The sequence below is a fragment of the Streptomyces misionensis genome, from assembly GCF_900104815.1.
Classification (GTDB): domain Bacteria; phylum Actinomycetota; class Actinomycetes; order Streptomycetales; family Streptomycetaceae; genus Streptomyces; species Streptomyces misionensis.
The window spans coordinates 3,253,318-3,310,988 of the sequence record NZ_FNTD01000004.1 but is presented as its reverse complement, the minus strand read 5'-3'; the positions used below and the strand labels follow the sequence as shown (position 1 = coordinate 3,310,988).

40 protein-coding genes and 3 rRNA genes (2 of these 43 only partly in view) are annotated in these 57,671 nt (G+C 71.1%); 23 read left to right on the top strand and 20 right to left on the bottom strand.

Translation table 11 applies throughout. The features are described from left to right. The 4 genes from manA to BLW85_RS16615 form a co-directional block, all read left to right on the top strand. Positions 1 to 655 carry the 3' portion of a mannose-6-phosphate isomerase, class I gene (manA, locus tag BLW85_RS16630; protein WP_074992462.1) on the top strand. The gene continues 497 nt to the left of window position 1, outside the view, so the window shows 655 of its 1,152 coding nt (coding positions 498-1,152); the start codon falls outside the window, past its left edge; the stop codon is at positions 653 to 655. Between the two features lie 129 nt (positions 656 to 784). Further along, positions 785 to 1,765, top strand: a complete 981-nt coding sequence (locus tag BLW85_RS16625; RefSeq protein WP_070023557.1) for a cation diffusion facilitator family transporter — start codon at positions 785 to 787, stop codon at positions 1,763 to 1,765. 293 nt (positions 1,766 to 2,058) lie between these two features. After that, positions 2,059 to 3,516, top strand: a complete 1,458-nt coding sequence (ahcY, locus tag BLW85_RS16620; RefSeq protein ID WP_074992461.1) for an adenosylhomocysteinase — start codon at positions 2,059 to 2,061, stop codon at positions 3,514 to 3,516. 176 nt (positions 3,517 to 3,692) lie between these two features. Further along, positions 3,693 to 4,304: a hypothetical protein gene (locus BLW85_RS16615; protein ID WP_074992460.1), complete on the top strand. Its 612-nt coding sequence runs from the start codon at positions 3,693 to 3,695 to the stop codon at positions 4,302 to 4,304. Between the two features lie 32 nt (positions 4,305 to 4,336). Here BLW85_RS16615 and BLW85_RS16610 read toward each other — a convergent pair whose 3' ends face one another. Continuing rightward, positions 4,337 to 5,263, bottom strand: coding sequence for an RDD family protein (locus BLW85_RS16610; protein ID WP_074992459.1), 927 nt, complete (start codon positions 5,261 to 5,263; stop codon positions 4,337 to 4,339). A gap of 145 nt (positions 5,264 to 5,408) precedes the next feature. Between BLW85_RS16610 and BLW85_RS16605 the strand changes: the two genes are divergently transcribed. From BLW85_RS16605 to rrf, 4 genes are all read left to right on the top strand, one after another. Then, complete coding sequence (locus tag BLW85_RS16605; protein WP_074992458.1) at positions 5,409 to 6,416, top strand: stage II sporulation protein M; 1,008 nt, start codon at positions 5,409 to 5,411, stop codon at positions 6,414 to 6,416. Between the two features lie 555 nt (positions 6,417 to 6,971). After that, positions 6,972 to 8,496: ribosomal RNA gene (locus tag BLW85_RS16595) — 16S ribosomal RNA — on the top strand. A 305-nt stretch (positions 8,497 to 8,801) separates the two neighbouring features. Beyond that, positions 8,802 to 11,917 (top strand): 23S ribosomal RNA (locus tag BLW85_RS16590). Between the two features lie 72 nt (positions 11,918 to 11,989). Then, positions 11,990 to 12,106: ribosomal RNA gene (gene rrf / locus BLW85_RS16585) — 5S ribosomal RNA — on the top strand. Together the 16S, 23S and 5S rRNA genes form the textbook arrangement of a ribosomal RNA operon. Positions 12,107 to 12,204: 98 nt before the next feature. Here rrf and BLW85_RS16580 read toward each other — a convergent pair. The 5 genes from BLW85_RS16580 to BLW85_RS16560 form a co-directional block, all read right to left on the bottom strand. Beyond that, positions 12,205 to 13,515: a DUF58 domain-containing protein gene (locus tag BLW85_RS16580; protein ID WP_074992456.1), complete on the bottom strand. Its 1,311-nt coding sequence runs from the start codon at positions 13,513 to 13,515 to the stop codon at positions 12,205 to 12,207. Beyond that, a complete protein-coding gene (locus BLW85_RS16575; RefSeq protein WP_107409131.1) occupies positions 13,515 to 14,504 on the bottom strand; it encodes an AAA family ATPase in 990 nt (329 codons plus the stop codon). Before BLW85_RS16575 ends, BLW85_RS16580 begins: the two co-directional genes overlap by 1 nt. Then, entirely contained in the window at positions 14,504 to 15,697 is a 1,194-nt protein-coding gene (locus BLW85_RS16570; RefSeq protein WP_074992454.1) for a DUF4350 domain-containing protein, read from the bottom strand. The genes BLW85_RS16575 and BLW85_RS16570 overlap by 1 nt, the downstream gene beginning before the upstream one ends. Next, on the bottom strand, positions 15,694 to 16,347 hold the full coding sequence (locus BLW85_RS16565; protein WP_074996097.1) for a DUF4129 domain-containing protein: 654 nt from the start codon (positions 16,345 to 16,347) through the stop codon (positions 15,694 to 15,696). The genes BLW85_RS16570 and BLW85_RS16565 overlap by 4 nt, the downstream gene beginning before the upstream one ends. Positions 16,348 to 16,471: 124 nt before the next feature. After that, on the bottom strand, positions 16,472 to 17,848 hold the full coding sequence (locus tag BLW85_RS16560; RefSeq protein ID WP_074992453.1) for a DUF7847 domain-containing protein: 1,377 nt from the start codon (positions 17,846 to 17,848) through the stop codon (positions 16,472 to 16,474). 140 nt (positions 17,849 to 17,988) lie between these two features. Here BLW85_RS16560 and mtnA point away from each other — a divergent pair, with 140 nt between their 5' ends. From mtnA to BLW85_RS16525, 7 genes are all read left to right on the top strand, one after another. After that, positions 17,989 to 19,119, top strand: coding sequence for an S-methyl-5-thioribose-1-phosphate isomerase (gene mtnA, locus BLW85_RS16555; RefSeq protein WP_074992452.1), 1,131 nt, complete (start codon positions 17,989 to 17,991; stop codon positions 19,117 to 19,119). Between the two features lie 144 nt (positions 19,120 to 19,263). Beyond that, entirely contained in the window at positions 19,264 to 19,953 is a 690-nt protein-coding gene (mtrA, locus tag BLW85_RS16550) for a two-component system response regulator MtrA (protein WP_187279108.1), read from the top strand. A 1-nt stretch (position 19,954) separates the two neighbouring features. Then, positions 19,955 to 22,042 (top strand): MtrAB system histidine kinase MtrB, encoded by a 2,088-nt coding sequence (gene mtrB / locus BLW85_RS16545; protein WP_079172349.1) that lies wholly within the window; start codon positions 19,955 to 19,957, stop codon positions 22,040 to 22,042. Next, the gene (locus BLW85_RS16540; protein WP_177330008.1) at positions 22,032 to 23,864 is read left to right on the top strand and encodes an LpqB family beta-propeller domain-containing protein; all 1,833 of its coding nucleotides are present in this window, start codon (positions 22,032 to 22,034) and stop codon (positions 23,862 to 23,864) included. Before mtrB ends, BLW85_RS16540 begins: the two co-directional genes overlap by 11 nt. A gap of 131 nt (positions 23,865 to 23,995) precedes the next feature. After that, positions 23,996 to 24,862: a ComF family protein gene (locus tag BLW85_RS16535; protein WP_074992451.1), complete on the top strand. Its 867-nt coding sequence runs from the start codon at positions 23,996 to 23,998 to the stop codon at positions 24,860 to 24,862. A 313-nt stretch (positions 24,863 to 25,175) separates the two neighbouring features. Continuing rightward, on the top strand, positions 25,176 to 25,868 hold the full coding sequence (hpf, locus tag BLW85_RS16530) for a ribosome hibernation-promoting factor, HPF/YfiA family (RefSeq protein ID WP_107409311.1): 693 nt from the start codon (positions 25,176 to 25,178) through the stop codon (positions 25,866 to 25,868). Positions 25,869 to 26,072: 204 nt separating this feature from the next. Beyond that, the gene (locus BLW85_RS16525; protein WP_070022665.1) at positions 26,073 to 26,828 is read left to right on the top strand and encodes a response regulator; all 756 of its coding nucleotides are present in this window, start codon (positions 26,073 to 26,075) and stop codon (positions 26,826 to 26,828) included. A gap of 27 nt (positions 26,829 to 26,855) precedes the next feature. On the opposite strand, the gene BLW85_RS16520 is transcribed toward BLW85_RS16525, so the two are convergent. Next, positions 26,856 to 28,031 (bottom strand): winged helix-turn-helix domain-containing protein, encoded by a 1,176-nt coding sequence (locus BLW85_RS16520; protein ID WP_074992450.1) that lies wholly within the window; start codon positions 28,029 to 28,031, stop codon positions 26,856 to 26,858. A gap of 48 nt (positions 28,032 to 28,079) precedes the next feature. Next, positions 28,080 to 28,652, bottom strand: coding sequence for a GNAT family N-acetyltransferase (locus BLW85_RS16515; protein WP_070022667.1), 573 nt, complete (start codon positions 28,650 to 28,652; stop codon positions 28,080 to 28,082). A gap of 254 nt (positions 28,653 to 28,906) precedes the next feature. On the opposite strand from BLW85_RS16515, the gene secA reads away from it, so the two are divergent. Beyond that, the gene (gene secA / locus BLW85_RS16510) at positions 28,907 to 31,720 is read left to right on the top strand and encodes a preprotein translocase subunit SecA (RefSeq protein WP_070022668.1); all 2,814 of its coding nucleotides are present in this window, start codon (positions 28,907 to 28,909) and stop codon (positions 31,718 to 31,720) included. Positions 31,721 to 31,800: 80 nt separating this feature from the next. On the opposite strand, the gene BLW85_RS16505 is transcribed toward secA, so the two are convergent. Then, entirely contained in the window at positions 31,801 to 32,301 is a 501-nt protein-coding gene (locus BLW85_RS16505) for an Rv3235 family protein (RefSeq protein ID WP_070022669.1), read from the bottom strand. Positions 32,302 to 32,605: 304 nt separating this feature from the next. On the opposite strand from BLW85_RS16505, the gene BLW85_RS16500 reads away from it, so the two are divergent. Further along, positions 32,606 to 33,118 (top strand): DUF6912 family protein, encoded by a 513-nt coding sequence (locus BLW85_RS16500; RefSeq protein ID WP_070022670.1) that lies wholly within the window; start codon positions 32,606 to 32,608, stop codon positions 33,116 to 33,118. Positions 33,119 to 33,175: 57 nt separating this feature from the next. Next, a complete protein-coding gene (locus BLW85_RS16495) occupies positions 33,176 to 33,844 on the top strand; it encodes an HAD family hydrolase (RefSeq protein ID WP_074992449.1) in 669 nt (222 codons plus the stop codon). Positions 33,845 to 33,895: 51 nt separating this feature from the next. On the opposite strand, the gene BLW85_RS16490 is transcribed toward BLW85_RS16495, so the two are convergent. Further along, positions 33,896 to 34,462, bottom strand: a complete 567-nt coding sequence (locus BLW85_RS16490; protein WP_070022672.1) for a DJ-1/PfpI family protein — start codon at positions 34,460 to 34,462, stop codon at positions 33,896 to 33,898. Positions 34,463 to 35,017: 555 nt separating this feature from the next. Between BLW85_RS16490 and BLW85_RS16485 the strand changes: the two genes are divergently transcribed. Beyond that, complete coding sequence (locus BLW85_RS16485; RefSeq protein ID WP_070022673.1) at positions 35,018 to 39,970, top strand: NAD-glutamate dehydrogenase; 4,953 nt, start codon at positions 35,018 to 35,020, stop codon at positions 39,968 to 39,970. 196 nt (positions 39,971 to 40,166) lie between these two features. Then, entirely contained in the window at positions 40,167 to 41,681 is a 1,515-nt protein-coding gene (locus tag BLW85_RS16480; protein ID WP_403419778.1) for a hypothetical protein, read from the top strand. A gap of 83 nt (positions 41,682 to 41,764) precedes the next feature. On the opposite strand, the gene BLW85_RS16475 is transcribed toward BLW85_RS16480, so the two are convergent. The 4 genes from BLW85_RS16475 to BLW85_RS16460 all read right to left on the bottom strand — a co-directional run bounded on the left by BLW85_RS16475 (position 41,765) and on the right by BLW85_RS16460 (position 47,615). Then, complete coding sequence (locus tag BLW85_RS16475; protein WP_074992448.1) at positions 41,765 to 43,441, bottom strand: glycosyltransferase family 2 protein; 1,677 nt, start codon at positions 43,439 to 43,441, stop codon at positions 41,765 to 41,767. Next, entirely contained in the window at positions 43,438 to 45,633 is a 2,196-nt protein-coding gene (locus tag BLW85_RS16470) for a CDP-glycerol glycerophosphotransferase family protein (protein WP_074992447.1), read from the bottom strand. Before BLW85_RS16470 ends, BLW85_RS16475 begins: the two co-directional genes overlap by 4 nt. Before the next feature lie 178 nt (positions 45,634 to 45,811). Next, complete coding sequence (locus tag BLW85_RS16465) at positions 45,812 to 46,618, bottom strand: ABC transporter ATP-binding protein (protein WP_177330015.1); 807 nt, start codon at positions 46,616 to 46,618, stop codon at positions 45,812 to 45,814. Between the two features lie 85 nt (positions 46,619 to 46,703). Next, positions 46,704 to 47,615, bottom strand: a complete 912-nt coding sequence (locus BLW85_RS16460) for an ABC transporter permease (protein WP_070022676.1) — start codon at positions 47,613 to 47,615, stop codon at positions 46,704 to 46,706. 207 nt (positions 47,616 to 47,822) lie between these two features. On the opposite strand from BLW85_RS16460, the gene BLW85_RS16455 reads away from it, so the two are divergent. After that, positions 47,823 to 48,461 (top strand): TetR/AcrR family transcriptional regulator, encoded by a 639-nt coding sequence (locus BLW85_RS16455; RefSeq protein WP_074992446.1) that lies wholly within the window; start codon positions 47,823 to 47,825, stop codon positions 48,459 to 48,461. On the opposite strand, the gene BLW85_RS16450 is transcribed toward BLW85_RS16455, so the two are convergent. The 4 genes from BLW85_RS16450 to BLW85_RS16435 all read right to left on the bottom strand — a co-directional run bounded on the left by BLW85_RS16450 (position 48,433) and on the right by BLW85_RS16435 (position 53,637). After that, complete coding sequence (locus BLW85_RS16450; protein ID WP_074992445.1) at positions 48,433 to 49,392, bottom strand: ADP-ribosylglycohydrolase family protein; 960 nt, start codon at positions 49,390 to 49,392, stop codon at positions 48,433 to 48,435. The genes BLW85_RS16455 and BLW85_RS16450 overlap by 29 nt on opposite strands. 200 nt (positions 49,393 to 49,592) lie before the next feature. Continuing rightward, the gene (gene galE, locus BLW85_RS16445; RefSeq protein WP_070022679.1) at positions 49,593 to 50,588 is read right to left on the bottom strand and encodes a UDP-glucose 4-epimerase GalE; all 996 of its coding nucleotides are present in this window, start codon (positions 50,586 to 50,588) and stop codon (positions 49,593 to 49,595) included. A gap of 77 nt (positions 50,589 to 50,665) precedes the next feature. Then, positions 50,666 to 52,321 (bottom strand): glycosyltransferase family 2 protein, encoded by a 1,656-nt coding sequence (locus tag BLW85_RS16440; protein ID WP_079172348.1) that lies wholly within the window; start codon positions 52,319 to 52,321, stop codon positions 50,666 to 50,668. A gap of 44 nt (positions 52,322 to 52,365) precedes the next feature. Then, complete coding sequence (locus tag BLW85_RS16435; protein WP_074992443.1) at positions 52,366 to 53,637, bottom strand: glycosyltransferase 87 family protein; 1,272 nt, start codon at positions 53,635 to 53,637, stop codon at positions 52,366 to 52,368. Between the two features lie 181 nt (positions 53,638 to 53,818). On the opposite strand from BLW85_RS16435, the gene BLW85_RS16430 reads away from it, so the two are divergent. Continuing rightward, positions 53,819 to 55,330 (top strand): glycosyltransferase family 39 protein, encoded by a 1,512-nt coding sequence (locus tag BLW85_RS16430; RefSeq protein ID WP_074996096.1) that lies wholly within the window; start codon positions 53,819 to 53,821, stop codon positions 55,328 to 55,330. Here the strand turns inward: BLW85_RS16430 and BLW85_RS16425 are convergent. Further along, entirely contained in the window at positions 55,278 to 55,760 is a 483-nt protein-coding gene (locus BLW85_RS16425) for a MarR family winged helix-turn-helix transcriptional regulator (RefSeq protein ID WP_070022682.1), read from the bottom strand. The genes BLW85_RS16430 and BLW85_RS16425 overlap by 53 nt on opposite strands. Positions 55,761 to 55,872: 112 nt before the next feature. Between BLW85_RS16425 and BLW85_RS16420 the strand changes: the two genes are divergently transcribed. After that, positions 55,873 to 56,286 (top strand): organic hydroperoxide resistance protein, encoded by a 414-nt coding sequence (locus BLW85_RS16420; RefSeq protein WP_070022683.1) that lies wholly within the window; start codon positions 55,873 to 55,875, stop codon positions 56,284 to 56,286. A 22-nt stretch (positions 56,287 to 56,308) separates the two neighbouring features. On the opposite strand, the gene BLW85_RS16415 is transcribed toward BLW85_RS16420, so the two are convergent. Beyond that, on the bottom strand, positions 56,309 to 57,671 hold the 3' portion of the coding sequence (locus BLW85_RS16415) for a bifunctional glycosyltransferase/CDP-glycerol:glycerophosphate glycerophosphotransferase (protein ID WP_074992442.1). 845 nt of this gene lie beyond the right edge of the window; the window shows 1,363 of its 2,208 coding nt (coding positions 846-2,208); the start codon falls outside the window, past its right edge; the stop codon is at positions 56,309 to 56,311.

Here is a 57,671-nt window from a genome sequence, read left to right as displayed (position 1 = left end):
CCTGCTGCACGCCCGCCCCGAGGACGCGGCCCTGAGCGAGGTCCTCACCGCGATCCTCACCGCGGACCGCGCGGAGACGGCCCGCACGGTCGCCGAGGCCGCGGCCGCCTGCGCCCGCCTCGGCGGCGACCACGCCCCCTACGCCGAACTCGCCCACCACTACCCCGGCGACCCCGGCGTCCTCGCGGCCATGCTGCTCAACCACGTCCGACTCCAGCCCGGCGAGGCCCTGTTCCTCGGCGCCGGCGTCCCGCACGCCTACCTCAGCGGCCTCGGCGTGGAGATCATGGCCAACTCCGACAACGTGCTGCGCTGCGGGCTGACCCCGAAACACGTCGACGTGCCCGAACTCCTGCGCGTGGTCCGCTTCGAGGCGGGCGACCCGGGCGTGCTGCGACCCGAGGCCGCCCCGGACGGCGAGGAGGTCTACGAGACGCCGATCGACGAGTTCCGGCTCTCCCGCCACGTCCTGCCCGCGGGCGGCACCGCCCACGACCTCACCCGCGACACCCCGCAGATCCTGCTCTGCACGGCCGGTGCCGCCCGCGCCGGCGAACACGAACTGGGCCCCGGGCAGTCCGTGTTCGTCCCGGCCGGCGAGAAGGCCGCGATCTCGGGCGCGGGCACGGTCTTCCGCGCCACCGTGGTCGTATGAATGGTCGTCTGACCGGACCTGTGGAAACCTGACGCGCCGGTGCCCGGCCGGGCTGCAAGAATGGCCCACCGGCAAAGGCCGGGCAAAGACGCAGGCACCGAGCAGAGACCGAAGGGACAACGCGGACACATGAGCGCGTCAGGCGGTACCAGGGCGATCGTGGCGGCACTCGGCGCCAACCTCGCGATCGCGGCATCGAAGTTCGTGGCGTTCGCCTTCAGCGGCTCCTCCTCGATGCTCGCCGAGGGCGTCCACTCGGTCGCCGACTCCGGCAACCAGTTCCTGCTGCTCATCGGCGGCAAGAAGGCCCAGCGCGAGGCCACCCCGCAACACCCCTTCGGCTACGGCCGCGAGCGCTACATCTACGCCTTCCTCGTCTCGATCGTCCTCTTCTCCATCGGCGGCATGTTCGCCATCTACGAGGGCTACGAGAAGATCTCCCACCCGCACGCGCTGGAGAACTGGTACTGGCCGGTGGCCGTCCTCGTCTTCGCGATCCTCGCCGAGGGCTTCTCCTTCCGCACCGCCATCAAGGAGTCCAGGGAACTGCGCGGCACGCTGTCCTGGTCGCAGTTCATCCGCCGCGCCAAGGCCCCCGAGCTGCCCGTCGTCCTCCTGGAGGACTTCGGCGCGCTCATCGGCCTCGTCCTCGCCCTCGCCGGCGTCGGCCTCTCCCTGCTCACCGGCGACGGCGTCTGGGACGGCGTCGGCACCGTCTGCATCGGTGTCCTCCTCGTCTGCATCGCCCTCGTCCTGGCCGCCGAGACCAAGTCGCTGCTGCTGGGCGAGGCGGCCGGCCTCGACGTGATCAAGAAGATCGAGGCGGCGACCGTCGACGGCGAGACCGTCACCCGCATCATCCACATGCGCACCCTCCACCTCGGCCCCGAGGAACTCCTGATCGCCGCCAAGATCGCGGTACGGCACGACGACACCGCCGCCGAGGTCGCCGCCGCCATCGACGCCGCCGAGGACCGCATCCGCACCGCCGTCCCCATCGCCCGCGTCATCTACCTGGAACCGGACATCTACAGCGAGGCCGAAGCCGCCAAGGGCCCGGACCCGGCGGCCACCCCCGGCGGCCCGAACCCGCACGCCACCGGCCACTGACCCGGCCCCGGCCGGTTCCCCCGCGGACCGCGTGGCCGCCCGGCGAACGGGTCACACCACGCGGACGCGGACTGTGGGCGACCGGGCCGTCCGGTGTAGCTTGGGACGGAGCCAGACGTCGCTGCTGATGGCGGTCGGGCGGTCCCCACGGACCGGCCGAGGGAGAGAGGGCCTCCGACGGACTGCGCTGCGCACACGTGGGCATGCCAGTGTCCTCTTCCGGGGACCCGTGTGTCCGCCGCCGCGCAGACCAGCCGTACCCACCTCGACCCGAATCCGAGGAGCAGCTCGCAATGACGACTGTCGACAACCGACAGGACTTCAAGGTCGCCGACCTCTCGCTGGCCGAGTTCGGCCGCAAGGAGATCACCCTCGCCGAGCACGAGATGCCCGGCCTGATGGCGATCCGCAAGGAGTACGCCGAGGCCCAGCCGCTGGCCGGCGCCCGCATCACCGGCTCGCTGCACATGACCGTGCAGACCGCCGTGCTGATCGAGACCCTGGTCGCCCTCGGCGCCGAGGTCCGCTGGGCGTCCTGCAACATCTTCTCCACCCAGGACCACGCGGCCGCCGCCATCGCCGTCGGCCCCGACGGCACGCCCGACAACCCGCGCGGCGTCCCGGTCTTCGCCTGGAAGGGCGAGACCCTGGAGGAGTACTGGTGGTGCACCGAGCAGGCGCTGACCTGGCCGGACAGCCCCACCGGCGGCCCGAACATGATCCTGGACGACGGCGGTGACGCCACCCTCCTCGTCCACAAGGGCGTCGAGTACGAGAAGGACGGCAAGGTCCCCGGCCTGGAGACCGCCGAGTCCGACGAGCACCGCGTCATCCTCCAGCTCCTGCACCGCACCCTGGGCGAGAACCCTCGGAAGTGGACCCAGCTGGCCTCCGAGATCCGTGGTGTGACGGAGGAGACCACGACGGGTGTGCACCGGTTGTACGAGATGCAGCGGGACGGTGTGCTGCTGTTCCCGGCGATCAATGTGAACGACGCGGTCACGAAGTCGAAGTTCGACAACAAGTACGGTTGCCGGCACTCGCTGGTGGACGGTATCAACCGGGCCACCGATGTGCTGATCGGCGGGAAGACCGCGGTGGTGTGCGGTTACGGCGATGTCGGCAAGGGCTGTGCGGAGTCGCTGCGCGGTCAGGGTGCGCGGGTGATCGTGACGGAGATCGACCCGATCTGCGCGCTGCAGGCGGCGATGGACGGGTACCAGGTCACGACGCTGGACGAGGTCGTGGACAAGGCCGACATCTTCGTGACGACGACGGGCAACAAGGACATCATCATGGCCTCGGACATGGCCCGGATGAAGCACCAGGCGATCGTCGGGAACATCGGTCACTTCGACAACGAGATCGACATGGCCGGTCTGGCGAAGATCCCGGGCATCGTCAAGGACGAGGTGAAGCCGCAGGTCCACACGTGGACCTTCCCGGACGGCAAGGTGATCATCGTGCTGTCCGAGGGGCGGCTGCTGAACCTGGGCAACGCCACCGGTCACCCGTCGTTCGTGATGTCGAACTCGTTCGCGGACCAGACGCTGGCGCAGATCGAGCTGTTCACCAAGCCGGACGCGTACCCGACCGGTGTGTACGTGCTGCCCAAGCACCTGGACGAGAAGGTCGCCCGGCTCCACCTGGACGCGCTCGGCGTCAAGCTGACCAGGCTGCGCCCGGAGCAGGCCGCGTACATCGGCGTCGAGGTCGACGGCCCGTACAAGCCGGACCACTACCGCTACTGACCGCCCCCGAGCCGCTCACCGCGTCTCGGCCAGGTCCACAGAGACAGGCCCCCGCACCCCCGTGCCGGGGGCCTGTCCCGTTGGAGCCGGTACGGCCCTCACCCACCCGTCCGGCGCTCACGCACCCCGGACCGGCACGCGGCGGCGACCCGAGCCCGTCACGACCCAGGACCCCCATGCCCCGCGGCCGCTATTCGCTCCACGATCCGCACGACCACACCCCCCTCGGAGAAGAACACTTCCAGTGCGCCCCCGGCCCGTCCGGCTGGCGCTACGTCTCCCGGCTGACCACCCCCGCGGGGGACCACCGCGGCTCGGTCGACCTCGCACTGGACGACCTCGGCCGCCCCCTGCGCCTCGAACTCCACGCGGGCGGCTGGCAGGTGCGCGGCGCCGCCCTCGACGGCGTCACCTGGGTCCGCACGGACCCCACCGGCACCCATGCCACCGAAGGCAATGTGCGCGCCCACGCCTTCACCGGCGCGTCCCCCGCGTTCCTCGTCGCCACCGCTCGTCTGCTGCGCCTCACCCCTTCCTCCGCGACCCGCGTACGGCTCGTCGCCTTCACGGACCCGGTCCTCGCCCCCCGCACCGTGGACCAGTCCTGGGCACTGGTGGACAGCGAAGCACACGCCACTGACAACGGCCCCCTGACCGTGGACGAATACCAGGTCACAGCCCTGGACACCGGTGAACGGCACACCGTCCACATCGCCGGCGACGTGGTGCTGGCCGCGCCCGGGATCGAGCTGGAGGACCTCGAGTCCCCGCCGTCGGCGTTCGACTGAGCGGGGCGCCCGAGGGAAGGAGGGCGCCTGCCCTACGCGGGCGGCGCGAACCCGGTGGCCGGACGCTCCCGGTCTCCGGAACCGGCCGACGGCCCGGCGGATTCCTGCGGCCGCGCCGCCGGCGGCTGGTACACGGGCCGCGTGCCGGCCCCGGGACCCGGCCGCCCGCCCGCCCCGGTCGCGACCGGACCGCCCTCCGGCGCGGGACCGCCCGCGCCGAACGCCCGCCGGGAGTCGCGCGACTGCCGCTCGTGCACCACGGCGGCCAGGAACACGGCCGGAGGGAGATCGACGGGCGGCAAAGCCCCCGTGCGCGCCGCGAGGTCGCCCGCGAGCCGCTGCGCCATGCCCTGGGACACCCCGGGCTCCAGCTGGTGCATCCGCATCAGGTACTGCCGTACGGCGAGCCACAGCCCGTCCGGCACGGCCGACAGATCCAGCCCGGCGAACCGCCCCGCGAGCTGCGGCGGCGGAGGCACGACGAGACCGGTCCGCGCCACCGGTATCCGCTCCCGCACCACGAGGGTCCCCGCGAACACGTCCCCGAGCCGCCGTCCCCGCGCCGACACCAGCGACGCGATGCTGGCGATCGTCCCGAACGTCATCAGGATCTCGACCACACCGATCGCGCCCCGCACCAGCGCGTGCCGGAACCGGATCGGCCCGCCGTCGTCGCGCACCACCCGAAGCCCGAACGCCAGCTTCCCCAGCGAACGGCCGTGGCTCAGCGTCTCCACCGCGATCGGGCCGCCGACCGGCACCAGCAGGAACGTCGCGATCCCCAGCGCCATCTGCGCGGCGGTGTCCAGGGACGACGTGGTCATCACGAGCACCACGGTGACCGCGACATAGGCGATCATCGCCGCCACCACGTCGAGCAGCACGGCCAACGCCCTGCTCGGAAGCTTCGCGGGCAGCAGTTCGAGCGCCACCGCCTCGCCGGTCACCAGCTCACTCACGCTCGCCCGTCCCTTCCCCTGACCCACCCGTGGGCAGCAAGTCTGCCAAGCTGTGGGCGCATTGCACGCCAGTACGACAAGCTGACGGCAAACACGAGCACCCACGACGAGCAGTCGGTGACCAGCCGAGGAGCAGGCAGACCCGATGGACCTGGACGTCTTCGTCTCCGCACACCGAGCCGATTGGGACCGCCTCGACGCCCTGCTCCGCCGCCGGCGCCGCCTGGACGGCGCAGAGGTCGACGAGCTCGTCGCCCTCTACCAGCGCACCGCCACCCACCTCTCCCTCATCCAGGCCAGCGCGCCCGATCCGCAGCTGACCGGATGGCTCAGCCAACTCGTCGCCCGTGCGCGCAGCGCCGTCACCGGCGCCCGCCGCGCCTCCTGGCGCGATGTGACCCGCTTCCTGGGCCGCGGCTTCCCGGCCGCCGTCTACCGCGCACGCCACTGGTGGGTCCCCACGGCGCTGGTCTCCACGGCCGTGGCGATCCTGCTCGGGTGGTGGATCGGCGCCCACCCGGAGGTTCAGTCGTCCATCGCCGCCCCCGACCAGCTGCGCCGGCTGACCCGTCCCGGGGGCGAGTACGAGACCTACTACTCCAGCCACCCGGCGGCCTCCTTCGCCGCACAGGTGTGGACGAACAACGCCGAAGCGGCCGCGCTCTGCCTGGTCCTCGGCGTCTTCCTGGGCCTGCCGGTGCTTCTGGTCCTCTTCGAGAACATGCTCAATCTCGGTGTCGGCTTCGGCCTGATGTCCTCGGCCGGCCGTCTCGACACCTTCCTCGGCCTGGTGCTGCCGCACGGCCTGCTCGAACTGACCGCCGTCTTCGTCGCCGCCGGCACGGGCCTGCGCCTGGGCTGGACCCTCGTCGATCCCGGCCCCCGCACGCGGCGCGCCGCGCTCGCGGAGGAGGGCCGGGCCGCGGTGGGCATGGCCATCGGCCTTGCCCTGGTCCTGTTCGTCTCCGGCGCCATCGAAGGCTTCGTCACCCCGTCGGGGCTGCCGACCTGGGCCCGCATCGGCATCGGCGTCGTCGCCGAGCTGGCGTTCCTGACGTACGTCTTCGTGCTCGGCGGCCGCGCGGTCCGTGAGGGCGAGACGGGTGATCTCGACGCCGCGGACCGCAGTTCCTCCGTGCCCACGGCCGCCTGATGTGCGTTCGGCCCCTGTGAGCTGCTAGTCTCCTCTTCGCCCCGCAAGAGCTGTTGACACGGCAGGCGTGGGGAGGTAGATTCAAACAGTTGCCTAGAACTGGACAGGTTCGACGGCGACCGATAGACTCTACTGGCTTCCAAGAAGTCGCTACCGACATTCAAAAGAAGCATCCTCCCGATTACTCGGAAATGAGCGGCCGGTCAGACCGGCCAAGAACTTCTGATAAAGTCGGAACCGCCGGAAAGGGAAACGCGGAAGCGGGAACCTGGAAAGCACCGAGGAAATCGGGTCGAGAAAAGATCTGATAGAGTCGGAAACACCGAAGGGAAGCGCCCGGAGGAAAGCCCGAGAGGGTGAGTACAAAGGAAGCGACCGTTCCTTGAGAACTCAACAGCGTGCCAAAAGTCAACGCCAGATATGTTGATACCCCGTCCATCGGTCAGCGATGGTCGAGGTTCCTTTGAAAAAACACAGCGAGGACGCTGTGAACGATCGGACTATTCCTCCGGTCGTTCCGCTCCCGTGTGTGTCTCACCGGATTACCGGTAAACATTCACGGAGAGTTTGATCCTGGCTCAGGACGAACGCTGGCGGCGTGCTTAACACATGCAAGTCGAACGATGAAGCCCTTCGGGGTGGATTAGTGGCGAACGGGTGAGTAACACGTGGGCAATCTGCCCTGCACTCTGGGACAAGCCCTGGAAACGGGGTCTAATACCGGATATGACCATCTTGGGCATCCTTGATGGTGTAAAGCTCCGGCGGTGCAGGATGAGCCCGCGGCCTATCAGCTTGTTGGTGAGGTAATGGCTCACCAAGGCGACGACGGGTAGCCGGCCTGAGAGGGCGACCGGCCACACTGGGACTGAGACACGGCCCAGACTCCTACGGGAGGCAGCAGTGGGGAATATTGCACAATGGGCGAAAGCCTGATGCAGCGACGCCGCGTGAGGGATGACGGCCTTCGGGTTGTAAACCTCTTTCAGCAGGGAAGAAGCGAAAGTGACGGTACCTGCAGAAGAAGCGCCGGCTAACTACGTGCCAGCAGCCGCGGTAATACGTAGGGCGCAAGCGTTGTCCGGAATTATTGGGCGTAAAGAGCTCGTAGGCGGCTTGTCACGTCGGTTGTGAAAGCCCGGGGCTTAACCCCGGGTCTGCAGTCGATACGGGCAGGCTAGAGTTCGGTAGGGGAGATCGGAATTCCTGGTGTAGCGGTGAAATGCGCAGATATCAGGAGGAACACCGGTGGCGAAGGCGGATCTCTGGGCCGATACTGACGCTGAGGAGCGAAAGCGTGGGGAGCGAACAGGATTAGATACCCTGGTAGTCCACGCCGTAAACGGTGGGCACTAGGTGTGGGCAACATTCCACGTTGTCCGTGCCGCAGCTAACGCATTAAGTGCCCCGCCTGGGGAGTACGGCCGCAAGGCTAAAACTCAAAGGAATTGACGGGGGCCCGCACAAGCGGCGGAGCATGTGGCTTAATTCGACGCAACGCGAAGAACCTTACCAAGGCTTGACATACACCGGAAAGCATTAGAGATAGTGCCCCCCTTGTGGTCGGTGTACAGGTGGTGCATGGCTGTCGTCAGCTCGTGTCGTGAGATGTTGGGTTAAGTCCCGCAACGAGCGCAACCCTTGTCCCGTGTTGCCAGCAGGCCCTTGTGGTGCTGGGGACTCACGGGAGACCGCCGGGGTCAACTCGGAGGAAGGTGGGGACGACGTCAAGTCATCATGCCCCTTATGTCTTGGGCTGCACACGTGCTACAATGGCCGGTACAATGAGCTGCGATACCGTGAGGTGGAGCGAATCTCAAAAAGCCGGTCTCAGTTCGGATTGGGGTCTGCAACTCGACCCCATGAAGTCGGAGTCGCTAGTAATCGCAGATCAGCATTGCTGCGGTGAATACGTTCCCGGGCCTTGTACACACCGCCCGTCACGTCACGAAAGTCGGTAACACCCGAAGCCGGTGGCCCAACCCCTTGTGGGAGGGAGCTGTCGAAGGTGGGACTGGCGATTGGGACGAAGTCGTAACAAGGTAGCCGTACCGGAAGGTGCGGCTGGATCACCTCCTTTCTAAGGAGCACTTCTTACCGGGCTTGCCTGGTCAGAGGCCAGTACATCAGCGAATGTCTGATGCTGGTTGCTCATGGGTGGAACGTTGACTACTCGGCACGGTTCAGGATGGACCAGGCGCTAGTACTGCTCTTCGGGGCGTGGAACGCTGATCTGGTTGGCTGATCGTGTCGGGCACGCTGTTGGGTGTCTGAGGGAATGAACTTCTCCTCAGTCGCCGGCCCCAGTGCACTCGGACCTTTGGGTTCGGGGTGATGGGTGGCTGGTCGTTGTTTGAGAACTGCACAGTGGACGCGAGCATCTGTGGCCAAGTTTTTAAGGGCGCACGGTGGATGCCTTGGCACCAGGAACCGATGAAGGACGTGGGAGGCCGCGATAGTCCCCGGGGAGTCGTCAACCAGGCTTTGATCCGGGGGTTTCCGAATGGGGAAACCCGGCAGTCGTCATGGGCTGTCACCCGCTGCTGAACACATAGGCAGTGTGGAGGGAACGAGGGGAAGTGAAACATCTCAGTACCCTCAGGAAGAGAAAACAACCGTGATTCCGGGAGTAGTGGCGAGCGAAACCGGATGAGGCCAAACCGTATGCGTGTGAGACCCGGCAGGGGTTGCGTGTGCGGGGTTGTGGGATCTCTCTTCTACGGTCTGCCGGCCGTAGGGCGAGTCAGAAACCGTTGATGTAGACGAAGGACATGCGAAAGGTCCGGCGTAGAGGGTAAGACCCCCGTAGTCGAAATGTCAGCGGCTTGCTTGAGAGACACCCAAGTAGCACGGGGCCCGAGAAATCCCGTGTGAATCTGGCGGGACCACCCGCTAAGCCTAAATATTCCCTGGTGACCGATAGCGGATAGTACCGTGAGGGAATGGTGAAAAGTACCCCGGGAGGGGAGTGAAATAGTACCTGAAACCGTGTGCCTACAAGCCGTGGGAGCGTCGGGATCTTCGGATCCTCGTGACTGCGTGCCTTTTGAAGAATGAGCCTGCGAGTTTGCGGTGTGTTGCGAGGTTAACCCGTGTGGGGAAGCCGTAGCGAAAGCGAGTCCGAATAGGGCGTTTCAGTAGCACGCTCAAGACCCGAAGCGGAGTGATCTAGCCATGGGCAGGTTGAAGCGGAGGTAAGACTTCGTGGAGGACCGAACCCACCAGGGTTGAAAACCTGGGGGATGACCTGTGGTTAGGGGTGAAAGGCCAATCAAACTCCGTGATAGCTGGTTCTCCCCGAAATGCATTTAGGTGCAGCGTCGTGTGTTTCTTGCCGGAGGTAGAGCACTGGATAGGCGATGGGCCCTACCGGGTTACTGACCTTAGCCAAACTCCGAATGCCGGTAAGTGAGAGCGCGGCAGTGAGACTGTGGGGGATAAGCTCCATGGTCGAGAGGGAAACAGCCCAGAGCATCGACTAAGGCCCCTAAGCGTACGCTAAGTGGGAAAGGATGTGGAGTCGCACAGACAACCAGGAGGTTGGCTTAGAAGCAGCCACCCTTGAAAGAGTGCGTAATAGCTCACTGGTCTAGTGATTCCGCGCCGACAATGTAGCGGGGCTCAAGCGTACCGCCGAAGTCGTGTCATTGCAGCATATAGCCCTAACGGGTGTTGTGATGGGTAGGGGAGCGTCGTCTGCCGGGTGAAGCAGCACCGGAAGGTAGTTGTGGACGGTTGACGAGTGAGAATGCAGGCATGAGTAGCGATTCACACGTGAGAAACGTGTGCGCCGATTGACTAAGGGTTCCTGGGTCAAGCTGATCTGCCCAGGGTAAGTCGGGACCTAAGGCGAGGCCGACAGGCGTAGTCGATGGATAACCGGTTGATATTCCGGTACCCGCTGTGAAGCGTCAAACATCGAGCATCGTGATGCTAAGGCCGTGAAGCCGCCCTGGAGCCTTCGGGCAAAGGGGAGTGGTGGAGCCGCTGAACCAAGCGGTTAGTAGGTGAGTGATGGGGTGACGCAGGAAGGTAGTCCATCCCGGGCGGTGGTTGTCCCGGGGTAAGGGTGTAGCCCGAGTGGTAGGTAAATCCGCCGCTCATGCAGGGTGAGACCTGATGCCGAGCCGATTGTGGTGAAGTGGATGATCCTATGCTGTCGAGAAAAGCCTCTAGCGAGTTTCATGGCGGCCCGTACCCTAAACCGACTCAGGTGGTCAGGTAGAGAATACCGAGGCGTTCGGGTGAACTATGGTTAAGGAACTCGGCAAAATGCCCCCGTAACTTCGGGAGAAGGGGGGCCACACCTGGTGATGATCTTTACGGTCTGAGCTGGGGGTGGCCGCAGAGACCAGCGAGAAGCGACTGTTTACTAAAAACACAGGTCCGTGCGAAGCCGTAAGGCGATGTATACGGACTGACGCCTGCCCGGTGCTGGAACGTTAAGGGGACCGGTTAGCTTCACTTCGGTGGGGCGAAGCTGAGAACTTAAGCGCCAGTAAACGGCGGTGGTAACTATAACCATCCTAAGGTAGCGAAATTCCTTGTCGGGTAAGTTCCGACCTGCACGAATGGCGTAACGACTTCTCGACTGTCTCAACCATAGGCCCGGTGAAATTGCACTACGAGTAAAGATGCTCGTTTCGCGCAGCAGGACGGAAAGACCCCGGGACCTTTACTACAGTTTGATATTGGTGTTCGGTTCGGCTTGTGTAGGATAGCTGGGAGACTTTGAAGCGGCCACGCCAGTGGTTGTGGAGTCGTCGTTGAAATACCAGTCTGGTCGTGCTGGATGTCTAACCTGGGTCCGTGATCCGGATCAGGGACAGTGTCTGATGGGTAGTTTAACTGGGGCGGTTGCCTCCTAAAGGGTAACGGAGGCGCCCAAAGGTTCCCTCAGCCTGGTTGGCAATCAGGTGTTGAGTGTAAGTGCACAAGGGAGCTTGACTGTGAGACCGACGGGTCGAGCAGGGACGAAAGTCGGGACTAGTGATCCGGCGGTGGCTTGTGGAAGCGCCGTCGCTCAACGGATAAAAGGTACCCCGGGGATAACAGGCTGATCTTCCCCAAGAGTCCATATCGACGGGATGGTTTGGCACCTCGATGTCGGCTCGTCGCATCCTGGGGCTGGAGTCGGTCCCAAGGGTTGGGCTGTTCGCCCATTAAAGCGGTACGCGAGCTGGGTTTAGAACGTCGTGAGACAGTTCGGTCCCTATCCGCTGTGCGCGTAGGAGTCTTGAGAAGGGCTGTCCCTAGTACGAGAGGACCGGGACGGACGAACCTCTGGTGTGCCAGTTGTTCTGCCAAGGGCATGGCTGGTTGGCTACGTTCGGGAGGGATAACCGCTGAAAGCATCTAAGCGGGAAGCCTGCTTCGAGATGAGGACTCCCACCCACTTGATGGGGTAAGGCTCCCAGTAGACGACTGGGTTGATAGGCCGGATCTGGAAGCCAGGTAACTGGTGGAGGTGACCGGTACTAATAGGCCGAGGGCTTGTCCTCAGTTGCTCGCGTCCACTGTGTTGGTTCTGAAACCACGAACAACCATTGTGCTGGTTGTCAGTTTCATAGTGTTTCGGTGGTTATAGCGTGAGGGAAACGCCCGGTTACATTCCGAACCCGGAAGCTAAGCCTCACAGCGCCGATGGTACTGCAGGGGGGACCCTGTGGGAGAGTAGGACGCCGCCGAACAATTTTTGAGGGGAACCCCCGCACCGTTGGTGCGGGGGTTTTCCGCGTTTCAGGGGAGTTTTATCCGACGCCCCGAAGGGCGACGGACCCGGCAGCGCTCAGAGCCGGCCCGCCGCCTTCAGAGCCAGATAGGCGTCCGCCAAAGCGGGCGCCAGCTCTTCCGGTGTCGCATCGACGACCGTGACACCGTGCCGACGCAACGTGTCGGCGGTGCGTCGGCGTTCGTTCTGCGCCTGGGCCGCCGCAGCGGCCTCGTACACCGCTTCCGCACTGCCCCGTGCCTCGGCCATCCGCGCGATGTGCGGGTCGGCCACCGCGGCGACCAGGACCGTGTGCCGCTGTGTCAGCCGGGGCAGAACCGGCAGCAGGCCCTGCTCTACCGGCGCCGCGTCCAACGTCGTCAGCAGCACGACCAGGGAGCGCCGCGGTGCCGTACGCAGGGCCATGGAGGTCAGGCCCCGGCTGTCGGTCTCCACGATTTCCGGTTCGAGCATGGCCATCGCCGCCACGAGCGACGGCAGCAGCTCACCGGCGGACCTGCCCTGGACCAGGGCCCGTACCCGGCGGTCGTAGGCGAGGAGGTCCACGCGGTCGCCGGCCCGGGAGGCGAGGGCCGCGAGGAGAAGGGCCGCGTCCATGGCGGCGTCCAGGCGCGGGACGTCGCCCACGCGCCCGGCGGAGGTGCGGCCGGTGTCCAGCACCAGAAGGATGTGCCGGTCCCGCTCCGGACGCCAGGTGCGCACGGCGACCGCGGACTGCCGGGCGGTGGCCCGCCAGTCGATCGAGCGGGTGTCGTCACCGGGCACGTACTCCCGGAGGCTGTCGAACTCCGTCCCCTCACCACGCGTCAGGACGCTGGTGCGACCGTCGAGTTCACGCAATCGAGCGAGTTTCGACGGAAGATGCTTCCGGCTCGTGAACGGGGGCAGAACCCGTACAGACCAGGGCACCCGGTGGGCTCCCTGGCGGGAGAACAGCCCGAGGGGACCATAGGAGCGGATCGTCACGCGATCGGCCTCGCGGTCGCCGCGGCGGGTGGGGCGCAACCGGGTCGTCACCCGCCGGCGCTCGCCCGGAGGCACGGTCAGGCGGTGCCGGGACGACTCGACCTCCGTCCCGGGCAGCCAGCTGCTGGGCGGCCAGCCGTCCCGCAGCCGCGCCCGCAGGAGACGGCGCGACGGGTTGGTGACGGTGAGCGTGACATCGGCGCCTTCCCCGAGGCGCGCGGTGGTGTCGCCGGAGCGCGTGAGCACCAGGCGGCGTACCGGCGCGGCCAGCGCGAAGTCGCAGGCGCAGGCCAGCGCCAGCGGGCCGTTGACCGCGAGGATGCCCGTCCAGCCAGGGTCCAGGATGCCGACGGGGAGGGAACCGAGGGCCGCGAGGAGGGCGGCGCGTCCGGTGAGGGCCATCAGCGCGGGACCGGGACGTGGGCGAGGACGGCGTCGATGACGGAATCGGCCGTCACCCCCTCCATCTCCGCCTCCGGGCGGAGCTGGACGCGGTGGCGCAGGGTCGGCAGGGCGAGGGCCTTGACGTCGTCGGGGATGACGTAGTCCCGGCCCGTCAGCCAGGCCCAGGCCCGGGCGGTGGACAGGAGGGCGGTGGCCCCACGGGGGGACACACCCATGGAGAGCGAGGGGGATTCACGGGTGGCACGGCAGATATCCACGACATAGGCCGTGATCTCGGGAGAGACGGTCGTGCCGGCGACCGCGGCACGGGCCGCCTCGAGGTCGGCGGGGCCGGCGACCGGTCGTATGCCCGCCGCCCGCAGATCACGGGGGTTGAAGCCCGAGGCGTGGCGGGTGAGGACGTCGATCTCGTCCTGGCGGGACGGCAGCGGCACCGTCAGCTTGAGCAGGAACCGGTCCAGCTGGGCTTCCGGCAGCGGGTAGGTGCCCTCGTACTCGACCGGGTTCTGGGTCGCCGCGACCAGGAACGGCTCGGGGAGCGGGCGGGGCGTGCCGTCGACCGTGACCTGCCGTTCCTCCATGGCCTCCAGGAGGGAGGACTGGGTCTTGGGCGGGGTGCGGTTGATCTCGTCCGCGAGCAGGAGGTTGGTGAAGACCGGGCCGGGCTGGAAGGAGAACTCGGCGGTACGGGTGTCGTAGACGAGGGAGCCCGTGACGTCGCTCGGCATCAGGTCGGGGGTGAACTGGACCCGCTTGGTGTCGAGTTCCAGGGCGGACGCGAGGGCCCGGACGAGCAGGGTCTTGGCCACGCCGGGGACGCCTTCGAGCAGGACGTGCCCGCGGCACAGGAGGGCGACGACGAGACCGGTCACGGCGGGGTCCTGGCCGACCACGGCTTTGGCGATCTCGGCGCGCAGGGCTTCCAGGGCGGCGCGGGGATCGGCCGCGGCCTCGGTCCCCGCGGCGATGTCGGTGGTCGGGTCCATCATGAACGGCGTACCTCTCTTTCGAGGGCGTCGAGTCGGTCGGTCAGTGCGATCAGGGCCGTGTCGTCGCCGGGCGGCGGCCCGAACAGCAGGGAGCGCAGGTCCTGTCCTTCGCCGGTGAGGCGGGCGGACAGGGCGGGGAGCAGGGCCTCGGGCGTGTGCGCCTGGGCGGCGGGCAGCCCGACGAGAGGGGCGAGGCGGGTGCGGGTGGCGGAGCGGAGAGCGGCGGCCGCGCGGTCGCGGGCGTTGGCCTTGCGGTAGAGGCGGGCGCGGCCCTCGGTGGTCTCCGAGGCCCGGATGGCGACGGGGAGGCGTTCGGGCACGAGGGGCCCGAAGCGCCGTCCGCGCCAGAAGGCGGCGAGGACGGCCGCGATGAAGAGCTGGAGGGTCGCCCACAGCCAGCCCGACGGGAGCAGGTCGAGGAAGCTCTCGCCGTCGGCGTTGTCCGCGGCGGAGTCGTCGGAGAGCGAGGGGAGGTACCAGACCAGATGGGGGCGGGAGCCGAGGAGTTGCAGGGCGAGCGACGCGTTGCCCTGCTTGTCGAGGCGGTCGTTGTAGAGGATGTCGGGCGCGCCGAGGACGACGGTGTCGCCCCCGGACGCCGCGGGGAGCCGCAGGAGCGTGGCGAGCCGGTCGCTGGGGTAGCAGGCCTGGGCGCCGCTGCGGGTGGTGGTGTAGCGGATGCCTCCGGTGTCGGCGCTGCCCGCGCGGCGCGCCTCGGGCAGGTCGCAGTCGGGGGTCAGGGTGGTGCCGAGGCTGTCGGCGGGGTCGGCGACGACTCCGGGGGCGAGCCGTTCGACGGACCAGCCGCTCGCGGCGACCAGGACGGTGCGTCCGCCGGAGGCGGCGGTCGCCCGGTGCAGGGCGGTCTGCTGGCCGCGGGTGAGCAGGTCGGGGACGGCGACCAGGAGAGTGGTGTCGGGGCCTGCGGCGGCGCGGGCCGCGTCGAGGGTGCCGACCACGCGCGTGGTGACCCCGCGCTCGGCCAGCAGCTCGGCGACGGCGCGGCTGCCGGTCGGGTCGGCGGAGCGCGGGTCCAGTTCCCCGTGCCGCTCGGTGGAGCGCACGGCGGCCAGGACGACGGCCCCGGCGAGGAGCAGCACCACGGCGAGGGCGATCCCCCGGGTGCGGTTCCACAGGGCGCGGGCCGTGGGCGCGGTGGAGGTGGTCGGCGGCGCGGCTGCGGTGCTCACTCGGCGGCCCCCTGGCTGGTGCTACGGGCCGTGTCGGCCGTGCTGTCGGCGTGGGCGGGCCTGGTGCGTTCCAGATCGCGGTCGAGTTCGGCGAGGCGGCGGTACGACTGCTCGCTCGCACCGCGTCCGCCGTACGTCACGTCGTCGAACTCGCGGGCGGCGGCGCGCAGCCGGTCGAGGTGTGCGGGCAGGGCGCGGCCGGCCTCGGCGGCCGCCTCGTCGGCGGTCCGGCCCGGGCGGGCGTCGAGCACGGTGCGCTCCTCCAGGGCGCGGACGACGGCCCGCATGCGTTCCTGGACGGCCTGGCTCCAGTGGCCCTGGGCCGCGTGTGCCTCGCTCGCCGCGCGGTGCTCGGCGGCGCTGCGCGGGCCGTCGTCGAACAGGACCGCCGCGGAGCGGGGCGCGCGGCGGCCGGGGGAGCCGAGGCGCCACCACAGGGCGGCCAGGACGGCGACGACGAACAGCACGACGACCCACAGGCCGACCGAGCCGCCGGGAGCCATGGGCGCGGCCGAGCCGAACAGCCCGTCGAGCCAGTTCCACAGTGCCTTCAGGGCGCGTGAGACCAGGCCGGGGTCGTTCTCGTGGTACATGCGCTTGGCCAGCTCGCGCCGGGCCGCCTCCCGCGCGGGATCGCGCGGGTCGGTCACCGGCGGCCCGTTCCCCGCGGCCAGTACGGCGGTGTCCGGCGCGCGCAGCAGGCCGTGGACGGCCGTTGCCACGGCGCCGAGCCGGCCCGGCGGCGTGGCGATTCCCCCCGTGAAGATCACCCCGTCAGCTCCCCGGGACGGGGCCTGGGGCGCCGGTGGGGGCGCCCTGGACACCGGCGGCGCGGGCCAGTTCCAGGTCGAGGCCCTCGCGGCGGATGCGCTGGTCGACGTAGAGGAGCACGGTGACTCCGGCGGAGATCGGCAGCGTGATGGTGGTGCCGATCACCGCGCCGATCCCGCTGATCAGCAGGAAGGTCCAGCTGACGTGCGCCCCGTTCTCGCCGAGGAAGCCGGCCAGGCCGTCGCCGCCCGCGATCAGCGCGGCGACGGTGAACGGGATCGAGATGACGACCTTGGCGATGCCGACGATGAGTCCGGCGAGCAGCTGGATGCCGAGGATGCGCCACCAGGAGCCCTGCACCAGCTTGGTGGAGCGGCGCAGCGACTGCACGATGCCCTGGCGTTCCAGCATCAGCGCGGGCGCGGCCAGCGAGAAGCGCACCGTCAGCCAGATGACCACGACGAACGCGGCGAGCAGGCCGAAGACCAGGAGTGTGATGCCGACGTTCTCGTTGCCGGCGAGGAAGCCGATGATGCCGGGGACCGCGCCGCCCAGCATGACGCCGACGCCGATGAGTCCGAGCAGGAGCAGCTGGCCGAACAGCTTCCACACCTGCGGGCGGGCTTCCCGCCAGGCCTCACCCGGGCTGACCGGCCGGCCGAGGACGGCGCGACTGGTCACGCTCGTCAGCATCGCGGTGGCGATGAGCGTCCCGATCAGGGTGATCAGGGACAGGACGAAGGTGCCGAGGAGGGACTCGCCCATGACGCGGAAGGCGTCGGCGGCCGAGGTGCCCGGATCGTTCAGGGTGTCCTGGGTGGCGGTGTTGTTCAGGAAGTAGCGCTGCAGGAGGATCGTGGCGATCTCCGTGACGACGGCGAGCGTCAGGGATATGCCGAGGACCGTGCGCCAGTGGGTGCGCAGGGTGGAGACGGCGCCGTCGAGGATCTCACCGACGCCGAGCGGGCGCAGCGGGATGACTCCGGGCTTGGCCGCGGGCGGGGCCCAGCCACCGCCCCAGGCTCCGTAACCACCGGGGACGCCGTAGCCGCCGTACCCGCCGCCGTAACCGCCGGGTCCGCCGGGGGGCGCTCCGTAGCCGCCGGGCATGCCGGGCCCGGGGCCGCCCCAGCCGGGCCCGGGCGGCGGGGGCGGCGGCGTCTGGCCGGGGCCGGGGGCTCCGGTGGGCGCGGACCACTGGCCGGCCGCCGGCTGCTCCTTGGACCACTGCGCGCCTGGGCCCTGCGGCTGCGCGCCCGGCTGCGGCGCGGACGCGCCGGAACCGGTTCCGGGGTGGTCGGCCGGGTCGGACGCGCCGGGCTCCCGTCCCTCGGGCGTCGGCTCGGATCCGGGCGAGGCCCAGCCCGGAGTGTCAGTCATCGATGCTCCTTCTCGGTGCCCGTCCGCGGTCGCGGCGGCAGGTTGGCAGACATCGTGCCATGGGTCGGTCAAGGCGGGAGCGGGCGAGGGGAAGGCTGGATGCCTTCAGTTGTCCGCGGTGTCCGGGGCAGACTGACCGCATGGCTGATCATCAGGCACGAAGCGGCGGGGACGAACGGCCGTCCGGAATACCGGCGATCCGATGGGAGGAACCACCCGAAGGTCCCGTACTGGTCCTCCTCGACCAGACGAGGCTTCCCGTGGAAGAGGTCGAGTTGGTGTGCACGGACGCATCGGCGCTGGTGGAGGCGATCCGTTCGCTCGCCGTGCGCGGGGCGCCGCTGCTCGGGATCGCGGGGGCGTACGGCGTCGCGCTCGCCGCCGCGCGCGGCTTCGACGTGCCCGAGGCGGCACAGGCGCTGGAGGCCGCCCGGCCGACCGCGGTGAACCTGTCCGTCGGGGTGCGCCGGGCCCTGGCCGCGCACGAGGCCGAGCTGGCCAGGAGCGGTGAGCCGGCCGCGGCGGCGGAGGCGGCGTTGGCCGCGGCGCGGGCGCTGCACCGGCAGGACGCCGAGGCCAGTGCCCGGATGGCGGCTCACGGCCTGGCGTTGCTGGGCGAGCTGCTGCCCGGCGGCGGTCACCGGATCCTGACCCACTGCAACACCGGGGCGCTGGTCTCGGGCGGTGAGGGCACGGCCTTCGCGGTGGCGCTCGCGGCGCATCGTGAGGGGCGGCTGCGGCGGCTGTGGGTGGACGAGACGCGTCCGCTGCTCCAGGGGGCGCGTCTGACGGCGTACGAGGCGGCGCGCAACGGGATGGCGTACACGCTGCTCACCGACAACGCGGCGGGTTCCCTGTTCGCGGCGGGTGAGGTGGACGCGGTGCTGATCGGGGCGGACCGGATCGCGGCGGACGGCTCGGTGGCGAACAAGGTGGGCAGCTATCCGCTCGCCGTGCTCGCCCGCCACCACCAGGTGCCGTTCATCGTGGTGGCGCCGCTGACCACGATCGACATGGCCACCCCGGACGGGTCGGCCATCGAGGTCGAGCAGCGCGCCGGCTTCGAGGTGACCGAGGTGATGGCGCCGCAGGCGCAGGTGACCGGGGCCGGCGGCGGGGTCCCGGTGGCGCCGCTGGGCACGCAGGCGTACAACCCGGCGTTCGATGTGACACCGCCCGAGCTGGTGACGGCGATCGTGACGGAGGAGGGTGCCGTGTCGCCCGTGACCAGGGAGGCGCTCGCGGCGATGTGCGCCGCGGCAACCGGCTGAGCGGCGCGCGGCGCCGGGCCCGGTCCGGCGCCGCGGTCCCGCCCCGCGAGACGGCCGGGGGCAGACAGTGACGGCCCCGTACGACTATCGTCACCGGCCAGTGACCTCGCTCACCAGCGCCTCTGTCACTGTTACGAGAATGGGATGATGTCGTTTATGAAGGGACGAGTCCTTGTCGTCGACGACGACACCGCACTGGCCGAGATGCTCGGCATCGTGCTGCGTGGTGAAGGTTTTGAGCCGTCTTTCGTAGCCGACGGCGACAAGGCGCTGGCCGCGTTCCGTGAGAGCAAGCCCGATCTGGTGCTGCTCGACCTGATGCTGCCCGGACGGGACGGCATCGAGGTGTGCCGGCTGATCCGGGCGGAGTCCGGAGTGCCGATCGTGATGCTCACGGCCAAGAGCGACACCGTCGATGTCGTGGTGGGCCTGGAGTCCGGCGCGGACGACTACATCGTCAAGCCGTTCAAGCCGAAGGAACTGGTGGCGCGGATCCGGGCGCGGCTGCGGCGGTCCGAGGAGCCGGCGCCGGAGCAGCTGACCATCGGTGACCTGGTCATCGACGTGGCCGGGCACTCGGTGAAGCGGGACGGGCAGTCGATCGCGCTGACCCCGCTGGAGTTCGACCTGCTGGTCGCGCTCGCCCGCAAGCCCTGGCAGGTCTTCACGCGCGAGGTGCTGCTCGAACAGGTGTGGGGATACCGCCACGCCGCCGACACCCGCCTCGTCAACGTCCATGTGCAGCGGCTGCGTTCCAAGGTTGAGAAGGACCCGGAGCGGCCGGAGATCGTGGTGACCGTCCGTGGTGTCGGTTACAAGGCCGGGCCGAGCTGACATGTCCGGGGACAGTGCCGCTTCGGATTCCGGCATGCCCGGAGACCGTCCGCAGCGGCCTGTCGGCCGGACGGCGGCGGGTGCGCGCGTCAGGCGGCTCTTCGAGGGCGGGCTGGTGCAGGGCGGGGTACAGGGCAGCCCGGTCCTGCGGCTCTTCCTGCGCTGGGTGCGCCGGCCGCTGCTGCCGGTGATGCGGCTGTGGCGGCGCAACATCCAGCTCAGGGTCGTCGCCACCACCCTGGTGATGTCGCTGGGCGTGGTCCTGCTGCTCGGCTTCGTGGTGATCGGGCAGGTGCGCAACGGCCTGCTGGACGCGAAGGTGCATGCCTCGCAGAGCCAGGCCACGGGCGGTTTCGCGGTGGCCAAGCAGCGGGCCGACGAGGCGTCCGGCACCAACGGAACGGGTGCGGACACCGCGCCCGCCACCGCCGACGGCAGTACGGACGGCACCGCGGGTGCGGACGGACGGCCGACGCAGAACGTCATCCAGTGGATGAGCGACCTCGTGGAGTCGCTGTCCAGCGGCGGCGCGGGCGCCTTCGACGTGGTGACGCTGCCCGTCGGTGACGACAGCGGCGGCGGCCGCAGCCCGCGCGGCTCCGGGAACGTCAACCCGACCTCCAGCGTCCCCGCCGATCTGCGCGACCGGGTCAACAGCGGGACCACTGCCGCGCAGAGCTACACCCGGATCGTCTACTCCAACGGCAAGGACTCCCAGCCCGCGCTGGTCATCGGCAAGCAGGTCAACGACCCCAACGGACGGCCGTACGAGCTGTACTACCTCTTCCCGCTCACGCAGGAGGAGAAGTCGCTGAGCCTGGTCAAGGGCACCCTGGCGACCGCCGGGCTGTTCGTGGTCGTCCTGCTCGGCGCCATCGCGTGGCTGGTGGTGCGGCAGGTCGTCACGCCGGTGCGGATGGCGGCCGGGATCGCGGAGAGGCTGTCGGCCGGGCGTCTCCAGGAGCGGATGAAGGTGACCGGCGAGGACGACATCGCGCGCCTGGGCGAAGCCTTCAACAAGATGGCACAGAACCTCCAGGGCAAGATCCAGCAGCTGGAGGACCTGTCGCGGATGCAGCGCCGGTTCGTGTCGGACGTCTCCCACGAACTGCGCACCCCGCTGACCACCGTGCGCATGGCCGCCGATGTCATCCACGAGGCGCGCGAGGACTTCGACCCGGTGACCGCGCGCTCCGCCGAACTGCTCGCCGACCAGCTGGACCGGTTCGAGTCGCTGCTCGCCGACCTGCTGGAGATCAGCCGCTTCGACGCGGGCGCGGCGGCGCTGGAGGCCGAGCCGATCGATCTCAGGGAGGTCGTGCGGCGCGTGGTCGGTGGCGCCGAGCCGCTCGCCGAGCGCAAGGGCACGCGGATACGCGTGGTCGGCGACCAGCAGCCCGTGGTCGCCGAGGCCGACGCCCGGCGGGTGGAGCGGGTCCTGCGCAACCTCGTCGTCAACGCCGTCGAGCACGGCGAGGGCAGGGACGTCGTCGTGAAGATGGCCGCGGCCGGCGGCGCGGTCGCCGTCGCGGTGCGCGACTACGGCGTCGGGCTCAAGCCCGGCGAGGCGACCCGCGTGTTCAGCCGCTTCTGGCGGGCCGACCCGGCACGCGCGCGCACCACGGGCGGCACCGGCCTCGGGCTGTCGATCGCCCTGGAGGACGCGCGGCTGCACGGCGGCTGGCTCCAGGCGTGGGGTGAGCCGGGCGGCGGGTCGCAGTTCCGGCTGACGCTGCCCCGAACCGCGGACGAGCCGCTGCGGGGATCGCCGATACCGCTGGAGCCCAAGGACTCGCGCCGCAACCGCGGCCTGGCCGGGTCCGGTACGGGCCGTGCGGGCGCGGAGAAGCGGGCGACCGTTCCGGCGCAGCAGGGCGGCGGTCACCCGCCCGCGCTGCCGCCGCGCGCCCCGGTCCCGCCCGCCGCCGACCCGACCGCGCTGCCGGGCAACGGCAACGGGGCGCGCGTGGTGCCCCGGCACGTACGGCCCGAACCCGGACGACCCGATCCCGTACGACCGGAGCCCCGGCCGGAACCGGCGCGCCCGGAGGACCCGACCGAGCCAGGGGAGGCATTTCGTGGGCGCTGACCGCGAGGGGGGCGCCCGGCGGCGGCCATGGCGCGCGGCGGCGTACACCGCCTTGGGGGTCGTTCTGCTGGCGGGGTGCGCCTCGATGCCCGACAGCGGTGATCTGCGGGACGTGGAGTCCACGCCCCGGCAGGACACCGGGGTGCGCGTGTTCGCCATGCCGCCGGCCGACGATGCCACCCCGGGCGAGATCATGCAGGGCTTCCTGGAGGCGCTGACCAGCGACGATCCCGCGTACGACACGGCGCGCAAGTACCTGACGACCGACGCCGCGCGCACCTGGCGGCCGGAGCAGTCGGCCACGGTCCTCGCGAACGGGCCGAGCATCGAGACCGACTGCCGCGCCGGCAACCGGGAGGTGACCAACAGCATCACCTGTGTGCTCACCGGCAGCCGGGTGGCCACGGTCGACGCCCGGCAGGCGTACCAGCCCGCCGACGGCACCTACCGCAAGAAGGTGCACCTCGTGCGGGACGCCAAGACCGGGCAGTGGCGCATCGACGAGCTGCCCGACGGCGTGGTCATGGGCAAGTCGGACTTCCAGCGCAACTACACGTCCGTCGACAAGTACTACTTCGCCTCCGGCACGTCGGTCGGGGACGCCGGGGAACCGGTCGCGGTCGCCGATCCGGTGTTCGTGCGCAGCAAGGTCGACCCGATGACGCAGATGGTCGGGTCGCTGCTGAAGGGGCCGACCAGCTGGCTCGATCCGGTGGTCCGCTCCAGTTTCCCGACCGGTACGGCCCTGCAGAAGGGCGTGTCCGGGCTGGCGCCGGACGACCAGAACCGGCTGACGGTGCCCCTGAACCTCAAGGAGTCCCAGGTCTCCGCGGCCAAGTGCACCGAGATGGCGACCCAGGTGCTGCTCACCCTGCGGAACCTGGCGCCGACCCTGGAGTCCGTGGAACTCCAGGGGATCGGCGGCCACCGGCTGTGCGACCTCACCGAGGAGCGCGCCGAGTCCGCCGCGTGGCACGGATCGGCGAAGCGGCCCGAATACCTGTACTACGTCGACGGCAAGCGCCGGCTGGTGCGGATGCCGAGCGGGAGCACCGGCACCGGTTCCGTGCCGGTGCCGGGCGTGCTCGGCGAGGGCGACCGGACGCTCCAGTCGGTGGCGGTGTCGCGGGACGAGCACAGCGTGGCCGCGGTCGACGACGACGGCGCGTCGCTGCACGTCACGCCGCTGACGTCGGACGGCACGCTCGGCACCGCGCTGGTCACCAGCAAGGGCGCGACCCCCGACGAGCGGCTGACCACTCCGAGCTGGGACGCCCGCGGCGACCTGTGGGTGGCCGACCGCGACCGCGGCGCCCCGGCGCTGTACGTCGTGGAGCGCGGCGTCGCCAAGGCGGAGAAGGTCGCCGTGCCGGATCTGCCCGGGGACATCAAGGACGTCCGGGTGGCCGCCGACGGCGTGCGCGTCGCGCTGGTCGTGGAGAAGGACGGCAAGCAGTCGCTGCTGATCGGCCGGATCGAGCGCGACGACCGGACCGGCGAGGGCCCCTCGGTGGTCGAACTCCGTTCCGCGGCGCCCGACTTGGAGCAGGTGAGCGCCATGACCTGGGCCGGTGACAGCAGACTGCTGGTGGTCGGCCAGGAGCAGGGCGGCGTGCAGCAGATGCGGTACGTGCAGGTCGACGGCGCCACCCTGGACGGTCCCGCGCCCGGCGCGCTGCCCGGGGTGAAGGCGATCACCGCGTCCGAGGACGACCGGGTGCCGCTGGTGGCCTACTCGGACGACGGGATCGTACGGCTGCCGAGCGGGGCGCAGTGGCAGAAGGTCGACAAGGACGGGACGGCACCGGTCTATCCCGGCTGAGCGTCGGGACCGCGCCGCCACCAGGGTCTTGTGCGGGTCCGCGCCGGTCCCGCGCCGGTCTCCGCGGGTTGTCCACAGGCCGTTGTCCACAGGGGTGGTGGGCCCGCTCCGGCCTTGGCACAGTGGTGGCCATGCGCGGGTGGTGGCGGGACCTCACCGACCTGGTGCTGCCGACCGACTGCGCGGGCTGCGGGGCACCTCGTACGACGCTCTGCCCGCGGTGCCGGACCGCACTGGCCCGGGGCGCGCCCCGGCGGGTGCGGCCGCTGCCGGAGCCGCCCGGGCTGCCGGTGGTGTACGCGTCGGCGCCCTATGCGGAGGCGGTGCGGGCGCTCCTCCTCGCCCACAAGGAGCGGGGCGCGCTGACGCTCACCGGAGCGCTGGGCGCGGCCGTGGCGGGTGCCGTGCGGGCGGGCCTCGGCGGACCGGTCGGGGCGTTCGGGGTGCCCGGGACCGTGGTACTCGTGCCGGTGCCGTCCGCCCGGTGGGCCGTGCGGGCGCGGGGGCACGATCCGGTGCGGCGGATGGCGCTCGCGGCGGCCGGCGAGTTGCGGCGCACCGGGATCCCGGCCCGGGTGGCGGCCGTGCTGCGCCAGCGCAGACCCGTGGCGGACCAGGCGGGGCTGGACGCGCGGCGGCGCCTTGCGAACCTCGCGGGCGCGCTGGAGGTCGCCAAGGGCGGTGAGCGGCTGCTCGGCGGCGGCCGGGTGGTGCTGGTCGACGACCTCGTCACCACCGGTGCCACGCTCGCGGAGGCGGCGCGAGCCCTGCGGGAGGGGACCGTCTGGTGCCGGGGGAGGGGAAACGGGGCCGCAAGGCCCGTGTACGAGAACGCAACTCGGGAAGGAAGGGAAGAACGACAGACCGGAACGCGACCGGAGAAGGGGAAGTGGGTGCACGGTGCAGTGAAAAACGCGGCGGTGAACGCCCTTGGCGCGCCCTCGTATGCGGCCGTGATCGCCGCTCCGCGGGACACCTTCGAAATAGCCGGGAACTGACTGCGGACCGGCATCGTTGCAGGTACTGAGAGGGTCAATGCACCTGAACGGAGGTACACCGCGGTAGAGGGTGACGACATCCGTCCGGGCGAGATATGTTCGGTTGTGAGGAAAGGCGCAGGCCACACCTCTCATATCCGAATGCCGCGCCGCGGGTTTTCCGCAATTCACCCGCGCCGGTGGGCTGGAGATCCCGCCCATGGGGGAGGAGGAGGTGGACGTCACCAAGTCCGAGGTCCGGTGCTCACCGGACCTGGTGCGAAAGGGAGATGCTCCGCCGAAGCAGCGGAGCGATCCGGGAACGGAGTTCTGCGTGGACATCGTCGTCAAGGGCCGCAAGACCGAGGTGCCCGAGCGGTTCCGCAAGCACGTGGCCGACAAGCTGAAGCTGGAGAAGATCCAGAAGCTCGACGGCAAGGTGATCAGCCTCGACGTCGAGGTGTCCAAGGAGCCCAACCCCCGACAGGCCGACCGCTGCGACCGGGTGGAGATCACGCTCCGCTCCCGTGGCCCGGTGATCCGGGCGGAGGCGGCGGCCAGCGATCCGTACGCGGCACTCGACCTGGCGGCGGAGAAGCTGGAGGCGCGGCTGCGCAAGCAGCACGACAAGCGGTTCTCGCGCCGTGGCGCACGCCGGATCTCGGCGGCGGAGGTTCCCGACCACGTCCCTGGTGTGGCGACACTGAACGGAAACGGCCTCCCCGTGGGGGAGGAGGAGACGGACGGAGTGCCGACCAAGAAGATCGGCTCGCTGGAGGTCAAGGGCGAAGGCCCCCTGGTCGTCCGCGAGAAGACCCACGTCGCCTCCCCGATGAGCCTGGACCAGGCCCTCTACGAGATGGAACTGGTCGGCCACGACTTCTACTTGTTCGTCGACTCCGAGACGAAGGAGCCGAGCGTCGTCTACCGGCGTCACGCCTACGACTACGGCGTGATCCACCTCAGCACCGACCCGATGGTCGCCGAGGCGCAGCCCCCCGCGGCAGGGGGCACGCTGGGCGGCTGACCGCCCGGGCCGAAGCCGAACCGGTGCCCCTGGAGCGCGCGTGCGCCCCCGGGGCACCAGTGTGCGACCGGTTCGCGCCGCGCACGGCGCCTCGGTGCCGTCCCGGCATGAAATCATGGCCGCAAGGGCCCAACCGGTGGGCCGCTGCCTTGGGTTGGCGATGGCACGGGACCACACAGGCCACAGCCTTCAGGGGGAGGAACGATGGCGGACACCTTCGGACCGATGCGGAGCGAGGAGGCCGACGACACCGACGACGGTGTACTCGGCACGGCCCCCGACGGGGGCCCGCCACGCGGGGAACCGATCAGAGTCCTGGTGGTGGACGACCACGCCCTGTTCCGGCGCGGACTGGAGATCGTGCTCGCGGCCGAGGAGGACATCCAGGTCGTCGGCGAGGCGGGGGACGGCGCCGAGGCCGTGGACAAGGCGGCCGACCTGCTGCCGGACATCGTGCTGATGGACGTCCGGATGCCCCGGCGCGGCGGGATCGAGGCCTGCACCTCCATCAAGGAGGTCGCTCCCAGCGCGAAGATCATCATGCTGACGATCAGCGACGAGGAGGCCGACCTCTACGACGCGATCAAGGCGGGCGCCACCGGATATCTGCTCAAGGAGATCTCCACCGACGAGGTGGCCACCGCCATTCGCGCGGTCGCCGACGGGCAGTCGCAGATCAGCCCGTCCATGGCGTCGAAACTCCTCACCGAGTTCAAGTCGATGATCCAGCGCACCGACGAGCGCCGGCTGGTGCCGGCGCCCCGGTTGACGGACCGTGAGCTGGAAGTCCTCAAACTCGTCGCCACCGGCATGAACAACCGGGATATCGCCAAGGAGTTGTTCATCTCCGAGAACACGGTGAAGAACCACGTCCGCAATATCCTGGAGAAGCTCCAGCTGCACTCCCGGATGGAGGCCGTGGTCTACGCGATGCGGGAGAAGATCCTGGAGATCCGCTGACCGGGAAACCCGCCCGGCGCCGCGGCCTCACCCGACGGTGCGCGCGAGTTCCGCGGTCAGCGGGGCGCGCAGGGCGGGCGGGTCCACCCGCTCCACCCGGACGTCGGTGCAGTCCACCCAGGTCGCGGCCTCGGCCAGGGCCTGGGCGACCGCCGGGACCGCCTTGGGGCCGTCCAGGGTGACCTGCCGGGCGACCAGGGTGCGGCCCTCCCGGGCCGGGTCGACACGCCCGACCAGCCGGCCGCCCGCGAGCACCGGCATCGCGAAGTAGCCGTACACCCGCTTGGGCTTGGGGACGTACGCCTCCAGGCGGTGGGTGAAGCCGAAGACGCGCTCCGTGCGCGCCCGTTCCCAGATCAGCGAGTCGAACGGGGACAGCAGGGTGGTGCGGTGGCGGCCGCGCGGCGGTGCCACCAGGGCCGCCGGGTCCGCCCAGGCCGGCTTCCCCCAGCCCTCGACCTCGACCGGCACCAGACCCGAGTCCGCGATCACCGCGTCCACCTGCTCGCCCTTGAGCCGGTGGTAGTCGGCGATGTCCGCGCGGGTGCCCACGCCCAGGGACTCACCGGCCAGCCGGACCAGGCGGCGCAGGCACTCGGCGTCGTCCAGCTCGTCGTGCAGCAGTTCGGCGGGGACGGCGCGTTCGGCGAGGTCGTACACCCGCTTCCAGCCGCGCCGTTCGACGCACACCACCTCGCCGTACATCAGCGCCCGTTCCACCGCGACCTTGGTGCCGGACCAGTCCCACCACTCGCTGGTGCGCTTGGCGCCGCCCAGCTCGGTCGCGGTCAGCGGGCCTTCGACGCGCAGCTGCTTGACGACCTGTTCGTAGGTGCCGTCGGGGAGTTCGTGGTTCCAGTGCGGGCGGTTGCGGTAGGCGCGGCGGCGGAAGGCGAAGTGCGGCCATTCCTCGATGGGCAGGATGCAGGCCGCGTGCGACCAGTACTCGAAAGCGTGCACGTCCTTCCAGTAGGCGTTCTCGACCGTCTTGCGGCCGACCGCGCCGAGGCGGGCGTACGGCACGAGTTCATGGGAGCGGGCCAGGACGGAGATGGTGTCGAGCTGGACCGCGCCGAGATGGCGCAGCACCCCCCGGACCCCGGCGCGCCGGTCGGGCGCGCCGAGCAGTCCCTGGGCCCGCAGGGCGATGCGGCGGGCGTCGTCCGCGGTGAGCGTGGTGGTCGGGCGCGGCAGGGTCGTCATGTCTGCGGACGATAGACGCCGGCACTGACAACGCGTGCCGGGCCCCGGTCATCGCACCGGACCCGGCAGGTACGGGGCGGTGGACGGCAGGCCGAGGTCCGAGGGGAGCAGGGAGCCGACCCAGCAGTCCCGCCGCACCCCCTTGTTGCTGATCGCGGAGCGCAGGGTGCCTTCCAGGACGAAGCCGGCGCGCTCGGCCACCGCGCGCGAGGCGTGGTTGCCGATCTCGGCGCGCCACTCCACACGGTCGACGCCCCGGCCGGTGAAGATCCAGCGGCAGGCGGTGAGCACGGCCTCCGTGACATAGCCGTGGCCGCGGTGCTCCTTGGTGGCCCAGAAGCCGATCTCCGCGGTGGCCGGCGTGTGCATCGTGAGGCTGAGCATGCCGGCCAGCTCCCCGCCGGCGAGGAAGATCCCGAAGGTGAACATCGAACCCAGGGCCCAGCCGTCCGGGACCATCTCGTGCGTGAAGCCGCGGGCGTGTTCCGGCAGATACGGGGAGGGGATCGTGGTCCAGCGCCGGATGTCGGCGTCCTGGGCGGCCTCGAACACCGCCTCGGTGTCCTCGGGGCCGACGGCGCGCAGCCGCAGCCGGCCGGTGGTGAGCGTGACGGGTTCCATCGGCCGATTCTGCTCGTATCGTCCCGCAAGGGCCATCGGTTTCCGCGATCCGTGAGCACGCGATCACATTTCGCACAATTCCCTGCGCGGATGCGGCACTATCCGGATACCCCGTCCGTTGTCCCGGATGAAGCAGTGGCCGGGACGCCAGGCCCTCCCGGCGCGGCCGGGTCCTCGCATACGATGGCCGTTGCTCAGTACGTCACATGGAAAACCGACCGTCCCAGGCCCGACCGGCAAGGAGACCAGCCCCCGTGTCCGTCCTCTCGAAGATCATGCGTGCAGGCGAAGGCAAGATCCTGCGCAAGCTGCACCGCATCGCGGACCAGGTCAACTCCATCGAAGAGGACTTCGTCGACCTCTCCGACGCCGAGCTGCGGGCCCTCACCGATGAGTACAAGCAGCGGTACGCCGACGGTGAGAGCCTGGACGACCTGCTCCCCGAGGCGTTCGCCACCGTCCGCGAGGCCGCCAAGCGCGTCCTGGGCCAGCGTCACTACGACGTGCAGCTGATGGGCGGCGCCGCGCTGCACCTCGGCTACGTGGCCGAGATGAAGACCGGTGAGGGCAAGACGCTCGTCGGCACCCTGCCCGCGTACCTGAACGCGCTGTCCGGCGACGGCGTGCACATCGTCACGGTCAACGACTACCTGGCCGAGCGCGACTCCGAGATGATGGGCCGCGTCCACAAGTTCCTGGGCCTCGACGTCGGCGTCATCCTCGCCAACATGACGCCGGCCCAGCGCCGCGAGCAGTACGGCTGCGACATCACCTACGGCACGAACAACGAGTTCGGCTTCGACTACCTGCGCGACAACATGGCGTGGTCGAAGGACGAGCTGGTGCAGCGCGGCCACAACTTCGCCATCGTGGACGAGGTCGACTCCATCCTGGTGGACGAGGCGCGTACCCCGCTGATCATCTCCGGCCCGGCCGACCAGGCCACCAAGTGGTACGGCGACTTCGCCAAGCTGGTCCTGCGCCTGAAGAAGGGCGAGGCGGGCAACCCGCTCAAGGGCGTCGAGGAGACCGGCGACTACGACGTCGACGAGAAGAAGCGCACGGTCGCGATCCACGAGTCCGGTGTCAGCAAGGTCGAGGACTGGCTGGGCATCGACAACCTCTACGAGTCGGTGAACACCCCGCTCGTCGGTTACCTGAACAACGCCATCAAGGCGAAGGAACTGTTCAAGAAGGACAAGGACTACGTCGTCATCGACGGCGAGGTCATGATCGTCGACGAGCACACCGGCCGTATCCTCGCCGGCCGCCGCTACAACGAGGGCATGCACCAGGCGATCGAGGCGAAGGAAGGGGTGGAGATCAAGGACGAGAACCAGACGCTCGCCACCATCACCCTCCAGAACTTCTTCCGCCTCTACAAGAAGCTCTCCGGCATGACCGGTACGGCGATGACCGAGGCCGCCGAGTTCCACCAGATCTACAAGCTCGGCGTGGTCCCCATCCCGACCAACAGGCCGATGATCCGCAAGGACCAGTCCGACCTGATCTACCGCACCGAGGTGGCCAAGTTCGAGGCGGTCGTCGACGACATCGCCGAGAAGCACGAGAAGGGCCAGCCGATCCTCGTCGGCACCACCTCCGTCGAGAAGTCCGAGTACCTCTCGCAGCAGCTCAGCAAGCGGGGCATCCAGCACGAGGTGCTGAACGCCAAGCACCACGAGCGTGAGGCGTCGATCGTCGCCCAGGCCGGCCGCAAGGGCGCCGTGACGGTCGCCACCAACATGGCCGGCCGTGGTACGGACATCAAGCTCGGCGGCAACCCCGAGGACCTCGCCGAGGCGGAGCTGCGCCAGCGCGGTCTCGACCCCGAGGAGCACATCGAGGAGTGGGCCGCGGCCCTGCCCGCCGCCCTGGAGAAGGCCGAGCAGGCCGTCAAGGCGGAGAAGGAGGAGGTGGAGGCGCTCGGCGGCCTCTACGTCCTCGGCACCGAGCGGCACGAGTCGCGGCGCATCGACAACCAGCTGCGCGGTCGTTCCGGCCGTCAGGGCGACCCCGGCGAGTCCCGCTTCTACCTCTCCCTCGGCGACGACCTGATGCGTCTGTTCAAGGCCCAGATGGTCGAGCGCGTGATGTCCATGGCCAACGTGCCGGACGACGTGCCGATCGAGAACAAGATGGTCACCCGCGCGATCGCCTCGGCGCAGTCGCAGGTCGAGCAGCAGAACTTCGAGACCCGCAAGAACGTCCTGAAGTACGACGAGGTGCTCAACCGGCAGCGCGAGGTCATCTACGGCGAGCGCCGGCGCGTGCTGGAGGGCGAGGACCTGCACGAGCAGATCCAGCACTTCATGGACGACACCATCGACGCGTACGTCGCCGCGGAGACCGCCGAGGGCTTCCCCGAGGACTGGGACCTGGACCGGCTGTGGGGCGCCTTCAAGCAGCTCTACCCGGTGAAGGTCACCATCGAGGAGCTGGAGGACGCGGCCGGCGACCGGGCCGGTCTGACCGCCGAGTTCATCTCGGAGTCCATCAAGGAGGACATCCACGAGCAGTACGAGGCCCGCGAGGCGCAGCTCGGCTCCGAGATCATGCGCGAGCTGGAGCGGCGGGTCGTGCTGTCGGTCCTCGACCGCAAGTGGCGCGAGCACCTCTACGAGATGGACTACCTCCAGGAGGGCATCGGCCTGCGCGCGATGGCGCAGAAGGACCCGCTGGTCGAGTACCAGCGCGAGGGCTTCGACATGTTCACCGCGATGATGGAGGGCATCAAGGAGGAGTCCGTCGGCTACCTGTTCAACCTGGAGGTCCAGGTGGAGCAGCAGGTCGAGGAGGTGCCGGTCGAGGAGGCCGAGCCGGTCGGCGAGGGCGTCCAGGACGCGGTGCCGGCGCAGGCGGGCGCGGGCCGTCCCGAGATCCGCGCGAAGGGGCTCGACGTCCCGCAGCGCCGGGACCTGCACTTCTCCGCGCCCACGGTGGACGGCGAGGGCGGCATCGTCGAGCGGGACCTGGAGGACGACGGCCCGGTGCGTTCCGAGTCGGACGGGCTGACCCGGGCGGAGCGCCGTAAGCAGGCGAAGGGCGGGCGGCGTCGCAAGAAGTGACGCGCAGCGCCTGAACAAGGGCCGGGTTCCTCGGGGACCCGGCCCTTTTCGCGTGCCGTCGCAGGCGTGGCGCGCCCGAGTCAGGGGGTGACCGCCCGGCCTTGGGGGCCGGTCTCCACGGCGGTGCAGCGCCAGCGCAGGTCCTGGCCGAGTTCCAGCCGGAAGGCCAGGGCGCGGAGCTGGTCACCGGCGGCGATGCGGGCGAAGACCTCCAGGGCGCCCTCACCGGCGACGTAGTAGCCGATGTCCCGGACGACCGGGCGGGTGCCGCGGGCGCGCAGCGGGCGGCGGGCGGCGAGGCGGGCCAGGTCGTCGTAGGCGCGGCCGGCCGTGTGGCGGAGCATCCAGTGCACGGGGCGCTGACCGCTCAGGACGGCCAGCAGACGGTCCGCGAACACATCGGTGGGGCGAGACCGCCCGGCGGCCTCACCGGGGACCGTACGGGGCGGCTGCGGGGGCGCCGCGCGCCTCGCGGGGGTGCGGGGCGGGGCGCCGGCGGGCCGGCGGGTGTCGTGGCGGGTCGGCGGGCGGTGGCGGGGGCGCGGACGCGGGTGAGGGGTGCGGCTCATGACCTTGTTCATGGGGGTCCCCGTTCGGCGGGCCCGGTGGATACCGGGCGGTAACCAGTTGGTGGGGCTCTTGTACGGGGCCGGGGAGCGCGCGGCAAGGAGGCGGGCCCCGGCGGCGAGGGGGCGGGAAGGGTCACCGGTCAGGGGGATGGACAAGGGTGCGGGGCCCGGGATCAAGCGGGTGCACCGGGTGAGGAACGGCCCGTGGGGTTGACGTTCGCGGGGTGCGGGCAGGGACCCGAAAGGGGACAGCCGCACGTATCCTGAAGGCCCTCCGGACGGCGGGGGAGCCCATGACCAGGAAAGAGCGGCCAGCATGCGCGTCTACGTCCCCCTGACCCTCCCCGGCCTCGCCGAGGCGCACCGGACGGGTGAGCTCGGGGCCGGCCCCTTCCTCGCCTACGCCGTCACGCCCGCGCTGCGCGAGTGGTACCTCTCCGACGACATCGAGGAGCTGGAGTACGCCGCGCTCGGCCGGGCCGCGCTGGCCTCCCTGCGGCTCCTCGCGGCCGACGCCGACGCGCCCCGGCGCCGGGTCGTGGTGGCCGTGGACGTCGCCGACGGCGCCGCCACCGTCGACCCGGACCGCGGGCTCGACCCGGCCGCGCTGGGCGAGGTGACCGTGAAGGTGACCGTGCCGCTCGCCAAGGCGGCGGCGGTCCACGTCGACGCCGACGACGCGGAGCAGGACGTGACCGCGGCGGCGCGGGCGCTGGCGGCGGCGGACGGCGGGGACGACGACGCGCAGTTCGTGGTGGACGGCGCCGACGACCACGAGCTGCTGTGGTTCGCCACGCAGGAGATCCCCAACCTCGTCGGACGGCGCTGACCAGGAGAAACGAGCGTTCCGGCGGGATTGTCAGTGGGGCCGGGTACGGTCTTGGGCATGGGGAAGCAGGCAAGCGCGCACATCGTCTGGGACTGGAACGGCACGCTCTTCCACGACAACGAGGCGATCATCGGGGCGACCAACGCCGCGTTCGCGGAGCTGGGGCTGGCGCCGATCACGCTGGAGCAGTACCGGGCGCTGTACTGCGTGCCCGTGCCGAAGTTCTACGAGCGGCTGATGGGGCGGCTGCCGACCGACTCCGAGTGGCAGCTGATGGACGGCGTCTTCCAGCGGTGCTACACGGAGCGGCGGGCGCGGTGCGCGCTGACCGACGGCGCGGCCGAGCTGCTGCTGGGGTGGCGGTCGGCGGGCCACAGCCAGTCGCTGCTGAGCATGTACGGGCACGAGGAACTGGTGCCGCTCGTGCGGGGGTTCGGGATCGAGGAGCACTTCGTCCGGGTGGACGGGCGCACCGGCCCGTCCGGCGGGAGCAAGGCGGAGCACATGGTGCGCCACCTGTCCCGGCTGGCGGGGTCGGTCGACCCGGGGCGGACGGTGGTGATCGGGGACGCGGCGGACGACGCGGTCGCGGCGCGGCACGTCGGCGCCGGGGCCGTGCTGTACACCGGGGGCTCGCACAGCAGAGCCAGCCTGGAGGAGGTCGGCGTGCCCGTGGTGGACACGCTGGCGGAGGCCGTCGAGGTGGCGCAGCGCATAGCCGCCTGACCGGGCGTCGCGACGGCCCCCGCCCGGTCCTCGGCGCCCTGTGCACGCCCCTCAGTTCACCGGGGCCTTGGCGCGCAGCACCTTGAGGAACTCCCGCATCCAGCCGGGGTGATCCGGCCAGGCCCGCGCCGAGACCAGCGTGCCGTCGGTCACCGTCTCCGTGTCCTGGAAGCTCGCGCCGGCCGCCTGCATGTCGGGCTCCAGCGCCGGGTAGGCCGTGACGCGCCGGCCGCGCAGGGTGTCGATCGCGGCGGTGAGCAGCGGGCCGTGGCAGATCTGGGCGACCGGCTTGTCCGCGTCGAAGAAGGCCTTCAGGATCTTGCGCAGTTCGGGATCGTTGCGCAGGTACTCGGGGGCCCGCCCGCCGGGGATCACCAGCGCGACGTACTCCCCGGGGTCCACCTCGGCGAAGGAGAGGTCGGCGGGCCAGGTGTAGCCGGGCTTCTCGGTGTAGGTGTCGTAGCCGGGCTCGAAGTCGTGCACGACGAAGCGGAGCGTCTTTCGGGAGGGGGCCGCGATGTCGACGCCGTAGCCCTCCTCGCGCAGCCGCTGGTAGGGATAGAGGACTTCCAGGGACTCCGCTGCGTCACCGGTGACGATGAGGATCTTCGCGGGCATGTCGGCGCTCCTCCGGACAGGGACAGGCTCCTGGTCGTTCCCAGGGTGCGGCGCGAGGCGGCCGGACGCTACCCCGTCGCGCCCCTCGACCGGCTGATTCCGGTTACGCCACCCGGGTGGCGCCGGACGCTGTGCAGAACGTCAAACTTTGACCCCCTGTTTTGTACACATACGGCTCATGACGGTTCCAGGGTGAGGAGCGATAGCCTTGTGGCGTGATCAGCGCGATAGCTCGCGGGGCCGATCCGGCTCCCGCCCTGCGCCCGGGTTGCACGGAGTACCTCCGTGACCGGGCGGCGGTCGCTGGTCTTCGCGGGCGGTGCGGGGGCGCGGATGCCTCCCGGACGCCGGGGACGGCCCGGACGGCGACGGTGCCGAGAGCAGCGTCACACCCGGCGGTCGTGTCGGAAAAGGCCGAATACCCCCCGCTCATCTCACCTCGCGGCATAGCGTCGGAACGGACCGGAGACCCCGGGCCGTGGCGTCGAGCCGCGGGGGAAGAGCCAGTACTTCCTTCTACGTCACGCAACGGCGCGCGACAGGAGCCAGAGGACAATGCAGACCAAGCTGGACGAAGCCAAGGCCGAGCTGCTCGAGAGGGCCGCCCGGGTAGCTGAGAACAGCCCGGTCGGGGGGCACCTACCGACCGGGACGACGGGGGAGGGTGCCCCGGACACCCCGGACAGCGAGTCCACCCTCGCCTTCCTCCAGCGCTACTACCTGCACACGGCACCGGAAGACCTCGCCGACCGCGACCCGGTCGACGCCTTCGGCGCCGCGGTCTCGCACTACCGTCTCGCCGAGAACCGCCCCCAGGGCACCGCGAACGTCCGGGTGCACACCCCGACGGTCGAGGAGAACGGCTGGACGTGCAGCCACACGGTCGTCGAGGTCGTGACCGACGACATGCCGTTCCTGGTGGACTCCGTCACCAACGAGCTGACGCGCGGCGGACGCGGCATCCACGTCGTGATCCACCCCCAGTTCGTGGTCCGCCGCGACCTCACCGGCAAGCTGCTGGAGGTCCTGCCGACCCCGCCCACCTCCGCCGGTGACCTGCCGCACGACGCGCACGTCGAGTCCTGGATCCACGTCGAGATCGACCGGGAGACCGACCGCGCCGACCTCAAGCAGATCGCCGCCGACCTGCTGCGCGTGCTGTCCGACGTCCGGGAGGCCGTCGAGGACTGGGAGAAGATGCGCGAGGCGGCGACCCGGATCGCCGGCGAGCTGGAGACCGAGCCGGTCCCCGCCGACATGCCGCGGCCGGAGGTCGAGGAGGCCCGCGAGCTGCTGCGCTGGCTCTCCTCCGACCACTTCACCTTCCTGGGCTACCGCGAGTACGAGCTGCGCGGGGACGACACCCTGGCCGCCGTGCCCGGCACCGGCCTCGGCATCCTGCGCTCCGACCCGCAGCACGCGGAGGACGACCAGCACCCGGTCAGCCCCTCCTTCGAGCGGCTGTCGGCCGACGCGCGCGCCAAGGCCCGCGAGCACAAGCTGCTGGTGCTGACCAAGGCGAACAGCCGGGCCACCGTGCACCGGCCGTCGTACCTGGACTACATCGGCGTCAAGAAGTTCGACAAGGACGGCAACGTCGTCGGCGAGCGGCGCTTCCTCGGCCTGTTCTCCTCGGCCGCGTACACCGAGTCGGTGCGCCGGGTGCCCGTCATCCGCCGCAAGGTGGCCGAGGTGCTGGACCGCGCCGGGTTCTCGCCCAACAGCCACGACGGCCGCGACCTGCTCCAGATCCTGGAGACCTACCCGCGCGACGAGCTGTTCCAGACGCCGGCCGCCGAGCTCCAGTCCATCGCCACCAGCGTGCTCTACCTCCAGGAGCGGCGCCGGCTGCGGCTCTACCTGCGCCAGGACGAGTACGGCCGCTACTACTCGGCCCTCGTCTACCTGCCGCGCGACCGCTACACCACCGGTGTGCGCCTGCGGATCATCGACATCCTGAAGGAGGAGCTGGGCGGCACCAGCGTCGACTTCACCGCCTGGAACACCGAGTCGATCCTGTCCCGGCTGCACTTCGTCGTGCGCGTCCCGCAGGGCACCGAGCTGCCCGAGCTGTCCGACGCCGACAAGGAGCGCATCGAGACCCGCCTGGTCGAGGCCGCCCGCTCCTGGGCGGACGGGTTCGCCGAGGCGCTCAACGCCGAGTGCGGCGAGGAGCGCGCCGCCGAGCTGCTGCGCCGCTACACCAACGCCTTCCCCGAGGGCTACAAGGCCGACCACAGCCCCCGCGCGGCCGTCGCCGACCTGGTGCACCTGGAGCGGCTCACCCGCGACAGGGGCAACGACTTCGCGCTGAGCCTGTACGAGCCGGTGGGCGCCGCCCCCGACGAGCGCCGCTTCAAGATCTACCGCACCGGCGAGGCCGTCTCGCTGTCCGCGGTGCTGCCGGTGCTCCAGCGCATCGGCGTCGAGGTCGTCGACGAGCGGCCGTACGAGCTGCGCTGCTCGGACCGCACCACCGCCTGGATCTACGACTTCGGCCTGCGCATCCCGACGCTCGGCGGCGCGGGCGGCGACCTGCTGGGCGACGACGGCCGCGAGCGCTTCCAGGAGGCGTTCGCCGCCACCTGGACCGGCCGCGCGGAGAACGACGGCTTCAACGCCCTCGTGCTCAGCGCCGGGCTGAACTGGCGCGAGGCCATGGTGCTGCGCGCCTACGCCAAGTACCTGCGCCAGGCCGGTTCGACCTTCTCGCAGGACTACATGGAGGACACCCTCCGCAACAACGTCCACACCACCCGCCTGCTCGTCTCCCTCTTCGAGGCGCGGATGTCGCCGGAGCGGCAGGGGGCCGGCCTGGAGCTGACGGACGCACTGCTGGAGGAGCTGGACGCGGCGCTGGACCAGGTGGCGAGCCTGGACGAGGACCGCATCCTGCGCTCCTTCCTGACCGTCATCAAGGCGACCCTGCGCACCAACTTCTTCCAGCGGCGCGCCGACGGCAGCCCGCACGACTACGTGTCGATGAAGTTCGACCCGCAGGCCATCCCGGACCTGCCCGCGCCGCGCCCGGCGTTCGAGATCTGGGTGTACTCGCCGCGCGTCGAGGGCGTGCACCTGCGCTTCGGCAAGGTCGCGCGCGGTGGTCTGCGCTGGTCCGACCGGCGCGAGGACTTCCGCACCGAGATCCTGGGCCTGGTCAAGGCGCAGATGGTGAAGAACACCGTCATCGTGCCGGTGGGCGCCAAGGGCGGCTTCGTCGCCAAGCAGCTGCCGGACCCGGCCAAGGACCGCGACGCCTGGCTGGCCGAGGGTGTCGCCAGCTACAAGACCTTCATCTCGGCGCTGCTGGACATCACCGACAACATGGTCGGCGGCGAGGTCGTCCCGCCCAAGGACGTGGTCCGGCACGACGGCGACGACACCTACCTGGTCGTCGCGGCCGACAAGGGCACCGCCACCTTCTCCGACATCGCCAACGGGGTCGCCGAGAAGTACAACTTCTGGCTCGGCGACGCCTTCGCCTCCGGCGGCTCGGCGGGCTACGACCACAAGGGCATGGGCATCACCGCGCGCGGCGCGTGGGAGTCCGTCAAGCGGCACTTCCGCGAGCTGGGCGTGGACACCCAGTCCGAGGACTTCACGGTCGTCGGCATCGGCGACATGTCCGGTGACGTGTTCGGCAACGGCATGCTGCTGTCCGAGCACATCCGCCTGGTCGCCGCCTTCGACCACCGGCACATCTTCATCGACCCGAACCCGGACGCGGAGACCTCGTACGCCGAGCGCCGCCGCCTGTTCGAGCTGCCCCGTTCCAGCTGGGCGGACTACAACAAGGAGCTGCTGTCGGCGGGCGGCGGGATCTTCCCGCGCAGCGCCAAGTCGATCCAGCTCAACGCGCACATCCGCGAGGCCCTCGGCATCGAGGACAAGGTCGCCAAGATGACCCCGGCCGACCTGATGAAGACGATCCTCAAGGCGCCGGTCGACCTGCTGTGGAACGGCGGCATCGGCACCTATGTGAAGTCCTCCGCGGAGTCCAACGCGGACGTCGGCGACAAGGCCAACGACGCCATCCGCGTCGACGGCGCCGACCTGCGGGTCAAGGTCGTCGGCGAGGGCGGCAACCTGGGTCTGACCCAGCTCGGCCGGATCGAGTTCGCCGCACAGGGCGGCAAGATCAACACCGACGCGATCGACAACAGCGCCGGCGTGGACACCTCCGACCACGAGGTGAACATCAAGATCCTGCTGAACGGGCTGGTCGCGGACGGCGACATGACCGTCAAGCAGCGCAACAAGCTGCTCGCGGAGATGACCGACGAGGTCGGCGCGCTGGTCCTGCGCAACAACTACGCGCAGAACACCGCGCTCGCCAACGCGCTGTTCCAGGCCAAGGACATGCTCCACGCCCAGCAGCGGTTCATCCGCCACCTGGTGCGCGAGGGCCACCTGGACCGGGCCCTGGAGTTCCTGCCGACCGACCGCCAGATCCGCGAGCGCCTCACCCAGGGCCAGGGCCTGACCGGCCCGGAGACGGCCGTGGTGCTGGCGTACACGAAGATCACGGTCGCCGAGGAGCTGCTGCACACCTCGCTGCCGGACGACCCGTACCTGCGCACCCTGCTGCACGCGTACTTCCCGACCGCGCTGCGCGAGCGGTTCGCGGAGGCCGTCGACAACCACCCGCTGCGCCGCGAGATCACCACCACGGTGCTGGTCAACGACACGGTCAACACGGGCGGTACGACGTATCTGCACCGGCTGCGCGAGGAGACCGGCGCCTCCCTGGAGGAGATCGTCCGCGCCCAGACCGCGGCCCGCGCGATCTTCTGCTCGGCCCCGGTGTGGGACGCGGTGGAGGCCCTGGACAACCGGGTCGACGCGGACGTGCAGACCCGGATCCGGCTGCACTCGCGGCGCCTGGTCGAGCGCGGCACCCGCTGGCTGCTCAACAACCGCCCGCAGCCGATCCAGCTCGCCGAGACGGTGGAGTTCTTCGCCGAGCGCGTCGAGCAGGTCTGGCAGCAGCTGCCCAAGCTGGTGCGCGGCGCGGACCTGGAGTGGTACCAGCACGTGTACGACGAGCTGTCCGCGGCCGGCGTCCCGGACGAACTGGCCGCCCGCGTGGCCGGGTTCTCCTCCGCCTTCCCGGCGCTCGACATCGTCTCGGTGGCCGACCGGATGGGCAAGGAGCCGCTGGACGTCGCCGAGGTCTACTACGACCTCGCCGACCGCCTCGGCATCAGCCAGCTGATGGACCGCATCATCGAGCTGCCGCGCAACGACCGCTGGCAGTCCATGGCCCGCGCCTCCATCCGCGAGGACCTGTACGCGGCCCACGCGGCGCTCACCGCGGACGTGCTCACGGCGGGCAACGGCACCTCGACGCCGGAGCAGCGCTTCGGGGAGTGGGAGCAGCGCAACGCCCCCATCCTGAGCCGGGCGCGCACCACCCTGGAGGAGATCCGCAGCTCGGACTCCTTCGACCTCGCCAACCTGTCGGTGGCGATGCGGACGATGCGGACGCTGCTGCGCACGCACTCGTAGCCGTAGGACGACGGGAACGCCCCGGGCCGATGGACCATCGGACCGGGGCGTTCCCTTTCTTGCCGACCTTTGTACAAAAACGATCTGCCGATTTACCGTTTCCTGCTAATCGGTGTGATTCGGATAGGGTCTGCGCTGTGAGAGCCAATTACCTGGGCTTTCATTTTTCGTCTATCCATACGGGTGTTCCAACAGGATGCACGCAGCGCCGTCTGACCTCGAAGAGCACGTGAGCCGCCGCACGCCGCCGAACGGCACCGCGCGGGCGGCCAGGGCACTGCCCCAGGCCGCCGCCGTGCTGGTCCTGGTGCTGCTGCTCCTGGTGATCGTCCGGCTGCCGTGGATCGGCGACCTGGGCATGCACGCGGCCACCGTCCAGCGGCTGAGCCACGACCTGCTGCACCCCGGCAACCCGCTGGTCGACGCGGACACCCCGAGCCCGTACTACTCGCCGTGGATGCTGGTGCTGGGCGCGCTCGCCAAGGTGACCGGACTGTCGGTGTTCGTGGTGCTGCGCGTCGCCGCGCTGGTGGGGCTCACCCTGCTGGTCACCGGCGTGTGGCGGTACGTGCGCACGCTCAGCGCGCACCGGGCGGCGCCGGCGCTGGCCCTGCTCAGCCTGGTGCTGCTGTGGGGGACGGCGGTCCTCAACTGGAGCGGCTTCGTCGGCCTGCACTCCCTCGCGCTGACCATCGCCTACCCGAGCGTGTTCGCGCTCGGACTCACCTTCCACTTCTGGGCCTGGCTCACCCGCGCCCTGCGGACCGAGGCGTCCTGGGCGCGCTGGCTGGGGCTGGGCGTGCTGTGGGCGCTGGTCCTGCTGAGCCACCAGTTCACGGGCGTCGTCGCCACGCTCGGCGCGCTGGCCATGGTGGTCTCCGCGCGGCCCGGCCGCACGGTGTGGCTGCGGCTCGGCGGCGGGCTGCTCCTCGGCGCGGTGCTGCTGTGGCTGTGGCCGTACTACGACTTCTTCTCGCTGTTCTCCGCCGGGTCCGACCTGGAGGCCATCCACAAGCCGCTGTACGAGCACCTGGGCACCCGGTTCGCGCTGGTGCTGCTGGGAGTGGCGGCGCTGGTGCTGCGCTTCCGGCGGGACCGGTGGGACGCCCTCGTGCTGTTCTTCCTGCTCGGCGCGCTGGTGTTCGCGGCGGGCGGGCTGACCGGGCACTACAGCTGGGGCCGGGCCATGCCCGCCGCGCTGATCCCGGCGCAGCTCGCCGCGGCCCTGGAGGCGGTGTCGGCCGGCCGCCGGGCGGTGCGGACCGGGTGGGCGTGTGTGCTGGGCGTCGCGCTGGCGGTCGGGGCGTGGGCGCAGGCCGGGACGCTCGGGTACGCGACCGGCAAGGGGGCGCTGCCGTCCGTGCTGGCGGCCAAGTACCAGGCGCCCTGGGTGGGGTACCACTGGCTCACGCCGTGGGTGCGGTACGGGGACGTGGTGATGGCGCGGACGTATCCGGCGCGGCAGATCCCGGCGTACGGGGCGTACACCGTCGCGCCGGGCTATCCCGATGTGTTCCTGCCGGACGCCGCGCGGCGGTCGGCCGCGGTGGACCGGTTCTTCGCGGACGGTACGTCCCCGGCGCGGCGGCAGGAGATCCTGCGCGAGTACGGCGTGCGGTGGGTCGTCGGGCCGGCCGGTCTGGCCGGGCCGGGCCTGCGGAAGGTGACCACGGGCCCGGCGGACCAGGTCCTGTTCCGGGTCGAGCGCTGAGCCGCCCGCGGCCGGTGTGAAGCACCGCGGCCCCGTGGATGTCCACGGGGCCGCGGTGCTACGGCGCTGTCCTGCGCCCGGCGCTACTTCAGGACGCTCGCCACCAGCTTCGCCGCCTTGCGGACCCTGGGGCGGGCGATCTTGCGCAGCACCGGCCGGATCACCGTGGCCGTCGCGCCCACCGGGCGCCAGCGGAGCTGGAGACGGCCGGGGTTGCGGCCCTCCGGCTCCACCGTGACCTCGTGCGGCGTCGCACCGGAGCGGTAGTCGACGCGGGCCGTGGCCGCGGGGAAGTCCAGCGGGGCCAGCAGGACGCCGGAGTTCCACAGGCCCTGCTGGTTCAGCCGGACCAGGGGGTGGCGGATGCCCTCGAAGCCCTGGAGGGGGAGCTGTGCGGCGGCGAGGTCCAGCCGGACGCTGCCCTCGAAGACGCCGGGGCTGACCGGGTCCAGCCGGAAGGGCACCGTCATCCGGCGCCCGCCGGGGGAGAGGATCAGACCGGCCCGCTGGGGCCCCACGGGGAGCCGCAGCCCGGGGTCGTACGTGCGGATGGCCAGCGTGAGCGAGGCCCCGTTGCCGCGGGTCAGTTCGGTGATCTCGTGGCGGAACTGCGCCGTCGGGAACGGACGCGTGTCCAACTCCAGGTCGGCGACGGACAGTTCACGGCGGCCCCGGTCCGTGTCCGGGACGCTGTCGCCCCAGTACGGCACACCCGCCGCGTCCGGGGTGACCCGGCGCGGCGCCACCTCCTGGCCGAGTCCGCGCGCCGCCGCCCGGACGTCGGCGAGGCGGCCCGAGCGCAGCAGTTCGAGGACGATCCGCTCGGGCCGGGGCAGCCTGGTGTAGGCGCCGGGGGCCAGGGTGTCCAGGTACGGGTTCATGATGTCCGCGAACGCGGCCAGCCACTCGTCGTCCCGGTAGGGCAGGTCGCCCGCGTACATCCGGAAGTCGTGCTTGAGGAACTTGTAGTCCTTGTCCTCCCGCAGCCCCGCGTGCCCGCTCTCCACCAGGAAGTCGTCGATGAGCCGCTGGACGTGCACCCGGTCGCGGACGTTGGTGACCTTGTGCCGCTGGTTGGAGATGGACGCCGAGGCGGCCGCCGCGTACGGGTCGATGTACCAGACGTACACCGGGTCCGGGATGATCGTGAACGCCTTGGCCAGGCAGTACGCCTGCGCCGAGAACAGCTGGTCCTCGTAGTGGATGCCCTCGGGGAAGCGCAGGTCGTGCCGGTCCAGGAAGGCGCGCGCGTACATCTTGCTGGTCGACAGGTGCTCGAAGAACAGCCGCGGGTCCGCCTCGATGCCCTCGATCGTGCGGTGCTCGGCGACCAGGTGCGGCATCCACGTCGTACGGCGGCCGTTGTCCACGCGGACCCGGCGCACCGCGCCCATGGTGAAGTCGACCTCGCGCTCGCGGTGCGCGGCCAGCAGCAGTTCCACGGCGTCGGGCGGGAGTTCGTCGTCGCTGTCGAGGAACATCAGATACGGCGCGCGGGCGATCTCGACGGCCCGGTTGCGCGGCGCGCTGCACCCGCCGCTGTTCTCCGGCAGCCGCAGGTAGCGGACGCGGGGGTCCTCGGCCTCCAGACGGCGCGCCACGGTCGGCGTGTCGTCGGTGGAGTGGTCGTCGCTGATGATGATCTCGATGTTGGCGTGCGTCTGCGCGCGCAGCGAGGCGACCGCCCGGGGCAGGCGGGCCGCGTCGTTGTAGACGATGACGGTGACCGTGACGTCGGGGGTCGTGGCCGGGGTCGTCATGCCGTGGCCTCCTCGGGGGTCGGGGCGGGGGTGCGGTCCTCGATCGGCAGCACCGGTGGCAGCGCCTCCTCCGGCTCGCCGAGGAACACCCGGCGCACGACCCGCTCGGCGGCGCGGCCGTCGTCGTACTCGCAGAACCGGCGCCGGAAGGCGCTGCGGGCCTTGGCCGCGCTGTCGTCGCGCCAGGCGCCGGAGCGGAAGATCTCCGTCAGCTCCTCCTGGGTGCGGGCGACCTGCCCGGGGTGCTCGGTCATCAGGTCGAAGTAGACGCCGCGGGTGGTGCGGTAGGTCTCCCAGTCGTCGGCGTAGACGACGATCGGGCGGTCCAGGTTGGCGTAGTCGAACATGATCGACGAGTAGTCCGTGACCAGCGCGTCGGCGGCCAGGCACAGCTCCTCGACGGGGTCGTAGGAGGAGACGTCGATGATCCGGCCGGAGCGGCGCAGACCGGTCAGCGGGGAGGTGGCGCCGCCGTAGAAGTAGTGGGCGCGCACCAGCAGGACCGTGTCCTCGCCGAGCCGGTCGGCGAGTTCGGCGAGGTCGAGGCGCGGGGTGAAGCCGGCCTCGTAGTCGCGGTGGGTGGGGGCGTAGAGCACCGCCGTCTTGCCCGGCGCGATGCCGAGCCGTTCGCGGGCGGCGCGCACCGCGGCGGCGTCGCTGGTGTAGAAGACGTCGTTGCGCGGGTAGCCGTAGTCCAGCGAGGTGTAGCGGGCCGGGTAGGCGCGTTCCCACATCCGGGTGGAGTGGCTGTTGGCGCTGACGCTGTAGTCCCAGCGGTCGATGCGGGCCAGCAGCGCGGCGAAGTCCAGGCCCTTGGCGGCGGCCGGGTGCTCGATCTGGTCCAGGCCCATGCGCTTGAGCGGGGTGCCGTGGTGGGTCTGGAGGTGGATCGCGTCGGGCCGCTTGACCACCGCGTTGGGGAAGTTGACGTTGTTGACGAGGTACTTGGCGGTGGCCAGCACCTCCCAGTAGCGGCGGGTGCCGGGGACCACGTGGTCGGTGCCGGGCGGCAGCAGGGCCGTGTTGTCCTTGGACACCACCCACACCGGGTGGATGTGCGGGGCGAGTTCGGCCAGCTTGGCGGCGATCGCGGCCGGGTTGCAGGCCACCCCGCGCTCCCAGTAGGCCGCGAACACCGCGAGGTGGGGGTCGACGGGCCGGCTCAGGGCGCGGCGGTACTGCTGGTCGCGGAGCTTGGCGCCGACCTGGCGCTTGCGGGTGCGCACGGCCTTGCGCGCGGCGCGCCGGGTGCGGTTGGCGGCCTGGAACGCGCGGTACTTGGTGTACGCGCCCTCCTCCAGCAGCGCGTGCCGCACGCCCTCGACGCCCGAGGGGCGCTCGTAGCGCTCGGGGCGCCAGCGCACCGCGGCGAGGGAGGCGCGGCGGAAGAACTCGCGGGCCACCGCGTCGGGCAGGTTCTCGCCGGCGAAGGTGCGCACCAGGTCGCGCATCATCAGGTCGTAGAGCACCACGCGCAGGGCGCGGCGGTCCTTGGCGAGCGGCATCAGCGACTCGTAGCGCTCGATCAGCCCGTAGCGGTCCTCGGGGGCCAGCGGCGGCAGGCTTTCGGGCCGCAACTCCCGGTTCTCGTACGCCACTTGGTTCAGACAGGCGACGCGGCCCGCGTGCAGCAGGGCGGCGCGGGCGGCGCGCGGCTCGTCGTCGGTGGTGAGCTGCTGCTCGTGCGCCTGCCAGAACTCCCGGCGCAGGGCGCGGTTGCCGAGCAGCGGGGTGAGCCGCAGCAGGTCGGCGGCCTCGTCCAGGGGCAGGGCGGCGCGGCCCACGGCGGCGAGGAAGCGGCCGTCGCGCGAGGGGCGGGCGGCGCTCTGCCAGGTGGTGGTGAGGTGGTCGAGCAGGAGGACGTCGACGGAGTCGTCCAGTTCGGCGGCGCGTTCGGCGATCAGCCGGGGCGCGCCGGCGGGCAGGCCGTCCTTGGCGTGCACGAAGTGCAGCCAGCGGCCGGACGCCCGGGCGGCGCCGGCGGACCGGGCCTGGGCGTCACCGGTGCCGTCCGGAAGCGGGACGACGATCGTCTCGGGGGCGTGGCCCGCGGCGGTCTCCCGTGCCCAGTCGCCGACCGCGGCGACGATGATCTCGGCGTCGGACAGCGGATGCGCTTCGAGCGTGTCGAGCAACTCCGTCAGATGCCCCTGCGCGTTGGGTCCGTAGACGATGACGCTGAGTTGGGGCATCGCGGAGGACTCCTTCGGCTCGTGGTGGAGGGTCACCCTTCATAACATACTGTCACTAAGAGGATGAATGGGATGACCACGTTCGGGGTAAGAGGAGGCCCCTGCTGGTGAGAGTGACATCCCGGTCTCCCGGTTTCACGTCGCGCCGTTTTCACGACGTGACATGTTCCATGGTGCGTTACGCGGCCTTCTTCTGTGCGGGCTTCTTCCCCGTCTTGTCCGACTTGTCACCGGTGAAGGCCTCGTACTCCTTCATGACCTCCTCGGTGGGGCCGTCCATCCGCAGCTCGCCGCGCTCCAGCCACAGCGTGCGCTCGCAGGTGTCGCGGATCGACTTGTTGTTGTGGCTGACCAGGAAGACGGTGCCCGCCTTCTCGCGCAGCTCGCGGATCCTGTCCTCCGAGCGCACCTGGAACCTGCGGTCGCCGGTGGCCAGGGCCTCGTCGATGAGCAGGACGTCGTGGTCCTTGGCGGCGGCGATGGAGAAGCGCAGCCGGGCGGCCATGCCGGAGGAGTAGGTGCGCATCGGCAGGGTGATGAAGTCGCCCTTCTCGTTGATCCCGGAGAAGTCGACGATGTCCTGGTAGCGCTCCTTGACCTGCTCGCGGGACATGCCCATGGCGAGGCCGCCGAGGTAGACGTTGCGCTCGCCGGTGAGGTCGTTCATCAGGGCCGCGTTGACGCCCAGCAGGGAGGGCTGGCCGTTGGTGTAGATGTGGCCGTTCTCCACCGGCAGCAGGCCGGCGACGGCCTTCAGCAGGGTGGACTTGCCGGAGCCGTTGGTGCCGATGAGGCCGATCGCCTCGCCCTTGTAGGCGATGAACGACACCTTCTTCACCGCGTGCACCCGGCGCACGCCGGCCGCCTTCTCGGCCTGCTCGCGGCGCAGGATGCGGTTGAGGGCGGCGGTGGCGGAGCCGCGGCCGGCGCCCGTGCCGTTGACCCGGTAGACGATGTCGACGCTGTCGGCGACGACGGTCGGGATCCGGTCGGCCGGTGCGGCGGGCGTGGTGTACGCGGTCCGCCCGTACCCCTCGGGGCCTTCGTTCAGCTGGGTGTACTCGTTGTGCTCAGCCACGGCCGTACGTCTCCTCAGCCTTCCAGAAGTAGATGAAGCCGCCGATGCCGGCGAGCAGGGCCCAGCCGGTCGCCGCCGCCCACACGTGCGGGGGCAGCTGCTTGGCGTGGAAGCTGTCGATCAGCGCGAACCGCATGAGGTCGATGTAGACCGCGGCCGGGTTGGTCTCCAGCGCGACGGTGACCAGGTGCGGCAGGTGGTCCTTCGCGGTGAGCTTGTCGATGCTCCACATGACGCCGGACACGTACATCCAGGTGCGCAGGATGAACGGCATCAGCTGGGCGATGTCCGGGGTCTTGGCACCCATCCGCGCCATGATCATCGCCATGCCGGCGTTGAAGGTGAACTGCAGGACGAGCGCGGGGATCACCAGCAGCCAGGAGGCGGAGACCGGTACGCCGAAGCAGAGCAGGATGACGACCAGCGCCGCCATCGAGAACAGCAGCTGCTGGAGCTGCTGGAGGCAGAAGGAGATCGGCAGGGCGGCGCGCGGGAAGTGCAGGGCGCGCACCAGGCCGAGGTTGCCGGAGATCGCCCGGGTGCCGACCTGGATCGAGCTCTGTGTGAACGTCCACACGAACACGCCGGTGACCAGGAACGGGATGTAGTCCGGCACGCCGCGCTTGGTGCCCAGCAGCACACCGAAGATGAAGTAGTAGACCGCCGCGTTCAGCAGCGGGGTCATGACCTGCCAGACCTGGCCGAGCTTCGCCTGGCTGTACTGCGCGGTGAGCTTGGCGGTGGCGAAGGCGGTGATGAAGTGGCGCCGGGCCCACAGCTGGCGGATGTACTCCGGCAGGGAGGGGCGGGCGCCGCTGACGGTCAGGCCGTGCCGGGCGGCGAGTGCCCTGAGGTCGTCGGCCGGGGCCTGGGTCGGGGGCGGTGTGTCGAGGACCTGGCTCACATCCGCTGCTTTCGCTCGGGGGGAGGGGGGTGCCACGTCTCCGACTGTGGCCGGATCGGTGGCGGGCCGGTCCCGTCGTCCGGCGTTTCCTTACGGTTCTCTTCACATTCTCTTACGTCGGGACGGGACCGTATCGTCGCAACGTGAGCGTAGAACCAAGTGACGTCGCAACGCAACCGTTTCGTCGTAACGCCCTATGCTGGAGCCATGACCACGAACGCAGCCGAGCCCGCCGACGAATCGCCGACGCGTGCGCGCCGCCGGGCCCCTGCCGGGGCCGCGGTGCTGCGTGAGGATGTGACCGAGGCCATCCGGGCGGCGGTCTTCGAGGAACTGGCCGCGGTCGGCTACGCCCGCATGAGCATCGAGGGGATCGCGCGGCGGGCCGGGGTCGGCAAGACGGCGGTGTACCGGCGCTGGCGCTCGAAGCTCCACCTGGTCCTCGACGTGGTCTCCGCGATGGCGGTGCTCGGCCTGCCGGCGCCGGACACCGGCTCCCTGGAGGGCGACCTGCGGCTGCTGTACGAGGTGACCTCCCGCGCCCTGCGCCATCCCGTCGTCTCGCAGGTCATCCCCGACCTCCAGGCCGAGGCGGCCCGCAACCCCGACATCGCCGAGGCCTTCCAGAAGGCGCTGCGCGACGGCCAGGAGAGCGTGGCCAGCAAGATCGTCGCCGCGGCGGCGGAACGCGGCGAGGTGAGCCCCGGGCTCGACCCCGACCTCGCCCTCGACCTCATCTCCGGGCCGCTGTACTGGCGCTCGGTGGTCATCCGCTCCCCGAAGCCGCTGAAGGGGTATCTGGAGCGGCTGGCGCGGGCTACCGCGGGGGCGCTGAAGGCGCTGTGAGCCGGCGGCCCAGGTCGGCGAGGTCCGGGGCGCGCAGCACCCGCCCGCCGGAGCCGGGCAGCGGGACGCGCAGGGCGGTGGACCACCGCTCGGGGACGGCGCCGATCCCGTACACGGCGCCCGCCAGCGCCCCGGTGACCGCGGCCACGGTGTCCGTGTCGCCGCCCAGGTCGACGGCCGCGCGGACCGCCGCCTCGTAGGACGCCGTCGTCCGCAGCGCCCAGACCGCCGAGCCGAGGCAGGGCCAGACCGCGCCGTTGAACTCGGTGGCGAGGTCCGGGTGCCAGTCGGGGGCGAGCACGACGGCGTACCGCGCGCGGTGCTCGGGACGCAGGGCCGCCAGTGCGCCGGGTACGGCGTCCAGCGGGTCCCCGCCCGCCAGCGCGACCCGGACCAGTTCGTGCAGCACGGCCGTGCCCTCGCCGGCGGCCGGGTCGCCGTGGGTGAGGGCGGACAGGCGGCGGGCGGCGTCCAGGGTGGCGGCGCGGCCGTGCCGGGCGAAGAACACGGCCGAGGGCGCGGCGCGCATCAGGGCGCCGTTTCCGGCGGCCCGCTGGTTCACCCGGAAGTGTTCGGCGGCGGCGGTGTCCCACGGCTCCCCGCCGGTCAGCACCGCCTCCGTCTGCAACCCGATGTCCTTCGGACCGGCCGCGGCCCAGCGCCGGAAACGGTCGAAGACGTCGGGGAGGTCCAGGCCGCCGTGCGCCAGCAGCGACTCGGCGACGAGCACGGCCATCTGCGTGTCGTCGGTGGCCTCGCCGGGGTCCCAGCCACCGCCGCCGCACATCTCGTCGGCGGCGCCGGGGACCGGGAAGCGGGCCGAGAAGGCGCCCTCGGGCCCGAACTCGAAGGGCGCGCCGAGGGCGTCGCCCACGGCGGAGCCGAGGACGGCACCCGCGGCTCGGTCGGCGGGGGCGGGGGACGGGGCCATGGGCGCAGGCTACCGGGACGGCATGGAAGCCGGTCCGGCCTTTCGGCGTCTCGTCGCCGGACGAGGGCGCTCGCTCGTGCCGGCGAGGTGTTCTCCCGGCACAGGGCGGGTGACCTGTGGCGGGAGCCGGCTCCCCGCGGCGGGCGTCCCCCGGGGCGGGGCGGCCCGTTCCGGCAGGCGGCCGCGGGGCGGTGGCCGGGTCAGTCCTTCAGCATCTCGTCGCGCACCGGGATCCAGTCCAGGGCCGAGCGGATGCCCTCCTCCAGCGACAGCTTCGGCGTCCAGCCGAGCAGTTTCGCCGCGCGGTCGCTCGTGGTGTAGCCGCCTGCGACGTCGCCCGGGCGGGGGTCGGTGTCGACGGTCCGCAGGGGCGTGCTGACGACGTTGTTGAACGCGGCGCACAGCTCGCGGACCGTGGTGCCGGACCCGGTGCCCAGGTTGATCGCGATCGACGGCGCCGACGCGGTGAGGACGGAGTCGAAGCGCTCGATCGCCGCGACGTGGGCCGCGGCGAGGTCCCAGACGTGCACGTAGTCCCGGATGCCCGTGCCGTCGCGCGTCGGGTAGTTCACGCCGGTGACCGGGAACGCCGTGCCCTCCTGGTGGGCCTCGATCAGCTTGCCCAGCGCGTGGCTGGGCCGCTTGAGCTGGAGACCGGTGCGCAGCAGGGGGTCGGAGCCGACCGGGTTGAAGTACCGCAGGGACAGCACCCGCAGCTGCCCGGCCGCGGCGATGTCGGCGAACATCCCCTCACAGACCGCCTTGGTCCGCGCGTAGGGGCTCTGCGGCGCCAGCGGCGACTCCTCGGTGACGGGGGAGCCGTCCTCGGCCCGGTAGATGGAGGCCGAGCTGCTGAAGATGAGCCGGTCGCAGCCGTTGCGGTGGAGGTGGCGGACGAAGGCCAGGCTCTTGGTGACGTTCGCCTCGTAGTAGCCGATCGGGTCCGCGACCGACTCCGGCACCACGATCAGCGCCGCGCAGTGCACCACGGCCGAGATGTCCGGGTGCTCCGCGAAGATCCGGTCCACCAGGGCGCCGTCCGCGATGTCGCCCTCGTAGAAGATCCGCCCGTCGGTGAACTCGGCGCGGCCGCGCACGAGGTTGTCGAGGATCACCGGGGTGATGCCCGCGTCCAGGCAGGCGGACGCCACGGTGCTTCCGATGTAACCGGCTCCACCGGCGATAAGGACAGACACGATGTTTCTCTTCCCGGCCTCGTTCCAGACCCAGTAGTTCCCGACGCTGTGTTCCCGATGCGGCAGCAGGGACCGTCTCAGTGAAGCAGGCGCCGCAGCCGGTTGCGCAGCACCTGGGTGACGCCCCTCGCGCCGGTCGCCACGCGCAGCGCCAGCGCGCCGGAGTGCGTCGCGTACGGCTGCACCAGCAGGACGCCGTACCGCACGCTCGGTACGGCGCGGCGGCGCAGCCGGCCGGCGCCCGCGCGGGCGTGCGCCGAGACCTCCCGCTCCGCGCCGTCCGCGAAGCGCACGGTCAGCCGCAGGTCCCAGGTGCCCGCGCCGAGCGCGCCCAGGTCGACGGGCAGTTCGGCCGACCAGAGGTCCGTGCCCGCGGGTTCGAGGGCGGCCGTCGCGTGCCCCCGGACCCGGTCGTCGTTCCGGGACGCCCAGAGCACGTCCACCTCCCGGGGGCCCGCCTCGGCGACCCTGCCGTACAGCTCGTGCAGCCGCAGCGTCAGGGGCGTGGCGCGCGCCTGGGGGCGCAGTTCCGCGTCCAGCGCGAGCGGCAGCGCCCGGGTGGGGCTGGTCAGGAAGGGGGTCAGGGCGAGCTGCGGAAGGTCCTCGGACCAGACCGGCACCCCGTCCGGGGTGCGGGCGTACGGCGGGAGCAGCCGGGCCGGGCGGGCGGCCAGGTCCCGTATCCGGGGCAGGTCGCGCGGCTCCGGGGACTCCAGGATCAGCCGGCCCAGCAGCCGGCCGGGCGCGGCCGGGTTCAGCTCCCAGTCGGCGGCGTCGTAGCGCGCGAGGTGTTCCCGGGTGTGCGTCCACCACGCGCGCCGGTACTGCGCGTCGCGCAACCCCAGTTCGCGTGCGTACATCCGCACCTCGTGCTCCAGGAACTTGGCCCGGGCCGCCCGCGCCAGCTCCTTCTGACCGGCGCCCAGCAGGATGTCGTACGCCAGCGTGCACGCCCGCGTGCGCGCCTTCCAGTTGTCGATGTGCTCCCGGTCGAGGGAGAGCGACAGCCGCTCGGCCGACCGGCGCACGTGCCACACGTACACCCGGTCCGGCACCAGCGCGATGCGCGGGGCGGCGGCCAGCACCCGCGCGGTGAAGACGAAGTCCTCGTAGAGGAAGCGGCCTTCGGGGAAGCGGATGTCGTGCTCGCGCAGGAAGTCGGTGCGGTACAGCTTGTTGACGCACAGCGTGTCGTGGACCAGTCGGGGGCGCTGTGCGGGGCGCGCGAGAACGGTGTGCGCCGTGTAGAGGTTCTCCTGCCAGGGCTGTTCGCGGCCCGAGGGCAGCTCCCGGCGCACACACAGCCCGCTCGCCACCTCGGCGTGCGCCCCCGTGGCCGCCGTCAGCAGCGCGTCCACCGCGCCCGGCGGCAGTACGTCGTCGCTGTCCAGGAACATCACGTACGGCGCCGTCACCGCGTCGATGCCGGTGTTGCGCGGGCTGCCGCAGCCACCGCTGTTGTCGTCCCGGCGGACCACCCGCAGCCGGGGCTCGTCGGCGGCCAGCCGGTCGAGCAGTTCGGCGCTGCCGTCCGTGGAGCAGTCGTCGACCGCGACCACCTCCGCGACGGCGGGGCCCTGCGCGAGCGCCGAACGCACCGCGTCGGCAACGTGCGCGCGGTCGTTGTAGCCGATCACGACGACACCGACCTGGGCCGGCCGGTGCGCCCCGGACTGCTCGGCGCGCTCTGGGGTCTGGGTGTTCTCTGGCGGGTCAGACGAGTCTGGAAGCATGGGGTCCACGGGCCGGGAGCGTAGAAATGTTCGGTAATACCCGGTTAAGAGAGGGTTAGTGCTCGCTCCGGAAGACGGTCGGAATCCGGGTGGGGTTCCTTCGTTTGCCCGCTCTTTGCCCCGGGCGGTCCACAGGAGCGCCACAGCCGCAGGAAAGACAGTAGCGCGGCGGCCGCCAGCATGCCGTTGCGCCCCAGCATCAGCAGGCATCCGGTCCAGGTGCCCGCGATCACCTCCCCGTAGCACAGCGGGTACACCACGGTACTCAACGCGGACGCCGCGAGGACCAGTACGGCCACCGGGCGCTGGCCGGTCTGCCGCGAGGTCAGGCAGACGGCGGCGAGCCCCAGCAGCCACACCATGTACTGGGGGCTGATGACCCTGCTGGTCACCGTGAACAGCAGCACCGCGCACAGCGCCGCGTCGTACGGGGTCGCCTCGTTCCAGTGCCGCGCCCGCAGCCGCCACAGCACCAGCAGCCCGAACGCGGCGGCCGTCAGCGCGAGGGAGCAGGCCGTGACGACGGACACGTACGGACCCACCAACTCGATGGCCCCGTACTGGTAATGGGGCCGGCCGGACCAGCCCGCGTGCCGGGCGAGGTTGAGCGCCGTGCCGCCGAGCGACTCGATCTGCACGCCGCGCCCGCCCTGTCCGGCCAGGAAGGACAGCGGATGCCGCAACGAGAGGGAGAGCAGCCCCAGTACGACCGTCCCGGCGCCCGCCGCCCACGCCCACGCCGTGCGCGTCGGCCCGCCCCGGGGAGTGCCGAGGAGCACCAGCGCGGGCCAGCCCTTCACCAGGGCGCCGAGCGCCCCGAGCGCACCGCTCGCGCGCGGGGAGCGCGCCAGCGTCAGCAGGGAGAGCACGGCGAGGGCGGTGACCTGTACGTCGTACCGGGCCAGCGGCAGATGCAGCAGCAGCGGCAGCCCGCCCGTCCACAGGGCCGCGCCGAGCAGGCTCCGGCCGTCCCGGCGGCCCGCCCGCACCAGCGCCCCCGCGATCAGCGCGTCCGCCGCCAGTGTCAGCGCCACGAACGCCTGGAAGTACGTCAACCCCGGTACCAGGCCCGGGAGCAGCAGCACCGCGCCCGCGCCCGGCGGGTACTGCCACAGCGTGTCGTGCTCGGGGAACGACCCCTGCGCGAGCACCCCGTACCAGTGGAAGTACAGCCGCCACACCTCCCGCGCCACCGAACCCCCGCTGAGCAGCGGAGAACCGTCGTGCGCGAGCAGCCACAGCATCAGGGCACGGGTGGCGAGCCAGGCGGTGGCGAGCGCGGGGACCGGACCGGGGGTGACACGGAGGCGGTTCATCGCGTTGGAGCCTAAGCCGGGTGGATGGCGTATCGGCGGCGATACACCGTAAACACCTCGGAAACGTTGTCCCAGCACAAAAGATCGGGCCGTGGTGAACGTCGGGCTCCCTGGGGAAGTTCGTGCGGCTCCGTCGCGGAGACCGCCTCGGGCGCCGGTGCGGTTCCGGCGCGGTGCCGTGGTGGGCGCGCCCGCGCTGGCGATGCTGGTGCTCGGGCTGTGGGGGGTGGACCGGGGCGGGATGTGGCGCGACGAGGCCGTCACCTTCCAGGTGGCACGCCGTACGGTGCCGCAGATCTGGCGGCTGCTGCACGGGGTCGACGCGGTGCACGGGCTCTACTACCTGCTGATGCACTGCGTGCTCGCCGTCCGCGCCGACGAGGTGGTGCTGCGGCTGCCGTCGGTGGCCGGTGCGGCGGTGACGGCGGGCCTGGTCGCGGAGGTGGGGGCGCGGCTCGCGCGGCCCCGGGTGGGGCTGTGGGCGGGGCTGCTCTACGCCGTGAACCCGATGGCCGGGCACTACGCGCAGGAGGGGCGGTCGTACGCGCTGGTGGCGGCCGGGGCGATGGCGGCGACGCTGCTCCTGCTGCGGGGGGTGGAGAAGGGGTCCTGGTGGGGGTACGGCCTCGTCCTCGGCGTCACCTGCTGGCTGCACGAGTTCGCGGTGCTGCTGGTGCTCGCCCACGGGGTGACGCTGGCGCTGGCCCGGGTGGGGGCCCGGGTGTGGCGGGGGTGGGGGTGCGCGGCGGTGGCGGCCGGGGCCGCTGTGGTGCCGATGGCGCTGGTGTCGCGGGCGCAGGCGGCGCAGGTGGCGTGGCTGCGCAGGCCGACGGCCGGGACGGCCGAGGGGCTGCTGCGGTCGTTCTTCGGGGTGTCGCCCGGGGTGTACTGGGTGTGCCTGGGGCTCGCGGCGGTGGGGGCGGCCGGGATGTCCGGGGGCCGGGGGAAGGTCACCCTCGCGGGCGTGGCGCTGCCGTTGACGGTGGTGGCCCCGGGCGTGCTGATGCTGGTGTCGCTGTCCTCGCCGCCGCTGTACGTCGACCGGTATGTGCTGTACGCGCTCGCGGGGGCGCCGCTGGCGGTCGCCGCCGGGGCGGAGCGGGTGGTGGCGTGGCCGGCCCGGACCGGCCGGCCGGGCGGTCGGTTCCGGCCGCGCCCGCCGTCCGTCCCCGTGACCCTGCTCGGTCTCCTCGCCGTCGCCCTCGTCCTGCTCCAGCAGCTCCCGGTGCTGCGGCAGGACCGGGACCCCGCGCGCCGACCCGACGACCTCGCGTCGGTCGCGCGGGCGGCCGCGCGCGGGGTGCGGGCCGGGGACGCGGTGCTGTACCTGCCGGGGTCCGCGCGGAACACGGCGCTGGCCTATCCCGGGGCGTTCAGCGGGACGCGGGACCTGGCGCTGGCCGAGCCCGGGGCCCGGTCGGGGACGCTGTACGGGGTGGAGGCCCCGGCCGGGGAGGTGCGGCGGCGGCTGGACGGGGTCGCGCGGGTGTGGGTGGTGGCCGACCGGGCCGTGCTGACCGGACGGTGGACGCCGCACAGCGCCGTCGTACGGACCGAACTGGCGGTGCTCCGGCAGGAGTTCAGAGTGGCCGGCGAGGCCGTGCGGGGCCGGGACGCGGTACGGCTCTACGTACGGCCCGTCAGCTACCGGGGTGGGCCTGTGCCGTCGCCGCCGCGTCCAGCGCGCTGGTGAGCCGGTCGAGGCGGGCGTGCAGATCGGCGATCTCCGCGACGTCGAACCCGGTCGAGCGCATGATGCGGCGCGGCACCTCCAGTGCCCGCTCGCGCAGCCGCGCGCCCTCCTCGGTGAGGTGCACCCGCACCGAGCGCTCGTCCTGCGCGCTGCGCTCGCGCCGTACGAGACCCGCCGCCTCCAGCCGCTTGACCAGCGGGGACAGCGTGCCGGAGTCGAGCCGCAGCTGTTCGCCGAGCTTCTTGACCGGCAGGTCGCCCTGCTCCCACAGCACCAGCATCACCAGGTACTGCGGATAGGTGAGGCCGAGGTCCTTGAGGACCACGCGGTAGACGCCGTTGAAGGCGCGGGAGGCGGCGTGCAGGGCGAAGCAGATCTGGCGGTCCAGGCGGAGCCAGTCCGCCTCGGTGCCGGCGGGGGAAGCGGTCATGGGACCAGGGTAGCCCGGCGCCCCGCGATTCGATTGTGCACAACTTAATTGTGTGATTCACTTGTGCTCGCAAGGCAACCCCCGCAGGACACATCGAGAGGGATGGTTCGTCATGGACGCGCTCTACACCGCCGTCGCCACCGCAACCCACGGCCGTGAGGGCCGTGCCGTCACCTCCGACGGAAAGGTCGACGTCAAGCTGGCCCCGCCGGTCGAGCTGGGCGGCAACGGCGAGGGCACCAACCCCGAGCAGCTCTTCGCCGCCGGGTACGCCGCCTGCTTCGGCGGCGCCCTCGGACTCGTCGGCCGCAAGGCCAAGGTGGACGTCTCGGACGCCGCCGTGACCGCCGAGGTCGGCATCGGCAAGCAGGGTGAGGGTTTCGGCCTGAAGGTCACCCTGCGCGTCGAGCTGCCCGACACCGTGGACCGCGAGACCGGCAGCCGGCTGGTCGAGGCCGCCCACCAGGTCTGCCCCTACTCCAACGCCACCCGCGGCAACATCGAGGTCGACCTCGTCGTCGAGTAGTCCGCGGCCCCTCCGGCCGCCCTCACGCCGACGTCAGCGCGTCCCGCCCGGCCGTCGGCTGACCCGGCAGCCGGATGGGACCGGTCGGCATCGGCTCGCCCAGCAGCAGCGTGCGCACGACCCGCTCGGCCGCCCGGCCGTCCTCGAACTCGCAGTAACGGGAGCGGAAGGCGGCCCGCAGCCGCGCCGACTCCTCGTCCCGCCAGCGGCCCGAGGCGAACAGTCGTGCCAACTCCCGGTAGGAGAAGGCGATATGGCCGGGCGGCTCGGCGGTGATGTCGGTGTAGGCGCCCCGGCTCGCCCGGAACGCGGGCCAGTCGTCGGCGAGCAGCGCGACCGGCCGGTCCAGGTTGGCGTAGTCGAACATGACGGACGAGTAGTCGGTGACCAGCGCGTCCGCCGCCAGCAGCACGTCCGACAGGTGCGGTTCGTCCGTCGCGTCGAGCACGACGCCGCGACGGGCCAGCTCGGTCAGTCCCATGCCCCGCGCGGGGCCGGCGGCCAGCGAGGGGTGCAGCCGCACCACCAGGGTGTGGCCCTCGCCGAGGTCGGCCGCGAACCGGGCCAGGTCGATCCGGTCCACGTGGCCGCCCCTGCGGTAGTCCCGGCGGGTCGGCGCGTACAGCACCACCGTGTGGTCGTCGGGGATGCCGTGCCGGTGCCGGAAGTCGCCGGGGCCGCCGTTGACCAGCACGTCGTTGCGCGGGCTGCCGGTACGGGCCGAGGCGAAGCGGCAGGGGTAGGCCCGCTCGTACACCAGCTCGGAGTGGCGGCTGGCGACCAGGCTGTGGTCCCAGCGGTCGGCGCGGCGCAGCAGCCGCGGCACGTCGACGCCGAGCCGGGCGCCCGGCTTGTCCAGCAGATCGGCGCCCAGGAACTTCAGCGGTGTGCCCTGGTGGGTGTGGATGTACACGCTGCCGGGCCGCTTGGCCGGGGCGGCCGGCCAGTCGGCGTCGCCGACGAGGAACGCGGCCCGCGCCATCACCTGCGCGCAGCGGCGGGTGCCCGCGAGCACGTGCTCCACGTCCGGCGGCAGCAGCGCGGCCGTCCCGGCGTCCCGCACCACCCACACCCCGCGCAGGTGCGGGGCGATCCGCCGGGCCGCGCGGTAGACGGCCGCCGGGTCGCCCAGCATGCCCCGGTGCGCGGACGCCGAGTACACCACCAGGTGGGGGTCGAGGGAGCGGCGGGCGTGCGGGGCGGCCCAGCCGGTGCGGGCGCGGCCGGCCGCCGCCTGCCGCGCCGACTCCGTCAGCCGGGCCGCCGCGCGGCCGGCCCGCGTCGCCTGCCGCCGCAGCCGGTAGCCGGTCCAGGTGCCCTCCAGCACGGCGACCTCACCGTCCACCCGCGCGCCCGGCGGCTTCAGCCGGCGGAACAGCTCGGCC

Coding starts and splice junctions, on each gene's coding strand:
- BLW85_RS16625 (WP_070023557.1), top strand. CDS start 785: ATGAGCGCGTCAGGCGGTACCAGGGCGATCGTGGCGGCACTCGGCGCC.
- ahcY (WP_074992461.1), top strand. CDS start 2,059: ATGACGACTGTCGACAACCGACAGGACTTCAAGGTCGCCGACCTCTCG.
- BLW85_RS16615 (WP_074992460.1), top strand. CDS start 3,693: ATGCCCCGCGGCCGCTATTCGCTCCACGATCCGCACGACCACACCCCC.
- BLW85_RS16605 (WP_074992458.1), top strand. CDS start 5,409: ATGGACCTGGACGTCTTCGTCTCCGCACACCGAGCCGATTGGGACCGC.
- BLW85_RS16580 (WP_074992456.1), bottom strand. CDS start 13,515: ATGGCCCTCACCGGACGCGCCGCCCTCCTCGCGGCCCTCGGTTCCCTC.
- BLW85_RS16575 (WP_107409131.1), bottom strand. CDS start 14,504: ATGGACCCGACCACCGACATCGCCGCGGGGACCGAGGCCGCGGCCGAT.
- BLW85_RS16560 (WP_074992453.1), bottom strand. CDS start 17,848: ATGACTGACACTCCGGGCTGGGCCTCGCCCGGATCCGAGCCGACGCCC.
- mtnA (WP_074992452.1), top strand. CDS start 17,989: ATGGCTGATCATCAGGCACGAAGCGGCGGGGACGAACGGCCGTCCGGA.
- mtrA (WP_187279108.1), top strand. CDS start 19,264: ATGATGTCGTTTATGAAGGGACGAGTCCTTGTCGTCGACGACGACACC.
- mtrB (WP_079172349.1), top strand. CDS start 19,955: ATGTCCGGGGACAGTGCCGCTTCGGATTCCGGCATGCCCGGAGACCGT.
- BLW85_RS16535 (WP_074992451.1), top strand. CDS start 23,996: ATGCGCGGGTGGTGGCGGGACCTCACCGACCTGGTGCTGCCGACCGAC.
- BLW85_RS16525 (WP_070022665.1), top strand. CDS start 26,073: ATGGCGGACACCTTCGGACCGATGCGGAGCGAGGAGGCCGACGACACC.
- BLW85_RS16520 (WP_074992450.1), bottom strand. CDS start 28,031: ATGACGACCCTGCCGCGCCCGACCACCACGCTCACCGCGGACGACGCC.
- BLW85_RS16515 (WP_070022667.1), bottom strand. CDS start 28,652: ATGGAACCCGTCACGCTCACCACCGGCCGGCTGCGGCTGCGCGCCGTC.
- BLW85_RS16505 (WP_070022669.1), bottom strand. CDS start 32,301: ATGAACAAGGTCATGAGCCGCACCCCTCACCCGCGTCCGCGCCCCCGC.
- BLW85_RS16500 (WP_070022670.1), top strand. CDS start 32,606: ATGCGCGTCTACGTCCCCCTGACCCTCCCCGGCCTCGCCGAGGCGCAC.
- BLW85_RS16495 (WP_074992449.1), top strand. CDS start 33,176: ATGGGGAAGCAGGCAAGCGCGCACATCGTCTGGGACTGGAACGGCACG.
- BLW85_RS16490 (WP_070022672.1), bottom strand. CDS start 34,462: ATGCCCGCGAAGATCCTCATCGTCACCGGTGACGCAGCGGAGTCCCTG.
- BLW85_RS16485 (WP_070022673.1), top strand. CDS start 35,018: ATGCAGACCAAGCTGGACGAAGCCAAGGCCGAGCTGCTCGAGAGGGCC.
- BLW85_RS16480 (WP_403419778.1), top strand. CDS start 40,167: ATGCACGCAGCGCCGTCTGACCTCGAAGAGCACGTGAGCCGCCGCACG.
- BLW85_RS16475 (WP_074992448.1), bottom strand. CDS start 43,441: ATGACGACCCCGGCCACGACCCCCGACGTCACGGTCACCGTCATCGTC.
- BLW85_RS16470 (WP_074992447.1), bottom strand. CDS start 45,633: ATGCCCCAACTCAGCGTCATCGTCTACGGACCCAACGCGCAGGGGCAT.
- BLW85_RS16455 (WP_074992446.1), top strand. CDS start 47,823: ATGACCACGAACGCAGCCGAGCCCGCCGACGAATCGCCGACGCGTGCG.
- BLW85_RS16450 (WP_074992445.1), bottom strand. CDS start 49,392: ATGGCCCCGTCCCCCGCCCCCGCCGACCGAGCCGCGGGTGCCGTCCTC.
- BLW85_RS16440 (WP_079172348.1), bottom strand. CDS start 52,321: ATGCTTCCAGACTCGTCTGACCCGCCAGAGAACACCCAGACCCCAGAG.
- BLW85_RS16435 (WP_074992443.1), bottom strand. CDS start 53,637: ATGAACCGCCTCCGTGTCACCCCCGGTCCGGTCCCCGCGCTCGCCACC.
- BLW85_RS16425 (WP_070022682.1), bottom strand. CDS start 55,760: ATGACCGCTTCCCCCGCCGGCACCGAGGCGGACTGGCTCCGCCTGGAC.
- BLW85_RS16420 (WP_070022683.1), top strand. CDS start 55,873: ATGGACGCGCTCTACACCGCCGTCGCCACCGCAACCCACGGCCGTGAG.